The organism is Allokutzneria sp. A3M-2-11 16, assembly GCF_024213555.1.
Classification (GTDB): Bacteria; Actinomycetota; Actinomycetes; order Mycobacteriales; family Pseudonocardiaceae; genus Allokutzneria.
Map to the genome: position 1 here is coordinate 170,076 of NZ_JANAVO010000006.1, position 57,671 is coordinate 227,746.

The 57,671-nt window shown below is 71.5% G+C and carries 13 protein-coding genes (2 of these 13 cut by a window edge); 10 read left to right on the plus strand and 3 right to left on the minus strand.

Features of this window, described 5'->3' with window-relative positions; translation table 11 throughout:
- Together NLX83_RS28580 and NLX83_RS28585 are read right to left on the minus strand one after the other, a co-directional pair.
- Positions 1 to 2,069: the 5' portion of an AAA family ATPase gene (locus NLX83_RS28580; RefSeq protein WP_254238302.1), read on the minus strand. Its footprint begins 700 nt before the window's first position; only the first 2,069 of its 2,769 coding nucleotides appear in the window; it begins with the start codon at positions 2,067 to 2,069; its stop codon lies off the left edge, out of view.
- Between the two features lie 353 nt (positions 2,070 to 2,422).
- Positions 2,423 to 3,958 (minus strand): FAD-dependent monooxygenase, encoded by a 1,536-nt coding sequence (locus NLX83_RS28585; protein WP_254238303.1) that lies wholly within the window; start codon positions 3,956 to 3,958, stop codon positions 2,423 to 2,425.
- A gap of 216 nt (positions 3,959 to 4,174) precedes the next feature.
- Here NLX83_RS28585 and NLX83_RS28590 point away from each other — a divergent pair, with 216 nt between their 5' ends.
- The 6 genes from NLX83_RS28590 (at position 4,175) to NLX83_RS28615 (ending at position 12,317) form a co-directional block, all read left to right on the plus strand.
- A complete protein-coding gene (locus tag NLX83_RS28590) occupies positions 4,175 to 5,725 on the plus strand; it encodes an FAD-dependent monooxygenase (protein ID WP_254238304.1) in 1,551 nt (516 codons plus the stop codon).
- 47 nt (positions 5,726 to 5,772) lie between these two features.
- Complete coding sequence (locus tag NLX83_RS28595; RefSeq protein WP_254238305.1) at positions 5,773 to 6,372, plus strand: hypothetical protein; 600 nt, start codon at positions 5,773 to 5,775, stop codon at positions 6,370 to 6,372.
- Between the two features lie 76 nt (positions 6,373 to 6,448).
- The gene (locus NLX83_RS28600; protein WP_254238306.1) at positions 6,449 to 7,255 is read left to right on the plus strand and encodes a hypothetical protein; all 807 of its coding nucleotides are present in this window, start codon (positions 6,449 to 6,451) and stop codon (positions 7,253 to 7,255) included.
- 13 nt (positions 7,256 to 7,268) lie between these two features.
- Positions 7,269 to 10,304, plus strand: coding sequence for a non-ribosomal peptide synthetase (locus tag NLX83_RS28605; RefSeq protein WP_254238307.1), 3,036 nt, complete (start codon positions 7,269 to 7,271; stop codon positions 10,302 to 10,304).
- A gap of 19 nt (positions 10,305 to 10,323) precedes the next feature.
- Positions 10,324 to 11,130 (plus strand): FG-GAP repeat domain-containing protein, encoded by an 807-nt coding sequence (locus tag NLX83_RS28610; RefSeq protein ID WP_254238308.1) that lies wholly within the window; start codon positions 10,324 to 10,326, stop codon positions 11,128 to 11,130.
- Positions 11,131 to 11,141: 11 nt separating this feature from the next.
- Positions 11,142 to 12,317: a cytochrome P450 gene (locus NLX83_RS28615; RefSeq protein ID WP_254238309.1), complete on the plus strand. Its 1,176-nt coding sequence runs from the start codon at positions 11,142 to 11,144 to the stop codon at positions 12,315 to 12,317.
- 49 nt (positions 12,318 to 12,366) lie between these two features.
- Here NLX83_RS28615 and NLX83_RS28620 read toward each other — a convergent pair whose 3' ends face one another.
- Positions 12,367 to 13,242, minus strand: coding sequence for a TIGR03621 family F420-dependent LLM class oxidoreductase (locus NLX83_RS28620; protein ID WP_254238310.1), 876 nt, complete (start codon positions 13,240 to 13,242; stop codon positions 12,367 to 12,369).
- A gap of 213 nt (positions 13,243 to 13,455) precedes the next feature.
- Here NLX83_RS28620 and NLX83_RS28625 point away from each other — a divergent pair, with 213 nt between their 5' ends.
- The 4 genes from NLX83_RS28625 to NLX83_RS28645 form a co-directional block, all read left to right on the plus strand.
- Entirely contained in the window at positions 13,456 to 21,042 is a 7,587-nt protein-coding gene (locus NLX83_RS28625; protein WP_254238311.1) for a type I polyketide synthase, read from the plus strand.
- The gene (locus NLX83_RS28630; RefSeq protein WP_441296818.1) at positions 21,039 to 28,154 is read left to right on the plus strand and encodes a type I polyketide synthase; all 7,116 of its coding nucleotides are present in this window, start codon (positions 21,039 to 21,041) and stop codon (positions 28,152 to 28,154) included. The genes NLX83_RS28625 and NLX83_RS28630 overlap by 4 nt, the downstream gene beginning before the upstream one ends.
- 22 nt (positions 28,155 to 28,176) lie before the next feature.
- Complete coding sequence (locus NLX83_RS28640; RefSeq protein ID WP_305884207.1) at positions 28,177 to 38,370, plus strand: SDR family NAD(P)-dependent oxidoreductase; 10,194 nt, start codon at positions 28,177 to 28,179, stop codon at positions 38,368 to 38,370.
- Positions 38,371 to 38,603: 233 nt separating this feature from the next.
- Positions 38,604 to 57,671, plus strand: partial view of a type I polyketide synthase gene (locus NLX83_RS28645; protein ID WP_254238313.1) — the 5' portion only. The gene runs 1,014 nt beyond the window's last position; 19,068 of the gene's 20,082 nt are visible here — the first part of the coding sequence; it begins with the start codon at positions 38,604 to 38,606; its stop codon lies off the right edge, out of view.

The following is a 57,671-nucleotide window of genomic DNA, read 5'->3' on the forward strand; positions in this document are numbered from 1 at the left end:
AGGTAGTACAGCCCGCGGGCGTGCCGGTAGGACAGGCCCCATCGGGTGCGGAACAACTGCTCGGGCACGGGGATCGCGAGCACCCGCTCCGCCTCGGCGTAGTCGCCCATGGCGGTGGTCGCCTGCAGCAGCACCGCCAGCGGCATGCCGATCGCCACGCCCCAGCTGTGCTCGGTCATCAGCGCCAGCGCCGAGCGCGCGTAGGACCGCGCGTCGGGCAGGTTGCCCTGCCGCAGCGCGATGTCGGCCCTGATCGCCGCCAGCATCGCCTGCCAGGTCGGTGCCCGGCGCAGCTCGGCCTCCGCCAGCAGCGCCTCGCACCACGGCAGCGCCTTGTCCGGACGGTCCGCGTATACCAACGATTGCAGCGCCGTGCGCACAGCCTCCAGGGTGCTGTGCCCGAGCCGGCAGCTCTGCAGCACGTGCTCGGCGTCGGTGACCGCGGCCGGGCTGCCGCCCTCGCGCAGCACTCCGATCATGGTGGCCGTCGCCCGCAGCCGCGGGTCGATCGTGGCCGGGTCGCCCGCGTGCTCGACGGGGCCGCAGGGCGGTATGGGCAGGGCGCTCAGCAGTGGCGGGTAGCTGGCGGCCACCCACAGGCCGAAGGCCTGCATGGCCTGGTCGGGGGCGGTCTCGCCGATCTGCCTGAGCGCGTCGGCCGCCTGGTCCAGGTGCCCGTGCCAGAGCAGGTAGCTCAGCGGCGCGATCACGTCCTGGTCGGGCAGGTGCCCGCCGCGGACGGCGGCGACCAGCTGCGGCAGCTGGCGGATCACCGCCGCCGGGTTCCTGCGCCACTCCACGTGGGCGAGCTTGGTGACGATCGCGGCGCTGGTCTGCTCGTCGCTGGGGGAGCGCTGGGCCAGCCGGAGGTAGTCGACGGCCAGCTCCGGGCGGTCATCGGCGATGGCCTGGTCGGCCGCCTCCTGGAGGAGGGCGACGCCCCAGGGCTGGCAGCTCTCACCGACGGCGAGGAGGTGCCCGGCCACGGCGGTGGACGGGGCACCCTCGTCCAGCAGCAGCCGGGCCGCGGTGCGGTGCAGCGCCGCCCGCTCCTCGCCGGAGAGCGTGTCCAGCACCGCCGTGCGCACCTCGGGGCGGCGGAAGCGGGTCCCGTCGAGCAGGCCGCCCGCCTCCAGCACGTCGACGATCTTGCGCGCGACGGTGGCGTCCAAGCCGGTCAGCGCGCTCAGCGAGGACTCCCCGCCCGCGCCGTCGAGCACCGCGAGCCCGGCGGCACCGCGCAGTACCGCGGGCCCGCAGCGGTGCACGCAGCCCAGGACGGCCTCGCGGAAGGCGTCGCCGAAGACCGACCCGGTGAGGTGCACGGCGGGGCCGCGGCCCGCGGCCCGGTGGTCCTCGGCGAGTGCGAGCACGACCGAGGGGTTGCCACCGCTGGCGGCGTAGTAGGCCGCCGCGATGGGCGCGGGCACCGGGGAGCCCAGCCGTGAGGTGAGCAGTTCGGTGACACCGTCCTGGGACAGCGGCCCGAGGCGAAGCCGGTGGCAGTGGGGCTGGCCGAGCAGCTCCGCCTTGAACGACGGCAGCGTGAGGTCCGGGCCCGCCCACTCGGTGAGCACCACCAGCACCGCGGCCGTGCGCAGCCGCCGGACCAGGAACAGCAGCCACTGCAAGGACAACTCGTCGGAGTGGTGCACGTCGTCGACGAGCACCACGACCGGGGTCTCCTGCGCCGCCCTGAGCACGAGCGAGCACAGGGACTGGAGGATCCGCGCGTGCTGACCGGAGATCGCGGCCGAGCACGCGAGCTCGGCCGCGCAGCCCGCCTCCAGCAGTCGGGCCACCTCCTGGGTCCGCTCGGTGCCGAGCCCGGGATGGTGCAGCAGCTGCCCGACCACGCCCAGCGGCAGGTTGCGCTCCGCGGCCGAACCGGCGGCCTTGAGGACCAGCGCGCCGGAGTCCGCGGCGACTCCGGCGAAGCAGCTCAGCAGCTCGGTCTTCCCGCACGCCACGGCACCGGTGGCGAGGGCTACGGCGCCTTCCCCGCGAAGGCAGTCGTCGAGCAGGCCCGTCAACCGGGCCAGCTCGTCACGACGTTCGACCAGTGGCATCAACATCCCCCAGGACGTGGCTGATCGATACAGGCGTGGATACGGCGGTATCACGCTGTGATCACGAATTCGTTGTCAGTCGAATGATGTACCCCCTTCCTGGGGCTCGGTCAAGCTCAATCACCGCCTTCTGAAATCCTTCCGCTTTGTCCGCTTAACACCCTGTGGCGGGGGGTGAAGTGCCTGGTAGGTACGACTTTCGACCCACTCGGCCCCACCTCGGCTACGTGAAGGATTTCATCGTTCCGGGTGTCCGGGTCGATTAGGGGTTGACCGTGAGCTGGCGGACGTGATGCGTCGCGCCATTTACCCGGAACGTGGCCGAATAGCCTTTCGGGTGCATAACGGGACAATTACGGCCGACCGAACCACGTCCCCAGCGCGTCGGTGAGCGGGACGTCGTCCCCGGCGTCGGTCCAGCACACGTAGCCGTCCGGGCGGACCAGCGCGGCGTCCACCGGGCAGTCCGGCAGCTCCCGCGCGGCGACCACGTCCACGCGGTCCTTCCACGGCAGCGCCTGCTCGGCGAGGCGCGCACCGCCCGTGCCGAGCAGCAGCAGGCCCCGCCCCGCGCGCAGCAGGTCGCCGACCCGGCCCGGCCCCTCGGGCAGTTCCAGGTCCAGGTCCGGCATCCGGGCGCCCAGCAGCGGGCAGGCCGAGCCGGAGCCGAGGGGGTAGCGGATGTCCAGCCCGGACACCATGCCCGCGAGGAACCGGTTCACCTCCGGCATCCCCAGCAGCTGCACGAAGATCGACCGGAGCCCGTCGTACTCCTCGGCGGGGTTGGTCAGCACGGCCTGCGCCCTGGTGTTCTCCACGACCCGCTCGCCGACCGGGTGCCGCTCGGCGTGGTAGCTGTCCAGCAGTCCCTCCGGCGCCCAGCCGTTGACCTCGGCGGCCAGTTTCCAGCCCAGGTTCACCGCGTCCTGCACCCCGAGGTTGAGCCCCTGGCCCGCCGCGGGCAGGTGCACGTGCGCGGCGTCGCCCGCCAGCAGCACCCTGCCGACCCGGTAGCGCTCGGCCTGGTAGGCGGAGTCGGTGAACCGGGACAGCCAGCGCACCTCGTCGATCTCCACGGTGTCGCCGTAGCGCATCCGCACCGAGGCGCGCACCTCCTCCTCGGTGACCGCGGCACCCTCCTCGGACTGGTCGCCGTCCGGCTGGCCGTAGATGCCCCACACCACGCGGAAGAGCCCGTTCTGCAACGGCACCAGGGGCCAGGTCATCCCGTTCTGCTGCGCGGTGTCGGAGCCGAGCAGATCGCGGATCGAGCGCGGCCGCGCGGTGACGGCCTCCGGGGAGCGCAGCAGGGTCACGTCGGCGACCACGCCCGCGAAGTTGGTCCGCGTGCCGGGGAAGGCGACACCCAGGCGCTTGCGCACGGCGCTGCGGCCACCGTCGCAACCCACCAGGTAGCGGGCCCGCATCCGCCGCTGACCGTCCGGAGTGGACACGACCGCGGTGACGCCCTCGTCGTCCTGCTCCAGGTCGACCAGCTCGTGGGAGCGCCGCACCGCGATGCCGTGGTCCTCCAGCAGCGCCCGTTCCATGATCCCCTCGACCCGGTCCTGCGGGATGATCACGCCGTAGGGGTGGCGACTGCCCCAGCCCTGGTAGGTCATCACCGCGGGCAGGCCGGCGAAGTGCGCGTCCGGCACCTGGGTGAGCGAGCGCTCCAGCACGCGGTCCAGCAGGCCCCGCATCGCCAGCACCTCCACCGTGCGCGGTTGCAGGCCCAGCGCCTTGGAGTGCTCGTTCGGCGTGTCCAGCCGGTCCAGCACGGCCACCCGCACCCCGGCCAGCGCCAGCTCGCCCGCCAGCGTCAGGCCGGTCGGCCCGCTGCCGACCACCAGCACGTCCAGCACGTCGGCCGCATCTGCTCCACTCATCTCTTCGCTCCCGCTTTTCCTTGCGCCAATGCTTATTCGTCAGAAAATGTAGGACACTGCCCGGCGGAACTATATTTGCCCGGCTGGGGTGGTGGTGAGGAAATATTTCCGATCTCCGGAGAATAGGGGCAGTAAGGGGACGCTAGGGGTTGGCGTCCGGGTGTTCCGGCGGAAGTGTTGGGCCCCGTTGAAGGTGCCGGGCAGAAAAGGAAAAGCATGGACCCGGAAGTGACGGCGGAAGCGGGCGTGCTCGTGGTGGGCGCCGGGCCGACCGGCCTCGCGCTGGCGGGTGAGCTGGCACTGGCCGGGGTGCGGCCGACCGTGCTGGAGTCGCGGACCGCCCCGGCCACCGAGTCACGGGCGCTGAACCTGCACCCGAGGACGGCGGAGTTGCTGGACTCGCGCGGCCTGCTCGAACCCCTGCTGGAACACGAGATCGTGCTGGGCAGCCCGGCGCACAGCTTCTTCGGCGCGCTGCCGGTGCCCCTGGACTGCGCGCCCTGGCGCACCCGGTACCCGCACCAGATCGGCGTCGTGCAGTCCCGGGTCGAACAGCGGCTGCGACTGCGGCTGGCCGAGCTGGGTGGTTCCGTGCTGAGCGGCCACCAGCTGACCGGTCTGGAACAGGACGACGACGCGGTCACCGCGATCGTGTCCACTCCGGACGGTCAGCGGCGGATCCGGGCCCGCTACCTGGTGGGTTGCGACGGTGGCCGCAGCACCGTGCGCAAGGCCCTCGACCTGCCCTTTCCCGGGAGCGACGGCACCGAACTGTTCGTCGCCGCGGATGTGGTGCTGCGCCGACCACCACAGGAGTGGTTCGACGAGCTCGACCCGCAGCGGCGCCGCTTCCTGCGCCTGCTGCCGGGCAACACCCTCGCCGGTGTGATGCCCACCGAGGACGGCCGACGGCTGATGTTCTCGCTGCGCGGCCTTGAGGAGGGCGTGCACCGCCTGAGCTTCTCGGGCGCGGGACTGGACGTCGCCGACCGGGACACCCCGGTCGCCGAGGAGGAGATCCTCGGCGCGATCCGCACCGCCTGCGGCGCCGATCCCGGGCTGAAGGAGGTCCGCTGGGCCTCGCGCTTCTCCAACGCCTGCCGCCAGGTCCCGGAGTACCGCACCGGGCGGGTGCTGCTGGCCGGCGACGCCGCGCACATCGTCGTCCCGCTCGGTGGTCAGGGGCTCAACCTGGGAATCCAGGACGCGTTCAACCTGGGCTGGAAGCTCGCCGCGGTGGTGCGCGGACACGCCCCGGACGCACTGCTGGAGACCTACCACGCCGAACGGCACCCGGTCGCCGCCGCGCTGCTGCGGGAGGCGCGGGCCCAGTTCGCGCTGCTCGACAGCGGGCGCGGGGACGCGGACGAGCTGGCGCCGTTGCGGGAGATCCTGACCGAGCTGCTGCGGCTGCCCGACACCAACCGCCACCTGGCGGGCGTGGTCTCCGGGCTCGGCGTGCGCTACGACCTGCCCGGATCCGGGCACGAGCTGCTCGGCGCGCGGATGCCCGACGTCGACGTGGACGGCACGCGCCTGTTCGAGCTGCTGCGGGCGGGCCGGGGGGTGCTGCTGGACTTCGGCGGCCTGTCCGTGGACGTCTCCGCCTGGGCGGGCCGCGTCGACCTGCGGCGCTGTGCTCCGCCAGACGGGTTCGGCGACCTCGGGGCGGTGCTGGTCCGGCCGGACGGCCACGTCTGCTGGGTCGGCGGTGCCGACGGGCCCGAAAAAAGCCTTCACCACTGGTTCGGCCCTTCCGCGCGGTAGAGCGAAGCGGCTGGGAAATGTATTCGTCAATTCACGAGGAGAAGTGCATGTCCGCTCCGACCACGACCGAGTCCGAGTCGCCGGTATACCGCGTATACAAGGGTTTCAAGGTCAACGACGACGTTTACGCTGACTTCATCGGTGTGCCTCCGGTGATCACGCCGGGCGAGACGGTCGAGTTCACCGTCTTCTACACCAACCGGGGTGGCTTCACCTTCGAGGACACCGCGCTGAACCTGGTGGTGTGGTTCTCCGACCGCACCGACGTGACCCGGGATGACTTCCGGCTCTCCTACAAGGTCAGCCGCGCGGGCTGGCAGGACCACGACCCGGCCAACACGTGGGAGCCGCAGTTCCCGGTCGAGGGCGGCGTGCACATCGCCTCCAGCCTGCCCGGCGACGACGGCGGCATCCTCAGCCGCCCTGACGGCACGGTCCCGCTGCCCAGGGCGGAGTCGGTCACCGCGCACGTGCGGCTGGCCTTCCGCGAAGGGCTGACCTCCGAGCACGCCGGTCTGTTCGCGCTGCCGGGCCTGAAGGAGCGGCCGGGCAACGGGTCGGCGATCCCCGGCCTGTTCGGCGAGGCGTTCGGCCGCCTGCAGCAGGCGAGCTTCCGGCTCGGCGGCCCCACCCCGAGCCTGTACTGACCGTTCCGGCCGCCGCGGTGGCCCCGGCGCGCCCGGGGCACCGCGCGGCCCTCGTCCCCGTCCGGAGGGAGACTTCGTGGGACCCCAGTCGTGGAGACCGCTCTGCGAGGGTGAGCGGGACGGCGTCGTCCTCGCCGTGGACTACCCGTTCACTGGGCGGCCGGAGGCGGGCTTCACCGAGCTCGTCGGCCGCCTCGCCCCCGACCGCGCGGTGTGGGAGTGCGTCCCGCCGCAGGAGACCGGGCTGACCGCCGAGGACTACCTGGACCGCTGGCTCGCCGACGTCCGCGCGAGCGGCCGCCCGGTGCACGCGGTGCTCGGCTTCTGCGCGGGCAGCGTCTACGCGACCGCGCTGGCCGAGCGGATCGCCGCCGAACAGGGCGGCGACGGCCCGCGCCTGGTGCTGTTCGACCCGGAGGCGCCGAACGCGATCACCGTGTACTGGCAGTTCCACAAGGTGATCGACGGGCTCGGGGTGGTGCTGACACCGGAGGAGGTCGGCCAGGCGCAGGCCGAGGGCCAGCGGATCAGCCAGGAGACCGAGGACCTCGGGCTGCTCGGCGAGCGGCTGCTGAAGATCTTCCGGCACGCCGCGGACGTGGCCTTCGACCGCGCCGGGCTGGACGCCGTGCGCCGGGAGGACTTCTCCGTCACCGTCACCGCGTTCATGGCCTACCTGATCGCGGCCGCGGGCATCGACGCGACGGCGGGCTGGCGGCGGGCGACCGCGATCAGCTCGCGCACCGCGACCAACGGGCTCAACCTCGTTCCGGAGCACCAGCGCCCGGGGATGGTCGCCCGCGAGGTCCGCTTCGACATCGAGCACGCCGACCTGCTGCGCGACGACGCCGTCGTGCGGGTGGTCGCCGAGTTGCTCGGCTAGCGGAGGACTCGTCATGCTGCTCGATTCGGCCACCCGCAAAGAAGAAGCCCTGTGGCTGCTGGAGAAGCTCATTCCCGGCACGGGCGTGAACAACCTGTCCTTCACCTTCGAGGTGGACGGGGCGCTGGACCCGGCGGTGCTGCGGCAGGCCGTCGACCGGGTGCTGCGCGGGCACCAGGTGCTGCGGACGGTCTTCCGCGCCGGGGTCACCGGGCTGCGCCGGGAGGTGCTCGCGCCGGAGGACCTCGAGGTCGGGGTGGCCTCCCTCCCCGTGTCCACTGTGGACGAAACGCTGCTGCGCACCGAGCTGGCGATGTTCGTCGCGCGGCCGTTCACCTTCAACGGCGCCCCGCTGCTGCGGGTCGGCCACGTCGCCGGTGAGGGGCGCGACCTCTGCTGCCTCACCGTGCACCACCTCGTCGCCGACACGATCTCCGGGGCGAGGCTGATCGCGGACCTGGTCTCCGCCTACGACGACGCCCTCGCCGGGCGCGCCCCGCAAGGGGAGGAGGTCCCGGCGCTCGCCGAGCCGGAACCGCGGCCGGAGAGCGCGCGGTACTGGCGGGAACAGCTGCGCGGATTCGACCCCGGCGGCCTGGACCTGTGGTGCGGGCGGCAGGAGTCCTCCGGCGCCACCCTCGCCGGTGACCAGGTCACGGTGGAGCTCGGCGCGCCGGCCCTGGAAGCCGTGCACCGGCTGCGGACCGAGCTGAACACCTCCGAGGCGGTCGTGCTGCTGGCCGCGTACTCGCGGCTGCTCGCCGCGCACGGGGCAGGTCCGGACCTGGCGCTCGGCACGATGGTCAACGTCCGGGGGCAGCACCGGCAGGACGCGGTCGGCTACCACGTCAACGTGCTGCCGTTGCGGATGACGGTTGATCCCGCTGAGCCGTTCACGCGGTTCGCCGACCGCGTGGCCACGGTGTTCTTCGACGCGATCGCGCACGCGGACATGCCGGTGGACAGCCTCTACTCGGAGGTCGCCCGCACCGGCGGATCGTGGCGGAACACCTTGTTCCGCCACGTGTTCAACTACGTTCCCGGCCTGGAGCTCGGTGAGTTCGCCATCGGCGGGGCCACCGCGCGCCCGGTCGTCGTGGAGATCCCCTACAGCAAGTTCGACCTCGAGTTCTTCGTCATGGCCTCGGCCAACGGGATTCGGCTGCGCGCGGTCTACAGCACGGACGTGTTCACGGAGGCGGAGGTCCGGGACCTCGTCGCGCGCTACGAAGCCCTGCTCGTCGGGCTCGGCGAGGAACACCGGCCCCGTGCGGCGTGGAACGCCGACGACCACGCGGTGATCGACGCGGCGAACGAGACCGCGGGCGCCGAACCCGACACCGTGCTGGCGGCCTTCCACCACCGGGTGTGCCGGACACCGGACGAGATCGCCGTCGAGTGCGGAGATGAATCTCTGACCTACCAAGGGCTGTGGGCCGCGGCGGGCGGTGTGCGCGCCGTGCTCGCGGAGGCCGGGGTCGGTGCGGGCGACGTCGTGGCCCTGGTGGCGCCGCGGAGCATCGAGCTGGCCGCGGCCGTGCTCGGGACCTGGCTCGCCGGAGCCGTCTACCTGCCGCTGGACCCGGACCACCCGGCGCACCGGATCGCCTACCAGCTGGCCGACTCCGGGGCGAAGGCGGCGCTCGTGCCACCGGGCGCGAAGATCGCTGCCCGGCCCGGGGTCACCGTGCTCCCCATTGCGTCCACTGTGGACAGCTCGGTGGAGCCGCCGGTGATCGACCGGACCGCGCCCGCCTACCTGATCTACACCTCCGGCTCGACGGGACGGCCGAAGGGAACCCTGGTCTCGCACCACAGCCTCGCGAACCTGGTCGAGCACTTCGCGGGCGAACTCGCCGCGCGGCCGGGCGAGGCGACGCTGTGGATGACCACGTTCAGCTTCGACATCTCCGCACTGGAGCTGTTCCTGCCGCTGGTCACCGGGGGCCGGGTGGTGGTGGCGCCGGACAGCGCGCGCACCGACGGCCGCGAGCTGACCGAACTGCTGGAGCTGCACCGCGTCGCGATCGTGCAGGCGACTCCGACCACCTGGCGGCTGGTGCTGCCGGAGTGCGAACGAGCCCTTGCCGGGTTGCGGGTGCTCAGCGGCGGGGAAGCGCTGCCGCCGCAGCTGGCCCACCGGCTCGCGCTGACCGGCTGCGAGCTGCGCAACGTCTACGGCCCCACGGAGACCACGATCTGGTCCACCTCCGGCGTGATCGAGCGCGGCAGCGGAACCGACATCGGGGTCGGCGGGCCGATTCGCGGCACCCAGGTCTTCGTTGCGGCACCGGACGGCACCGAACTCCCGGTCGGCGTGCGCGGCGAGCTGTGCATCGCGGGCGAGGGCGTCGCGATCGGTTACCACAACCGCGCGGAGCTGACCGTCGAGCGGTTCCGCGACCACTCCCGCTACGGCCGCCACTACCGCACCGGGGATCTGGCGCGGTGGCGCCGGGACGGCACGCTGGAGGTGCTGGGCCGGGTGGACCGTCAGGTCAAGCTGCGCGGCAACCGCGTCGAACTCGGCGAGGTGGAGAGCGTGCTGCTCGACCACCCGTGGGTCGAGGCGGCGGCCGTGGTGGTCACGGGTACCGACAGCACCGACGCCGCGCTGATCGCGTTCGTGGTCGCCGAGGACAAGCCCGACCTGGTGACCCGGCTGTGGGAGCACGCGCGGGCCGGGCTGCCCCCCGCCGCGGTGCCCAGCGAGTTCCTGGTGCTGGAGTCGTTGCCCACCACCGGGAACCAGAAGGTGGACCACCTCGCGCTGGCCCGGCTGGTCGAGGACCGCGCGCCCGCCGCCGCGGCCGCCGAACTCGGCGGGGACGACCTGGTGGCCGCGCTCGTCGGGCTGTGGCGCGAGGTCCTCGGCCGCGACGACCTCACCGCCGAGTCGAACTTCTTCACCAGTGGCGGGCACTCGCTGCTCGCCGCGCAGCTCGCCCAGCGCGTCGAGGAACGCATCGGCCCCCGCGTCGACCTCGCCGAACTGTTCACCCGGCCCACGCCCGCGCAGCTGGCCGAGTTCCTCCGACCCGCCAACTGACACCTTCCTGGAGAGGCAGATGCTCACCTACACCGGTCATTCGGGGTCCTTCCGCGGCAACGGCGTCCAGGACCTGCTCACCCGCAACTACAAGACCGGGGAGCTGTTCGTGCACCCGGGGACCGGCAGGCTCGACGGGCTGCGGACCTACGGCGAGCCCGTGCTGGTCGGTACCGGGTTCGCCGCCGACCACCACGTGTGGGTCGGCGCGGGCGACTTCACCGGCGACGGCACCGCGGACGTGTTCGCGCTGACCATCGAGAAGCAGGCCTACATCTACCTGAACACCGGTGGGCTCAACGGCACCGGGACCCTGGCCGAGCCGATCCACGTCGGCGGCAAGCTGCCCGACATCACCTACGACACGATCGCGCTCGCCGACCTCGACGGTGACGGCAAGACCGACATCATCGGCCGCCAGGAGGGGACCAGCCTGGTCGACACGATCCCGTTCACCGGGACCGTGAACGGCACCAACAGCTTCGGCGACCCGTTCCGGCTCGCCGAGATCGGCGAGCACGACATCCCGCTCGGCGCCGCCGACATCACCGGTGACGGCGAGGTCGACCTGCTCGTGCTGCACCCGGACGGCGGCCTGTCCGCGCTGGAGACGGCCACCGGCACCTGGCACCGGATCTCCGAGGGCTGGGGCGAGGCGCTGATCATCGACGTCACCGACGTCACCGGCGACGGCCGCCCGGACCTGCTGGCGCTCGGCCCGGACGGATCGCTGCTGGCCCACGTCAACACCGGGAACCCCGACCAGGTCTTCGCCCCGCCCGTGGTGGTGGCCAAGGGCTGGACCGACTTCAACGCGATCAGTTAGGGCACGCGATCATGACGACCTTCGCCTTCCCGGAAGCGCGCACCTGCCCCTACCAGCCGCCCGAGGGCTACAAGGCGCTGAGCGAGGGCCCGCCGCTGGTCCGCGCCGAGCTCTACGACGGGGCGACCGCGTGGCTGGTGACCCGCAACGCCGACGCCCGCCGCCTGCTGACGGACCCGCGGATGTCCTCCGAACGCAGCGCGGACGGTTTCCCGATCGTCACGCCGCGGCTGCTGGAGGCGCGCGGGTTCCGCACGCTGGTGACCATGGACGGCGCCGAGCACCAGATGTACCGGCGGATGCTGATCCCCGACTTCACGATGAAGCGCACCAGGGCCATGCGCCCCGATGTGGAGCGCATCGTCGACGAGTGCGTGGACCGGTTGCTGGAGAAGGAGAAGCCGGTCGACCTGGTGCAGGACTTCGCGGCCGAGCTGTCCGGCATGGTGATCTTCCACCTGCTCGGCGTGCCCTTGGAGGACCAGGAGCTGTTCACCCGGCGCAGCGCGGCGCTGCTGCGGGCGGTGACCCAGGAGGACTCCGAGCGTGCGCTCGGTGAGCTGGTGAGCTACCTCGACGACCTGGTCGCCTCGCGCGAGGACGACGAGGGGACCTGGCTGCTCGACCGCCTCGCCGCGGACGAGGGCACGCTCAGCCGCGGCGACCTGGTCCGCATGGCGGTGCAGCTGCTGGTGACCGGGCAGGGGACCACGGCGCAGATGATCGCGCTCGGCGCGGCGACGCTGCTGGAGCACCCCGACCAGCTGGAGGCGATGCGCGCGGACCCGTCGCTGGTGCCCGGCGCGGTCGAGGAGTTGTTGCGGTACCTGACCATCGCCGATATGGCGGGCCTGCGCGTGGCGACCGAGGACATCGAGCTGCACGGCGAGACGATCAAGGCGGGCGACGGCGTGATCATGCCGTACGCGCTGCTGGCCCGGGACCCTTCCGTGTACCCCGATCCGGACCGCTTCGACATCCGGCGGACGGGCGGGCAGCACTTCGCGTTCGGCATGGGACCGCACAACTGCCTGGCGCAGGGCTTGGCCCGGCTGGAGCTGGAGGTGACCCTGCGGGTGTTGTTCTCGCGGGTGCCCACGTTGCGGCTGGCCGTTGCGCTGGAGGAGTTGGCGGTTCGGGAGGCCGCGGACATGCAGGGTGTCTATTCCCTGCCCGTGACCTGGTGATGTTCGAGGGCCGGCACCCGTGTGGGGTGCCGGCCCTCTTCGTGTCCGCCTACTCGCCCGCGAGGGCGGCGATGATCGGTGCGAAGGTGGCCATCCACGGTTCGTGCACCGCGAAGTAGGAGAAGCCGAACCGCTTGCGCCACTGCCGGGCCTGTTCGGCGATCTCGTCGACGGTGCCGACCAGGACGGCGGGGGCGGCCAGGAAGCCGTCGGCGTCCAGGTACGGGGCCTGTTCCAGCCAGCGGCCCACGGCGGCGTCGCGGTCGTCGGTGATGATCACGTCGCGGACGAGGATGTTCAGCTCCAGCGCGGAGAAGCGGTCACCCGCGGCGGAGCGCAGGTACGCCACGCGCCCGTCCATGCTCTCCGCGTCGATGATGCGGAAGCCCTGCGGTGTGGATGCCTTGGCGAGCGCGGAGAACCCGACGATGTCGGCGTGCTCCGCCGCCAGCTTCAGCACGCGGTCGCTGTTGCCGCCCAGCAGCAGCGGCGGGCCGGAGGGGCGGACGGGCTCCGGCTTGCCCTCCGCGAAGAGGCGGGACAGCTCGCCGAGGGTGTGCTCCAGGAACTCGATGCGCTCGGCGAGGGGGCGCCACGGGACCCCGGTCGCCTCGAACTCGTCCTTGCGGTGCCCCGCGCCCAGGCCGAGCTCCAGCCTGCCGCCGGTGAGCTGGTCGGTGGTCGCCGCCTCGCGGGCCAGCAGCGTGGGGTTCCAGAACGAGGTGTTGAGCACGAACGAGCCCACCGCGGGGCGCTCGGTCGCCTGCGCGGCCGCGGTCATCGCCGAGAACGGCGCCGGGAAGCCCAGGTGGTCCGGCACCAGGATCACGTCGTACCCCAGGCGCTCCGCCTCGCGGCATTTCTCCGCCCATTCCGCCCGTCCGCCGACGGCGTGCATCACGACGCCGAACCGGAAATCACCCATGCCTACCTACCTCCAGTGCCAGTGAGAATTCCAGACTGCCGCACGGAAACGCGACAAGGAACCGCGCGCGCGGTGACTAGGGGCGGCTAAGGGTGCGCTAGGGGTTGGCCGCGTAGATCACGGTGCCTAACTTTCGCATGGTCGACGAAAACCGGCGGCGGCCATTCGACGGCTCCCAGCACCCGCCGGGTCCCCGGCGGAAAGGCGTCGAGCGTGCCGCAGCACACCCAGTCCAGCAACGAGGGCATCGCGATCGTCGGCATGGCCTGCCGCCTGCCGGGAGCTGCGGGAACGGCCGAGTTCGCGCGCATGCTCGCGGACGGGCGGCACGCGGTCGGCGAGGTACCGCGGCGGCGGTGGGACATCCGCCCCGACGGGCCCGCGCGATTCGGCGCTTTTCTCGACGACGTCGAACTCTTCGATGCCGCGTTCTTTCGGATCGCGCCCCGGGAAGCCGCGGAGATGGATCCGCAGCAGCGGCTCGTGCTGGAGTTGTCCTGGGAATCCCTGGAAGACGCCGGAATTGCCGCCGAAAAGCTCGGTGGCGCGCGCGCCGGTGTGCACCTCGGGCTCAGCTCGGACGATTACGCGAAACTGCGGCGCATTCCGGCGGAACACACGCTGACCGGATCGAGCCGCGCCGTGGTGGCCAACCGCGTCTCCCACGTGCTCGGCCTCACCGGCCCGAGCGTGGTGGTGGACACGGGGCAGTCCTCGTCGCTGGCGGCCGTGCACCTCGCCTGCGAGAGCCTGCGCCGCGGTGAGTCGGAGATCGCGATCGCGGGCGGTGTCAACCTGAACCTGGTCCCCGAGAGCGCGATCGCCGCGGAGCGCTTCGGAGCGCTGTCCCCAGACGGGCGCTGCTACACCTTCGACGAACGCGCGAACGGCTACGTGCGCGGCGAAGGCGGCGGGATCGTGGTGCTCAAGCCGTTGGGGCGCGCCCTGGCGGACGGCGACCGCGTGCACTCCGTGATCCGCGGCAGCGCGTTGGGCGCGGGTACCGGTGCCACGCTGACGGTGCCCGACGCGGCCGCGCAGGCGCGGGTGTTGCGGGCCGCCTACGCCGCGGCCGGCGTGGACCCGGGTGCGGTCCAGTACGTGGAGCTGCACGGAACCGGGACCCGGGTCGGTGATCCCGTCGAAGCCGCCGCGCTCGGCGCCGTCGTCGGCAGTGCCGCGCGGCGACCGGTGCTCGTGGGATCGGCCAAGACCAACGTGGGTCACCTGGAGGGTGGAGCCGGGATCGTCGGGCTGATCAAGGCGGCGCTGGCGGTGTCCGGCCGGGAGATCCCGCCGAGCCTGAACTTCCGCGCCGCCAACCCCGGCATCGCGCTGGACGAGCTGAACCTGCGGGTCGCCGTCGAGCGCCTGCCGTGGCCGGAGCCGGACCGTCCCCTGATCGCCGGGGTCTCCTCGTTCGGCATGGGCGGGGCGAGCTGCCACGTCGTGCTCGCCGAAGCTCCGCGCACCCCCGAGCGGCCCGCCGCGACGGTTCCCGTCGTGCCCTGGGTGCTGTCGGCGCGAAGCCGTGAAGCGCTGCGAGACCAGGCGGCTCGACTGTCCACAGTGGATGCCGAGCCGGGGGACATCGGGTACTCCCTGACGCTGCGGTCGTCACTGGAGCAGCGAGCGGTCGTCCTGGGCGCGGACGGCCTCAGTGCACTCGCGCAGGAGCGACCGAGCCCCTCGCTCGTGACGGGCAGTCCGGTTGACGGTGGGCTGGCGTTCTTGTTCTCCGGCCAAGGTTCGCAGCGCGTGGGGATGGGGCGCGCGCTGTACCAGACCTTCCCGGCCTTCGCCGAGGCGTTCGACGCGGTGTGCGACGGCTTCACGCTTCCCGTGCGCGAGGCCATCCAGGACGAGGACCGCCTGCACCGGACGGAGTTCACCCAGGCCGCGTTGTTCGCAATCGAGGTCGCGCTGTTCCGCCTCCTGGAGAGTTGGGGTGTGCGCCCGGACCACCTGCTCGGGCATTCGATCGGCGAGCTGGCCGCAGCGCACGTGGCCGGGGTGTTCTCCTTGGCGGACGCGTGCCGCCTGGTGGAGGCGCGTGGTCGGTTGATGCAGGCGCTGCCCGAGGGCGGCGCGATGGTCGCCGTCGAAGCGTCCGAAGTGGACGTTCGCCAGCACCTCGGCACCGCGAGCATCGCAGCGGTCAACGGTCCGCTGTCGACGGTGATCTCCGGCGACGAGGCCGAGGTCCTGGAGATCGCGAAGCGGTGGAAGCACAAGCGACTGCGGGTCAGCCACGCGTTCCACTCCGCGCACATGGACCCGATGCTGGCGGATTTCCGCTCAGTGGCAAGGGAAATCCGCTACCTCAAGCCCTCCATCCCGATCATCACCGAGGGAGACCCTGCCACACCCGAACACTGGGTGCGGCACGTGCGCGACGCGGTGCGCTTCCACGACGGCGTCACCGAACTGATCCGGCGCGGGGCGGCCACTTTCCTGGAGATCGGACCCGGCGGGCTCTCGTCCCTCGTCGGCCGCGCGGCGGTACCGCTGCTGCGGCGGGACCGGGACGAGGTCGAATCCGTGCTGCTCGCCCTCGGCACCGCGTACGTGCGTGGGGTTGCCGTGGACTGGGCCGGAGTTCTCGGCGGTGGCAGGCGGGTCGACCTGCCGACCTACCCGTTCCAACGGCGCCGCCACTGGCTCGGCGAGTCCACCGCGCCGGAAATCCCACCGCAGGTGAACAGCCGAGACACGCTGAACCTCGTCCGCGCCCACGTCGCGGCCGTGCTCGGGTACGAGGGACCGGAGGCCGTCGACGCGGACACCAATTTCTCCGACCTCGGTTTCGACTCGCTCACCGCGGTGGAGCTGCGGGACGCGCTCGCCGCCGCGACGGGGCGCGCACTGCCCAGCAGCCTGCTCTTCGACCACCCGACCCCGGTCCGGCTCGCCCGGTACCTCCTCGACGACAGCGCCGCTGAGGAGATCGTCGCGGCCGCCCACCACGACGAGCCGATCGCCGTGGTCGGCATGGCGTGCCGGTTCCCCGGCGGTGTCACTTCGCCGGAGCAGCTGTGGCGACTGGTGGCCGACGAGCGGGACGCGATCACGTCGTTTCCGACCGACCGGGGGTGGACGGTCGAGGACGTTCCCGTCAAGGCGGGCGGATTCCTCGACACCGCAACGGAGTTCGACGCCGAGTTCTTCGGGATCTCGCCGCGCGAAGCCCTGGCCATGGACCCCCAGCAGCGTGCGCTGCTGGAGACTTCGTGGGAGGCGTTCGAGCGCGCGGGGATCGACCCGCACGCGCTCCGCGGCAGCCGCGCCGGGGTGTTCGTCGGGGTGACCGCCCAGGACTACGGACCCCGGCTGCACGAACCGGGACAGGAGTCCGGCGGATACCTGTTGACCGGCACCACGCCGAGCGTCGCGTCCGGGCGGCTCGCCTACACCTACGGCTTCGAGGGCCCTGCGCTCACCGTCGACACCGCGTGCTCGTCCTCGCTGGTGGCGGTGCACTCCGCGAGCCAGGCACTGCGCGCGGGGGAGTGCTCACTGGCGCTCGCCGGTGGCGCGGCCGTGCTGGCGACACCGGGGATGTTCGTCGAGTTCGCCCGTCAGGGCGGGCTGTCGCCGGACGGCCGGTGCAAGGCGTTCTCCGCGAGCGCGGACGGGACCGGGTGGGCGGAGGGCGTCGGCCTGGTGCTGCTCGAACGGCTCTCCGACGCGCGGCGCAACGGCCACGAGGTCCTTGCGGTGATCCGGGGCTCGGCGATCAACTCCGACGGCGCGTCGAACGGCTTGACCGCGCCGAACGGCACGTCACAGCAACGCGTGATCCGCCAGGCACTGGCCAATGCCGGTCTCCGTCCGTCCGATGTGGACGTTGTGGAGGCGCACGGCACCGGGACCCGGCTCGGCGATCCGATCGAGGCGAACGCGTTGATCGCGGCTTACGGCCAGGATCGTGACCGGCCGTTGTGGCTGGGCTCGTTGAAGTCGAACATCGGTCATTCTCAGGCCGCCGCCGGTGTGGGTGGCGTGATCAAGATGATTGAGGCGATGCGGCACGGCGTGCTCCCGAAGACTTTGCACGTCGACGAGCCGTCGCCGCACGTGGACTGGACGACGGGCGAGGTCCGCCTGCTCGCCGAACCCGTGCCGTGGACCACGGACGTGCGCCGAGCCGCCGTCTCGTCGTTCGGTATCAGTGGGACCAACGCGCACGTGATCCTTGAGCAGGCGCCGGAGGCGCCCGGCAGGACGCCGACACCGGGACCGACGCCGTGGGTGGTCACCGCGAGGTCCGAGGTCGCGCTGCGCGAGGTGGCCGCACGACTGGAAACCGTGACGGCGAAGCCCGAAGACGTGGCTTTCACGCTGGCCGCGCGGTCGCCGCTACCGCGCCGAGCGGTGATCGTCGGTGACCACCTGGCCGGGCTGGCGGCCCTCGCGCGCGGAGAGAGCGCCGCGAACGTCGTGACTGGCACCGCCTCGGGCGGGCGGGTCGTTTTCGTGTTCCCCGGCCAGGGCTCGCAGTGGACCGGGATGGCTCAGGGCCTTCTGGAGCACGAGGTCTTCGCGGCGTCGATGGCGGACTGCGCGGCTGCCCTGGCGCCGCACGTGGAGTGGGATCTCTTCGCGGAGCTGAACGGGCCGCTCGATCGCGTCGATGTCGTCCAGCCGGTCTTGTGGGCGGTCATGGTGTCCCTGGCGGCGCTGTGGCGGTCGTACGGGGTCGAGCCGGAGGCGGTCATCGGGCATTCGCAGGGCGAGATCGCCGCCGCGGCCGTTTCGGGTGCGCTGTCGTTGGCCGACGCGGCGAGGGTCGTCGCCCTGCGCAGCCGTGAGCTGCTGGCGTTGTCCGGCCGGGGTGGCATGGTGTCCGTGGCGACCGCCGATGTCGACGACCTGCTGACCGAGGGCATCGGTGTCGCGGCGGTGAACGGGCCCGGCTCGGTGGTGGTCTCCGGGGACGCGGACGGCTTGGACCGGCTGATGGACACGTGCGCGGCGCGGGAGATCCGGGCCCGGCGGATTCCGGTGGACTACGCATCGCACTCCCACCACGTCGAGGACATCGAGGAGCGGCTTCGTGACGTCCTCGCACCGATCGAGCCGAGGCAGCCGGAGATCCCCTTCTTCTCCACGGTGACGGGGGAGTGGCTCGACGAACCCGTCGATTCCGGGTACTGGTACCGCAACCTCCGCCAGACTGTGCGCTTCGCCGATGCCGTCGAGCGGCTGCGGGCCGACGGCGTCGATGTCTTCGTCGAGGTCAGCCCGCATCCCGTGCTGCTCATGGGCATGCAGGAGGCCGACGCGGTCGCGATCGGCTCGCTGCGCCGGGATGACGGCGGCCTCCAGCGGTTCCTGCTGTCGGTGGGCGAGGCCCACGCACACGGTGTGAGCGTCGACTGGGCTCCTGCGGTCGGGGGTGGGCGCCTCGTCGACCTGCCCACCTATCCGTTCCAGCGGCAGCGGTACTGGCTCACCGCCGCTGTCGGTGGAAGCTCCGGGCATCCGTTGCTGGAGTCGGAGACGGCGCTCGCCGGAGGCGGAATAGTCCTCAGTGGACGCATCAGCGTCGAGCGCCACCCCTGGCTCGGTGATCACCGCGTGTTCGGCGCAGTCCTGTTGCCCGGGACGGCGTTCCTGGAGCTGACCGCCTACGCCGGTGCGCAGATCGGCTGCGGCTCGGTCGAAGAGCTGGTCCTGGAAGCACCGCTCGTGCTCGACGGTGAGGTGGAGCTCCAGCTCGTCGTGGACGCCGAGCACCGCGTGACTGTCCACTCGCGACAGAGCGGCCGGGAGTGGACGTGCCACGCACGCGGAGTGCTCGCCGAAGCAGGGGAGCCCGCCGAGGCGCTGGCGTGGCCACCGACGAACGCCGAGGTGATCGACCCGGCGGAGCTGTACGACCGGCTGGCCGGGATCGGGCACCACTACGGGCCCGCGTTCCAGGGCGTGCGGGCGGCCTGGCGCAGTGGCGAGGACGTCTACGCGGAGATCGAGATCGCGGGTGAGGCCGGGTTCGCGGCGCGGCTCGACGCGGCGCTGCACCCCGGCCTGCTGACGGCTGACGAAGCGCGGCTGCCCTTCTCGTGGACCGGCTGCACGGTGCGGTCCACCAGCGCGCAGCGCCTGCGGGCGAGGCTTTCGGCCGGCGGGATGCTGGTGACCGACGACCGGGGAGAACCCGTGGTCACCGTGCGGTCGCTGTCAATGCGCCCGATGACGCCGACCGGGCGCGGTTCGCTCAGCGTCATCGCGTGGGAGCCACTGGAACTGCCGGAGGCGACGGCCGACCCGGAGATCCCGCTCATGGTCACCGCGGGTGGCGTCAGTGAGCGCCTGCACAGCGTGCTTTCCCTGCTGCACGAGGGAACCGACGCAGTGATCATGACGAGCCGGGCGGTCGGTGAGGGCGCCACCGATCTGGCGGGCGCCGCTGTGTGGGGGCTCGTCCGGTCCGCGCAGTCGGAGCGGCACGGGCGGGTGATCCTGGTGGACAGCGACGACACGGATGCTTCGCTGGCCGCGCTCCCGCGCGTGATCGCCTCCGCGGCACCGCAGGTCGCGCTCCGTGAAGGGCGGGCACTCGTCCCTCGCCTGACCGCCTTGCCGCAGCGGGAAAGCACACCGGTCCGGCTGACGGGGACCGCGCTGATCACCGGCGGCACCGGAGCGCTCGGCAGCCTCTTCGCCCGCCACCTCGTGCGGGAACACGATGTCGAACGCGTCGTGCTGACCAGCCGCCGCGGCATGGACGCCCCCGGCGCGCGAGAGCTGCGCGCCGAGCTCGGGTCCACTGTGGACATCATCGCGTGCGACACCGCCGACCGAGCCGCCGTCGCCGAGCTGCTGGCGGGCTTGCCGGAGCTGGACGTGGTGATCCACGCGGCCGGGGTGCTCGACGACGGGCTGATCAGCGAGATGACCCCGGAGCGGATCGATGCGGTCCTGCGCCCCAAAGTCGACGCCGCGTGGAACCTGCACGAGCTGACCAAGGACCGCGAACTGGCCGCGTTCGTGATGTTCTCCTCCGTGATCGGCGTGCTGGGTGGGGCGGGACAGGGCAACTACGCGGCGGCGAACGCCTACCTCGACGCGCTCGCCCAGCACCGTCACGAGGCCGGTCTGCCCGCGCTGTCCCTGGCGTGGGGGTTGTGGGACCGGCCAAGCGGGATGACCGGGCACCTCGCCGACGCGGACCTGCGGCGGCTCGCGCGGACCGGGGTGTTCCCGTTGAGCGAGCGGGACGGGCTGCGCTTGTTCGACCTCGCCCTCGCGTCGGGGCTGCCCGTCGTGGTTCCCGCCAACCTCGACCTGGCGAAGCGGGTCGCGCCAACCGCGCCACGGCGGGTGGAACCGTTGGGGCAGCGGCTGACCGGGATGTCGGAGAGGGAACGGGAGAAGGCCGTGCTGGAGCTGGTGCGGGCGCAGACCGCGGCCGTGCTCGGCCACGCCGACCCCGCCGTGGTCGACCCGGACCGGGCGTTCAAGGAGCTGGGCTTCGACTCGCTGACGGCGCTGGACCTGCGGAACCGGCTGGCCGCCGCGGTGGGGGCCCGGTTGACCGCCACGCTGGTCTTCGACCACCCCACGCCCGCGCGGCTGGCCCGGCACGTGCTCACCGCGCTCGGCCCGGTGCGCTCCGCCGCCGAGATCGCGCTCGCGGAGCTGGAGGTGCCGTCCGGGGACGAGCGGGAGCGAGCGGGGATCGCGGCGCGGCTGCGGGCGCTCGCGCGGCTCTGGGACGTCGAGGACGCCGACGAGCTGGACACGGCCACCGATGAGGAGATGTTCGCGTTGATCGAGAACGAGCTGGGTGTGTGATGAACACCGAAGAGAAGCTGCGCGAATATCTCAAGCGGGTCACCGCCGACTTGAAGAAGGCCAACCGTCGCCTGCGCGGGACGCGTGAGCCGATCGCGATCATCGGCGTCGGCTGCCGGTACCCCGGCGGTGCGTCCTCGCCGGAGCGGCTGTGGGAGCTGGTGGCGGGCGAGGTCGACGCGGTGTCGGAGTTCCCGGCCGACCGGGGCTGGGACCTGGACGCCCTCTACGACGCCGACCCGGACCGTCCGGGCACGTGCTACGTCCGCGAGGGCGGGTTCCTGCACGACGCCGCGGACTTCGACGCGGGGCTGTTCGGGATCAGCCCCCGGGAGGCGCTGGCGATCGACCCGCAGCAGCGGCTGTTGCTGGAGATCTCCTGGGAGGCGTTCGAGCGCGCCGGGATTCCGGCGGAGTCGTTGCGCGGCAGCAGGACCGGCGTGTTCGCGGGTGTGATGTACAACGACTACGCGACGCGGCTGCGGGAGATCCCCGAGGGTTTCGAGGGGTATCTCGGCAACGGCAGCGCGGGCAGCGTGGCCTCCGGCCGGATCGCCTACACCTTCGGTCTGGAGGGGCCCGCCGTCACGGTCGACACCGCGTGCTCGTCGTCGCTGGTCGCGCTGCACCTGGCCTGCCAGTCGCTGCGGCGCGGGGAGAGTTCGCTCGCGTTGGCCGGGGGTGTGGCGGTGATGGCGACGCCCACCAACTTCGTGGAGTTCAGCCGCCAGCGCGCGTTGTCCCCGGACGGTCGTTGCCGGGCTTTCGCGGCTGGCGCGGACGGGACCGGCTGGGCCGAAGGCGCGGGAATGGTGTTGCTGGAGCGGCTTTCCGACGCGCAGCGCAACGGTCGCCGAATCCTCGGCGTGGTGCGCGGGACGGCGGTGAACTCAGACGGCGCCTCGAACGGCCTCACCGCACCGAACGGGCCTGCTCAGCAGCGGGTCGTCATGGCCGCGCTCGCCGACGCCGAACTGCGACCGTCCGATGTGGACGTTGTGGAGGCGCACGGCACCGGGACGACACTCGGCGATCCGATCGAGGCGCATGCGTTGATCGCGGCTTACGGCCAGGATCGTGATCGGCCGTTGTGGCTGGGCTCGTTGAAGTCGAACATCGGTCACGCCCAGGCGGCTGCGGGCGTGGGTGGTGTGATCAAGATGATCGAGGCGATGCGGCACGGCGTGCTCCCGAAGACCTTGCACGTCGACGAGCCCTCGCCGCACGTGGACTGGTCAGCTGGTGAGGTCCGGCTGCTGACCGAGGCGGTGCCCTGGGATCGTGAGGTGCGCCGGGCCGCCGTGTCGTCGTTCGGCATCAGTGGGACCAACGCGCACGTGATCATTGAGGAGGCTCCCGCTGCTGAGCCGGTCGCGGAGACCACCGACATCGCGATCGTTCCCTGGGTGCTCTCCGCGAAGACCCCGGAGGCGTTGCGCGCGCAAGCTTCCGCGTTGTCCGAAGTGGACGGTGATCCGGCGGGGATCGGGTATTCGCTCACCCGTCGCTCCGGTCTGGAGCACCGCGCGGTGATCGTCGGCGACCACGCCGAAGGACTCGCCGCGCTCGCCGCCGGGCTGCCCGCGCCGCACGTGGTCGAAGGGTCCGTAGTACCCGGCGAGCTGGCATTTCTCTTCGCCGGTCAGGGTTCTCAGCGGGTCGGCATGGGTCGCTCGTTGTACGACACGTATCCGGTGTTCGCCGAAGCGTTCGACGCGGTGTGCGCCAAGTTCGAGTTGCCGGTGCGCGAGGTCGTGTTCGGCGATGAGCGCTTGAACCAGACCGAGTTCACGCAGACCGGGTTGTTCGCGTTCGAGGTCGCCCTGTTCCGCCTTGTCGAGAGCTGGGGTGTGCGGCCGGACCACCTCCTCGGCCACTCCATCGGCCAGCTGGCCGCCGCGCACGTGGCGGGCGTGTTCTCCCTCGACGACGCGTGCCGCCTGGTCGAGGCGCGTGGCCGGTTGATGCAGGCGTTGCCGACCGGCGGCGTGATGGTGGCGGTCGAAGCGTCCGAAGAGGAGGTCCGGGAACACCTCGGCGGCTTCGACATCGCGGCGGTGAACGGTCCGCGGTCGACGGTGGTCTCCGGTGACGAGGCCGGGGTCCTGGAGATCGCGAAGCGGTGGAAGCACAAGCGGTTGCGGACCAGTCACGCGTTCCACTCGGCGCACATGGATCCGATGCTGGACGACTTTCACGCTGTGGCACGGACGATCGACTACCGGGAACCGCACATCCCGGTGATCGCGGACGGGGACGTGACGACACCGGAGTACTGGGTGCGGCACGTCCGGGACGCCGTGCGGTTCCACGACGGCATGCGGCGGTTGGCCGAGGAAGGCGTGCGCACCTACCTCGAAGTCGGCCCCGGCGCCACTTTGTCCACTGTGGACGAGGTGGTCATTCCGTTGCTGCGCAAGGACCGGCCCGAGGTGGTGGCGGTGACGACCGCGCTCGCCCACCTGCACGTCCGTGGTGTGGCGATCGACTGGGACGCGTTCTTCACCACGGCCCGCCTCGTCGACCTGCCGACCTACGCGTTCCAGCGGCAGCGGTACTGGCTCGACGCGGAGGTCGGCCTGGTCCGCAGCGTCGAGGTCGCCGAGCCCACCGAGCCCACCGCGAACGCGGGAACCGAACGGGACGCTCTGGAACTGGTGCGGGCGCACGCCGCCGCCGTGCTGGGCCACACCTCGTCAGCGAGCGTGGGCGCGGAGCAGTCGTTCAAGGACCTCGGGTTCGACTCGATGACGGCCGTGGAGCTGCGGAACCGGATCGCCGCCGCCACCTCGCTGCGGCTGCCCGCCACGATCGTCTTCGACTACCCGACCCCGGCCGCCCTCGCCCGTCACCTCGGCGGCTCCGCCCCCGGGGAGTGGGCAGGGCCCGGGGGCGCCACCGACGAACCCCTGGCGATCATCGGCATGGCGTGCCGGTTCCCCGGCGGGATCGAGTCGCCGGAGGACCTGTGGCGCGTGGTCGCCGAAGGCCGCGACGTGATCTCTCCTTTCCCGGCCGACCGCGGCTGGGACCTCGAACGGCTCTACGACCCCGACCCCGAGCGCGTGGGCACGACCTATGTGCGTGAAGGCGGGTTCCTTCGCGGCGCCACCGACTTCGACGCGGGCTTCTTCGGGATCAGCCCCCGGGAAGCGCTCGCCATGGACCCGCAGCAGCGGCTGCTGCTCGAAGTCGCGTGGGAGGCGTTCGAGCGCGCCGGGATCACCCCGGCCCGTGCCCGCGGCGGTCGCATCGGAGTCTTCGCCGGGACCGCCGGGCAGGACTACACCTCGGTACTGGGGGCGGCGACGGGGGAGCTCGAAGGGCACCTGCTCACCGGCAACGCGGCCAGTGTCCTCGCGGGCCGCGTCGCCTACGCCTTCGGCTTGGAGGGGCCCGCCGTCACGGTCGACACCGCGTGCTCGTCGTCGTTGGTCGCGCTGCACCTGGCCGGTCAGTCGCTGCGGCAGGGCGAGTGCTCGATGGCGCTGGTCGGCGGTGTCACGGTGATGTCGACACCGGGCGGTTTCGTCGAGTTCAGCCGTCAGCGGGGCCTGTCGGCGGGCGCGCGCTGCCGGTCCTTCGCCGCGTCGGCAGACGGCACGGTGTGGGCAGAGGGCATCGGAGTGCTGCTGGTCGAACGGTTGTCCGAGGCGCGGCGCAACGGGCACCGCGTCCTGGCGGTCGTGCGCGGGTCGGCGATCAACTCCGACGGCGCCTCCAACGGCTTGACCGCCCCCAACGGTCCGTCCCAGCAGCGGGTCATTCGCGCGGCAATCCGCAACGCCGGACTCGGTCCGTCCGATGTGGACGCCGTCGAGGCGCACGGTACCGGGACGGAGCTGGGCGATCCGCTGGAGGCGCAGGCGATCCTCGCGACCTACGGCCAGGACCGCGAACAGCCACTGCTGCTCGGGTCGTTCAAGTCCAACATCGGGCACGCCCAGGCCGCCGCGGGCATCGGTGGCGTGATCAAGATGGTGGAGGCGATGCGGCACGGCGTCCTGCCGCGCAGCCTCCACCTCGACGAGCCGACACCGCACGTGGACTGGTCGGCCGGGTCGGTCGCGCTGCTCACGGAGGAGACCCCCTGGCCGGAGAGCGGCCGTCCGCGCCGGGCGGCGGTGTCGTCCTTCGGGATGAGCGGGACCAACGCCCACGTCGTCATCGAGCAGGCTCCCGAAGGCGAAGTCAGCACGCGCGAAGCGAGTGCGAACCGGCCGTTGCCCTGGGTGCTGAGTGCCAAGTCGGACAAGGCATTGCGGGCACAGGCACGACGGTTGCGCGAGTTCGTGGACGCGGCACCGGCCGACGTCGGGTTGTCCCTGGCCACCACCCGCGAACAGTTCGATCACCGTGCGGCGGTCGTCGCGACGACCCGGGCGGAATATCTGTCCACTTTGGATTCTCTGGCCGATGGCAGTCCCTCGCCGAACGTGGTGACGGGTTCCCCGGACGCGGGGCGGATCGCGTTCCTGTTCTCCGGGCAGGGGGCGCAGCGGGTGGGAATGGGGCGGACGCTGCACGCGGAGTACCCGGTGTTCGCCGAGGCGTTCGATGAGGTGTGCGCCCGGTTCGAGCTGCCGGTTCGCGATGTCGTCTTCGATGACGCGGAGCGGCTGGACCAGACCGCTTTCACGCAGACCGCGCTGTTCGCGTTCGAGGTCGCGTTGTACCGGTTGCTGGAGAGCTGGGGTGTGCGGCCGGACTTCCTCCTGGGACATTCGATCGGTGAGCTGGCGGCGGCGCACGTGGCCGGGGTGTTCTCGTTGGATGACGCGTGTCGCCTGGTGGAGGCGCGTGGCCGGATGATGCAGCAGCTCCCGGCTGTGGGCGTGATGGTCGCGGTCCATGCCTCCGAGGAGGAGGTTCGCGAGCACCTGGGCGGTGCGAGCATCGCGGCGGTGAACGGTCCACTGTCGACGGTGATCTCCGGTGACGCCGACGAGGTGTTGGAGATCGCCAAGCGGTGGAAGCACAAGCGGTTGCGGACGAGCCACGCATTCCACTCCGCGCACATGGACCCGGTGCTGGAAGGGCTTCTGGTCGTGGCGAAGGAGGTCGAGTACCGGAGCCCGGCGATTCCGATCATCACGGACGGGGATGTCACGACGCCGGAGTACTGGGCGCGGCACGCGCGGGAAGCCGTGCGGTTCCACGACGGGATGCTGGAGCTGGACGAGCTCGGCGTCACCACGTGCGTGGAGGTCGGACCCGACGCGGTGCTGTCCACCCTCGCGCAGGACTGCGTGCCGACGGCCACGGTGATCCCGGCCATCCGCCGGGGGCGCGAGGAGGCCGAGTCGGTCGCCGTCGCGGTGGCTCACGCCCATGTTCGTGGTGTCGCGGTGGACTGGGCGGCGGTGTTCGGCGATGCCGTCACGGTCGACCTCCCGACCTATGCGTTCCAGCGCAGTCGGTTCTGGCCGTCAGTGTCCACTGTGGATGATCTGTTCTACCGCGTCGCCTGGCATCCCGTTGCCGAGACCGGCGCGCGGCTCACCGGCTCCTGGCTGGTCCTGGGTGAGGGCACGGAGGAGGTGCGGAGCGCACTGCGCCTGCGAGGCGCGGAGGTGGTCGACCACGAGCCCGCCGACCACGTGCTCTCGCTGCTGCCGGTGGAGGAGACCCTTGCGCTGATCAAGCGGCGTCCCGAACTCCCGTTGTGGTGCGCCACTCCCGGCGACGCACAGGTGCGGGGACTCGGACGGGTGCTGGCCCTGGAGCATCCCCGCACGTGGGGTGGTGTCATCGACTTCGCGGGGGAGCCGGGACAGCTCTGCGCGGCGCTGGCCAGCGGGGAGAGCGAACTCGCGGTGCGCTCAGGAGAGGTGCTTGCCCGGCGGCTCGAACGCGCACCGGTGGGCGCCGCGAACCCGTGGTCGGCGCGCGGAACCGTGCTGATCACCGGCGGCACCGGCTCGCTCGGCCGGGCGGTGGCGAAGATGTTCGCCGAACACGGTGCCGAGCACCTCGTCCTGCTCAGCCGGAGCGGACCGGATGCCCCCGGAGCCGAGGAACTGGCGGACGAGCTGACCGTGCCGGTCACCTTCGTCGCGTGTGACGTCACCGACCGGGACGCGCTCGAAGCAGTGGTCAACGGGCTCGACTCCCCGGTCACGGCCGTCGTGCACGCGGCGGGTGCTCCGCAGGCTTTGGCCGCACAGACGGATTTCAGCGACTACGACGAGGTGCTGCGCGCGAAGGTCACCGGGGCACGGCACTTGGACGAGCTGTTCGGTGAGCTGGACGCGTTCGTGCTGTTCTCGTCGATCGCGGCGACGTGGGGCAGCGCCGGACAAGGCGCCTACGCGGCGGCGAACGCCGTGCTTGACGACCTGGCCGAGCGGAGGCGGGCACGCGGCCTGCGGGCCACGTCGATCGCGTGGGGCCCGTGGGCCGGCGGAGGCATGGCAGACGGAGAGACCGGCGCGGAACTGCGCCGCCGTGGACTTCGCCCACTCGCGCCGGAGCGGGCGACGGCCGCACTGCGCCGCGTGCTGAGCCTGGACGAGACCGCCGTGGTCGTCGCCGACGTGGACTGGGCACGGTTCGCCCCGGGGTTCACCGCTGCCCGTCCGAGCACGTTCTTCGACGCGCTGCCGGAGGCCCGTGACGCGCTGCGGCAGCCCGAGGCGCACGGCCAGGACCTCGCGACGCGGCTGGCCGGAGCGCCCCCCGCGGAGCGCGAGCGGATCGTGGTGGAGCTGGTCCGTGAGAGCGCCGCCGCGGCGCTCGGGCACGACTCCGTCGCCGCGATCGAACCCGGCAAACCCTTCCGGGAACTGGGCTTCGACTCGCTCACCGCCGTCGAGCTGCGCAACCGGGTCACCGCGGCGACCGGGCTGGCACTGCCCACCACGCTCGCGTTCGACCACCCGACGCCCGCCGCGCTCGCCGAGCACCTCCGCGGCCTCGCCGGGGCGGACCGCGATCCGGTGCTCACCGCGGTCGGGGAGCTGGAGTCCGCGTGGGCCGGGACCGGCGTGGCGACGCGCGCGGAGGTCTCCCGGCGACTGCGGGCCCTGCTCGACGGCGGTGACGACGACCTGGCCGACGCCAGCGCGGACGACCTCTTCCGGCTCATCCACACCGAGTTCGGCAAGTCCTGATCTGAGGAGAAGCGACCCACCGATGGCGAACGACGACAAGCTCCTCGACCACCTCAAGTGGATGACAGCGGAACTGCGCCGCACCAAGAACCGGTTGCAGGAGGTGGAGTCCGCCCCGATCGCGATCGTCGCGACGGCCTGCCGTTACCCGGGTGGGGTGTTCTCGCCGGAACAGCTGTGGCGGCTGGTCGCCGACGAAGTGGACGCGATCTCGCCGACCCCACCGGGCCGAGGGTGGGACCTGGCCGCGCTGCACGACCCCGACCCGGACCGGCCGGGCGGCTGCACCACCCGCGAGGCCGGTTTCCTCACCGCGCCGGGCGACTTCGACGCGGAGTTCTTCGGGATCTCCCCGCGCGAGGCGACCGCGATGGACCCGCAGCAGCGGCTGCTGCTGGAGATCTCGTGGGAGGCGTTCGAGCGCGCCGGGCTGGACCCGACCGCGTTGGGTGGGCGCGCGATCGGCGTGTTCACCGGCACGAACGGCCAGGACTACAGCCCGAGGGCGGAGCGCGCGCCGAAGGAGCTCGAAGGGCACCTGCTGACCGGGACCGCGGCGAGCGTCGCCTCCGGCCGGGTGGCTTACACGTTCGGTCTGGAGGGCCCGGCGATCACCGTGGACACCGCGTGCTCGTCGTCCCTGGTTGCCCTGCACCTGGCCGCCCAGTCGATCCGGCGCGGGGAGTGCGAGCTCGCCCTGGCCGGGGGTGCGACCGTGCTCGCGGGCCCTGGGCCGTTCGTGGAGTTCAGCCGTCAGCGCGGGCTCGCCCCGGACGGTCGCTGCAAGTCCTTCTCCGCCACCGCGGACGGGACGGCGTGGGGTGAGGGCGCCGGAGTGGTGCTGCTCGCCCGGCTCGCCGACGCGCGACGGCTCGGCCTGCCCGTGCTCGCCGTCCTGCGGGGCAGCGCGGTCAACTCCGATGGCGCCTCCAACGGGCTGACCGCCCCCAACGGCCCGGCCCAGGAACGGGTCATCCGCGCCGCGTTGGCCGACGCCGGGCTGACACCGTCCGATGTGGACGTCGTGGAGGCGCACGGCACCGGTACCGCGCTCGGTGATCCGATCGAGGCCCACGCGCTGCTGGCGACCTATGGCAAGGACCGCGCGAGCCCGCTGTGGCTCGGTTCGGTCAAGTCCAACATCGGCCACACCGCCGCCGCGGCCGGGGTCGCCGGTGTGATCAAGATGGTCGAGGCGATGCGGCACGGCGTGCTCCCGCGCACGCTGCACGTGGACTCGCCGACCCCGCACGTGGACTGGTCGGCGGGCGAGGTCCGTCTGCTCACCGAATCCGTGCCGTGGACCGGGGAGACCCGCCGCGCCGGTGTGTCCGCGTTCGGGATGAGCGGCACCAACGCTCATGTGATCATCGAGGAGGCTTCGCCCGTCGAGGAAGAGCCCCGCACCGCGTCGGGTCCGTACGTGCCCTGGGTGCTGTCGGCGCGGTCGGAGACCGCGTTGCGGGCCCAGGCGGAGAGCCTGCTCGGTATTGCCGAGAACTCCGCCGATGTCGGGTATTCCTTGACACTGAAGGCGAATCTGCCGCACCGCGCGGTGATCGTCGGTGACCATCACGCCGCATTGACCGCGCTCGCCCGGTCGGCGCCGCATCCCGCGGTGGTCACCGGATCCGGTTCGGGGCGCACGGTGTTCGTGTTCCCCGGGCAGGGCTCGCAGTGGACCGGCATGGCCGTCGATCTCCTCGGGAACGAGGTCTTCGCGGAGTCGATGTCCGCCTGTGCCAAGGCTTTGGCGCCGCACGTCTCCTGGGATCTGTTCGAGGAGTTGAACGGCCCGCTTGAGCGCGTCGATGTGGTGCAGCCCGTGCTGTGGGCCGTGATGGTGTCTCTTGCGGCGTTGTGGCGGTCCTACGGGGTTGAGCCCGCTGCGGTGGTTGGTCATTCGCAGGGGGAGATCGCGGCTGCCTGTGTCGCGGGTGCGCTTTCGCTGGAGGATGCGGCGAAGGTGGTGGCGCTGCGGAGTCGTGAGCTGCTGGCGTTGTCGGGCCTTGGTGGCATGGTGTCGGTGGCGACCGGTGATGTCAGCGATCTGCTCACCGAGGGCATCGGTGTCGCCGCTGTGAACGGGCCGGGCTCGGTGGTGATCTCGGGCGACGCGGATGCGCTGGACACCCTCGTCGCGACGTGCGAAGCGCGGGGCATCAGGGCGCGGCGCGTCCCCGTGGATTACGCGTCGCATTCGCATCACGTCGAGCGGATTCGGGGCCGCTTGGCGGAGGTGTTGGCGGGGATTGAGCCGAGGCGGCCGGAGATCCCGTTCTTCTCGACGGTAACGGGCACGTGGCTTGATGAGCCTGTTGATTCCGGTTACTGGTACCGCAATCTGCGTGAGACGGTCCTTTTTGGACAGGCGACGCGGGAGCTTCTTCGGGATCATGGGGTTTTCGTTGAGGTGAGCCCGCATCCGGTGCTCGCGGTCGGGGTGCAGGAGAGCATCGAAGCCGCGCAGGCCGACGCCGCCACCGTGGGGTCGCTGCGGCGCGGTGCGGGCGGCGTGGAGCAGTTCATGGCGTCCTTGGCGGAGGCGCACGTGCACGGCGCACCTGTCGACTGGACGTCCTTCTTCCCCGGTGCGCGGCGTGTCGACCTCCCGACTTACCCGTTCCAACGGCAGCGCTACTGGCTCGAAGCCGAGCAGGCCACCGGTTCCGACCCCACGGAGGCGTGGTTCTGGGCTGCGGTGGACCGCTCCGACGCCGCGGAGCTGGCCGCGACGATCAAAGCCGACCCCGCCGCGGTCGAAGAGCTGCTGCCGTCGCTCGCCGACTGGCGCAGGCGCGGCAAGCAACACTCCACTGTGGACTCGTGGCGCTATCGGATCTCCTGGCGCCGCGTGCCGGAGCCTGTGGGCGTTCTCGGCGGAACGTGGCGCGTGGTCGGGGACGACGGCCTCGTGGCCGCTCTGGAACGGGCCGGTGCACGGATCACCGACGACGCGGACAACCTCCTGGTCGTGGCGCCATCGGATGTCGCGGACACGGTCTCCCTGCTGCGCGAGCAGGGCGGCGCGCGGTTGTGGCTGGTGACGCGCGGCGCGGTCGCGGTCGGCGCGGCGGACCCGCCGGGCGATCCCGAGCAGGCGGCGGTCTGGGGGCTCGGGCGGGTCGCCGGACTGGAGAGCCCGCAGTCCTGGGGCGGCCTGGTGGACCTGCCGCGCGATGCCGATGAACGGGTGCTCGACCGGTTGTGCGCGGTGCTCGCCGCCCCCGGCGACGAGGACCAGATCGCGGTGCGCGGCGACGGGGTGTTCGTGCGGCGGCTCGTCCCCGCCCCGGCCGGTGGTGGCGGGACCTGGCGGCCAAGGGGAACGGTGCTGATCACCGGGGGCACGGGCGCGTTGGCCACGCACGTGGCGCGGTGGGTAGCCGCGAACGGTGCCGATCACATCGTGCTCGCCAGCCGCAGCGGTCCTTCGGCGCCTGGTGCGCGGGAACTGTGGGAGGAGCTGGCCGGGACGCGGGTGACCGTCGCCGCGTGTGATGTGACCGATCGCGCGGCCCTCGCCGCGTTGGTGGCCGAGCACCCGCCGAACTCGGTGTTCCACACCGCCGGGGTCGGCCAGCTGACCCGGATCGGCGAGACCACCGACGCCGAGGTCGCCGCGGTGCTGAACGCGAAGGTCCTCGGCGCACGGCACCTGGACGAGCTGCTGGGCGAGCTGGACGCTTTCGTGCTGTTCTCCTCCAACGCCGGGGTGTGGGGCAGCGGTGGACAGGGCGTCTACGCCGCTGCGAACGCCCATCTCGACGCGCTGGCCGAGCAGCGACGGGCACGCGGGCTGACCGCGACCTCGGTGGCGTGGGGTGCTTGGGGTGGAACGGGAATCGCCGCCGAGGACGCCGCGGCCGACCACCTCGCCAAGCACGGCCTTCGCCCCATGGACCCGGAACTGGCCATCAGCGCGCTCAGCCGGGCACTGGAGCTCGACGAGACCTTCGTCGCGGTGGCCGACGTGGACTGGGAACGGTTCCTCCCGATCTTCACCTCCGCGCGCCGCCGCCCGCTGCTGGACGAGCTGCCGCAGGCCAGGAAGCTGCGCGCGGCCGCGCCGGCGGGGGAGAGCGAGCTGCGCGAGCGCCTGGCCGGGTTGCCGGAGCGGGATCAGCACGCCGCGCTCGTCACCCTCGTCCGCGAGCAGGCGGCGGCGGTGCTCGGTCACCAGGGGACGGAGGCGATCGTCGCCGACCGCGCGTTCCGCGACCTGGGCTTCGACTCGCTGACCTCGGTGCGTCTGCGCAACGGCCTCGGCGCCGCGACCGGGCTCCGGCTGCCGACGACGCTGGTGTTCGACCACCCCAACCCGGACGCGCTCGCCGGCTACCTGCGCGTGGAGCTGCTGGGTGGCGCGGAACCGGTCGCCGCCGACGCACGGTCCACTGTGGACGAGCCGATCGCGATCGTCGCGATGAGCTGCCGCTACCCGGGCGGGGCGGAGTCGCCGGAGCAGCTGTGGCGGTTGCTCGCCGACGGCGTCGACACCGTGGGACCCGCCCCGGCTGACCGGGGCTGGAACATCGAGGACGTCTTCCACCCGGACCCGGACCACCCCGGTACCACCTACGTTCGCGAAGGCGCGTTCGTCGAGGACATCGGCCGTTTCGACGCCGCCCTGTTCGGCATCGCCCCACGGGAGGCGATCGCGATGGACCCCCAGCAGCGGTTGTTGCTGGAGGCGTCGTGGGAGGTGTTCGAGCGGGCCGGGATCGACCCCACCGGCCTCCGTGGCGCGCAGGCGGGGGTGTTCGTCGGCGCGATGGCGCAGGGATACGGCGCCGGTACCCGTCAGGCCGCCGAAGGAGCCGAGGGCTACTTCCTGACCGGTGGCGCGACCTCGGTCATCTCCGGTCGGGTGGCGTACACCTTCGGGCTGGAAGGCCCCGCGGTCACGGTGGACACGGCGTGCTCGTCGTCCTTGGTGGCGCTGCACCTGGCGTGCCAGGCGTTGCGGCAGGGCGAATGCACGGTGGCGCTCGCCGGTGGTGTGACGGTCGTGGTCACGCCGACCGCGTTCGTGGAGTTCAGCCGCCAGCGCGGTCTGGCCCCGGACGGCCGGTGCAAGCCCTTCGCGGCCGCGGCGGACGGGACCGCGTGGGGTGAAGGCGTCGGGGTGCTGCTGCTGGAGCGGTTGTCCGACGCGGAGCGCAACGGTCACCCGGTCCTGGCCGTCGTGCGAGGCTCGGCGGTCAACTCGGACGGGGCTTCGAACGGGCTCAGCGCGCCGAACGGGCTTTCCCAGCAACGAGTCATCCGCGCGGCACTGGCCAACGCGGGTCTTGGACCGTCCGATGTGGACGTTGTGGAGGCGCACGGTACCGGCACCGCGCTCGGGGACCCGATCGAGGCGCAGGCGGTGATCGCCACCTACGGCCAGGACCGCGAACGCCCGCTGTGGCTGGGCTCGGTCAAGTCCAACATCGGTCACACCGCCGCGGCGTCGGGTGTCGCGGGCGTGATCAAGATGGTCGAGTCGATGCGCACGGGTGTGCTGCCGAAGACCTTGCACGTGGACGAGCCCACCCCGCACGTGGACTGGTCCGCAGGCGACGTCGCGTTGCTGACGGAGAACGTCGAGTGGTCTGGTGATCGGCGTCGTGCGGGTGTTTCGTCCTTCGGGGTGTCGGGCACCAACGCACACGTCATCCTCGAACAACCGCCGACACGGCCGTCCATGCCGGTGCGGCCGGACAACGACTCCACCGCGTGGGTTCTGTCCGCGGAGGGCGACCTCGGAGCGCAGGCGCTCAAGCTGCACGAGTTCGCGTCTCGGAGGGCGGATCTGCGGGCACTCGACATCGGGTACTCGTTGGCGGTCTCGCGCGCCTATCTCCGCAAGCGCGCTGTCGTGCTGGGAAACAGGGATGACCTCCTCACCGGGCTCCAAGCCCTGGCGGAGGGCCGCGCGGCATCGAACGTGATCGAGGCGGAGACGGCTGAGGGCAAGCTGGCGTTCCTGTTCTCCGGTCAGGGTTCGCAGCGGGCGGGCATGGGGCGTTCGCTGTACGAGGCGTATCCCGTGTTCGCCGATGCGTTCGACGCGGTGTGCGCCGAGTTTGACTTGCCAGTGCGCCAAGCCGTGTTCGACGGGGACGGGCTGGACCAGACCCAGTTCACACAGACCGGGTTGTTCGCTCTCGAGGTCGCGCTGTTCTGGTTGCTGCACAGCTGGGGTTTGCGGCCCGACCACCTCCTGGGGCACTCGGTCGGGGAGCTGGCCGCGGCCCACGTGTCCGGCGTGCTGTCGTTGAGCGACGCGTGCCGCTTGGTGGAGGCGCGAGGCCGCTTGATGCAGGCCCTGCCGACCGGCGGCGCGATGGTGTCCGTCGAGGCGTCAGTAGACGAGGTTCGGGAACACCTGGGCGGTGCGAGCATCGCGGCGGTGAACGGTCCACTGTCGACGGTGATCTCCGGTGACGCCGATGAGGTGTTGGAGATCGCGAAGCGGTGGAAGCACAAGCGGTTGCGGACCAGTCACGCGTTCCACTCGGCCCACATGGACGGCATGCTGGACGACTTCCGGGCCGTGGCGCAGGACTGCACCTTCAACGCGCCGCGAATTCCGATCGTGCAGAACACACTCGGCGACATCACCACGGCCGAGTACTGGGTTCGGCACGTCCGCGACGCGGTGCTCTTCCACGACGGCATGACCCGCCTGTACGACAACGGGGTCCGCGCCTGCGTGGAGATCGGGCCGGACGGTGTGCTCAGCGCACTCGGACAGACGTGTGTCGAGGACATGGTGTTCATTCCCGTGCTGCGCAAGGACCGCGATGAGGCCGAGTCGCTGACTCGCGCCGTCGCGCACACGCACGCGCTGGGATTCGATGTCGACCTGGCGCCGCTCTTCCCTGGCGCGCATCGGGTCGATCTGCCGACCTACGCCTTCCAGCGGCGGCACTACTGGCTTGAGTCCGAGTCCCGCACCCAAGGGTTGCTGGGCGCCGCTTTGCCGCTGGCCGAGCAGGACGCTCTGGTCTTCAGCACGACGTTGTCACTCGGCACGCACCCGTGGCTCGGCGATCACGTCGTGCTCGGCGAGGTGCTGGTGCCGGGGACCGCGTTCGTCGAGTTCGCGCTGCGGGCCGGGGACGAGGTCGGGTGCGGTCTCGTCGACGAGCTGGTCCTGAACGCCCCGCTCGCCCTGCCTCCTCGCGGAGAGGTCGGAGTCCAGGTGTCGGTCGGAGCACTGGACGAGTCCGGTTCGCGGTCGTTCAGCGTGCATTCCCGTGTCGGTGAGGGGGAGTGGACCCGCCACGCGAGCGGTGTTCTGCGTGAAGGCGCACCGTCCGGCACCGAGCTGCGGCCGTGGCCACCGGTCGATGCGTCCTCTGTGGACGTTTCACGGCTGTACGACCAGCTGGCCGGGCAGGGATACGGCTACGGCCCGGTGTTCCAGGGCCTGACTGCCGCGTGGCGCCGAGGGGATGAGGTCTTCGCGGAGGTCGCGCTGCCGGAAGGCGCCGACGCGTCGGGCTTCGCTCTGCACCCGGCTTTGCTGGACTCAGCGCTGCACGTGCTCGGCTTCTCCGCCCTCGCCGAGGACCAGCGCACGCGACTGCCCTTCTCGTGGCGAGGTATCGCGTTGTTCGCGGAGGGCGCGTCGGCGCTGCGAGTGCGCGTCGCGGTCGTGGGACCGGACGAGGTCTCGGTCACCGTCGCGGACACCACTGGGGCTCCGGTCGCGGTGATCGAGTCCTTGGTTCTGCGCGCGGTGTCCCAGGTCGCCACGCGGCTCCCCGAGGAACTGCTGACCGTCGACCTCGTGCCGCTGCCCGAGGGGGATCAGTCCACAGTGGACTTCGAGGTCGTCGAGTGCGACGACCCGGCCTCCGCGCTGGCGGCGATCCGGTCCTGGGACGCCGACAAGCTCCTGGTGCTCGCCACATCCGGTTCGGGCCTGCCCGCCGCCGGTGTGCGCGGGCTGGTCGCATCGGCGCAGTCGGAGCAACCCGATCGCTTCGTCCTGCTGGAAGGTCCCGGCAGCGCGGCCGCCGCGGCCGTGGCTTCGGGGGAGCCGCACGTCGTCGTGCGCGACGGTTCGTTGTTCGCACCTCGGCTGACCCGGCCGGACGCCGGGCTGACGGTGCCCGGCCCGGAATGGCGCCTTGCCGTGGCGGAGCCGGGTACCGTCGACGGGCTCGCGCTCGTCACCGCACCACGGGAACCCCTCGGAGACGGCCAGGTTCGGATCGGAGTGCGCGCCGCCGGGGTGAACTTCCGCGACGTCCTGATCACGCTCGGCATGTACCCCGGTGACGGTGTGCTCGGTTCCGAGGTCGCGGGCGTGGTGCTCGAAGCGGCGCAGGGAACCGGTTTCGCCCCTGGTGACCGTGTGTTCGGCTTGGTACCGGCGGGGATCGGCCCGGTCGCGGTCGCCGACGCCCGGATGATCGCGACCATCCCTGAGGACTGGTCCTTCGCCCGCGCCGCCTCGGTGCCGGTGGTGTTCCTGACGGCCTACCACGCTCTTGTGGGGCTCGGCGGGCTGAAGCGCGGCCAGTCCGTGCTGGTGCACTCCGCCGCGGGCGGGGTCGGGATGGCGGCGGTGCAGATCGCGCGCCATATCGGCGCGGAGGTCTTCGGCACGGCGAGCCCGGCGAAGTGGGATGCCACGGGTCTCGACGCGGATCATGTCGCCAGTTCGCGTGCTCTTGGCTTCGCGACGCGGTTCCCTCAGGTCGACGTGGTGCTCAACGCGTTGACCGGGGAGTTCACCGACGCCTCCCTGGGGCTGCTCAAGCCGGGCGGGCGGTTCGTCGAGATGGGCAAGGCCGACGTCCGCGAGGGGACCCTGGCATTCGACCTGGTGGACCTCGATCCCACCCGGATCGGCGAGATGCTCGCCGAGATCCTGGCGCTGTTCGCCTCGGGGGCGCTGACCCCGCTCCCGACGCGCGCGTGGGACGTGCGCCAGGCGAAGGACGCGTTCCGCTTCCTCAGCCAGGCCAAGCACGTCGGCAAACTCGTGCTCACCGTGCCCGCACCGCTGGACCCCGAAGGAACGGTCGTGGTGACGGGCGGCACCGGCGCGCTCGGGTTGCTCGCCGCCCGCCACCTCGCGCGGGAGCACGGGGTGCGGAACCTGTTGCTGCTCAGCCGCACCGGCGGAGCCGTCCCGGACGCCGAGGTCGTCGCCTGCGACGTCGCCGACCGCGACGCCCTCGCCGCTGTCCTCAGTGGACGGAAGGTCACCGCGGTGGTCCACGCGGCAGGGGTGGTCGACGACGGACTGGTCGAGGACATGACGCCGGAGCGGCTGGACGCGGTGTGGCGGCCGAAGGTGCAGGCAGCGGTGAACCTGCACGAGCTCGTCGGTGACGTGAGCGCCTTCGTGCTGTTCTCGTCGGCTTCCGGCATCCTCGGCGGTCCCGGCCAGTCGAACTACGCGGCGGCGAACGCGGCACTCGACGAACTGGCCCGGCTGCGCAGAGCGGAGGGCCTCGCCGCCACGTCGATGGCGTGGGGTCCCTGGTCGGTGGGCATGGCGGCCGGACTCGCCGACGCCGACCGCGAGCGGATGCGCGGGCTGGGCATGCTCCCGTTCGAGCCTTCGGACATCGCTCTGCTCGACGCCGCGTTCACCACCGCCGAGCCGGTCCTGCTCCCGATCCGCCTCGACCGGACCCGCATCGGCACCTCGGCTCCGCCGCTGCTGCGCGGCCTGACCAGGGCTCCGCGCCGCCGCGCCGCCACGACCGCGGTCCCACTGCGCCAACGGATCGCGGACCTCCCCGGCGCTGAGCGGGACGCGGCACTGCTCGACTTCGTCCGCACCGAGGTCGCCGCTGTGCTCGGCCTGGCCGCACCGGAGGAGATCGGTGCTCGCCGGGCGTTCTCCGACCTCGGCTTCGATTCGCTGACCGCCGTGGAACTGCGCAACCGCGTCAACGCCGCCACCGGTCTGCGGATGCCCGCGACCCTGGTCTACGACCATCCCACCGCTGAGGCACTGGTCCGCCACCTCCGCGCCGAACTGGTCGGCCACGACGGCCCCGACGTCCTGTCCGCACTGGACGCCTTGGCCGCGCGCCTGGCCGCCGAGGACGCGGACGGCGTGACGCACGCGCAGGTCGCGATGCGGCTCCAGTCGATCCTGTCGAAGTGGAACTCGCGCAGCGCGGACACCGGTGACCTGGCGGGTGCGAGCGACGACGAGCTATTCGACCTGATCCACCAGGAGATGGGCCGGCGGTAGCCGATCGTGGCTCTCGGAATGGAAATTCCATTCAGGGAAAAAAGCATCGGGAAAGCGGAGGCTTTACCTGGGGGGTGCGTGAGACCCCCAGGTAAAGCCTGCTCAGTGCTGATGTGGGCAATCCGAGGGTGCGCGAATAGCGGGCGCTAGGGGACGGCTAGGGGTTGTCCGTCGGCGTGCCGCGCCAATAATTTTCCACAGACACAATTGTGCCGGAAATGGGTGGCGTTCGCATGGCCAACGAAGAGACGCTTCGCGACTACCTCAAGTGGGTGACGACCGACCTGCGTCAAGCCCGTCAACGCCTGCGGGAGCTGGAAGAGGAGCCGATCGCGGTCGTCGCGATGAGCTGCCGCCTGCCGGGTGGGGTCGTTTCCCCGGAGGACCTGTGGCGGCTCGTCGCGGAGGGCCGGGACGGTATCGGGCCGTTCCCGGTCGACCGCGGGTGGAACCTGGACGAGCTCTACCACCCCGATCCCGCGCATTCCGGGACCTGCTACACGCGCGATGGCGGGTTCCTCGACGACATCGCCGGGTTCGACCCCGGGTTCTTCGGGATCTCGCCCCGCGAGGCGCTGGCGATGGACCCGCAGCAGCGGCTCGTCCTCGAACTGGCGTGGGAGGCCGTCGAACGCGGCGGGATCGACCCGGAGTCGTTGCGCGGCAGCCGGACCGGTGTTTTCGTCGGTATGACCGGTCAGGACTACGGGCCTTCACCGGAGGACGCCTCGCCCGGCCTCGAGGGCTACCTGATGACCGGCACCACCGCGAGCGTCGCCTCGGGGCGGGTGGCGTACGCGCTCGGTCTGGAGGGGCCCGCGGTCACCGTTGACACCGCGTGTTCCTCGTCCATGGTCGCGTTGCACCTCGCCGCCCGCGCGCTCCGCCAGGGCGAGTGCACGATGGCGCTCGCCGGTGGTGTCACCGTGATGTGCACGCCGGGCGCGTTCATCGAGTTCAGCCGGCAGCGCGGCCTGTCGCCGGACGGCCGGTGCAAGTCGTTCTCCGTGGACGCGGACGGGACCGGCTGGGCGGAGGGCGCCGGGCTGCTGCTGCTGGAACGGCTCTCCGACGCGCAGCGGCACGGTCACCGGGTGCTCGGCGTCATTCGCGGCAGCGCGGTCAACTCCGACGGCGCCTCCAACGGGCTGACCGCCCCGAACGGCCCGTCCCAGCAGCGCGTCATCCTGCAGGCGCTCGCCGACGCGCGCCTCGAACCGTCCGATGTGGACGCGGTGGAGGCGCACGGCACCGGGACCGTGCTCGGCGACCCGATCGAAGCGCAGGCGCTGGTCGCCACCTACGGCAAGGACCGGGCGCGGCCGCTGTGGCTGGGCTCCCTGAAGTCCAACCTCGGGCACACGCAGGGCGCTGCCGGGGTCGCGGGCGTGATCAAGATGATCATGGCGATGCGGCACGGGGTGCTGCCGAAGACGCTGCACGTCGCCGAGCCCACGCCGCGGGTCGACTGGTCGGCGGGCACGGTCTCGGTGCTCACCGAGGCCCGGCCGTGGGAGGCCGAGGGGCCGCGCCGCGCCGCTGTCTCCTCCTTCGGTATCAGCGGCACCAATGCCCACGTGATCCTGGAGGAGGCCCCGGGGGGCGAGCCGGTGGAGCGGGGTGAGCTGAAATTTCCGGCGCCGTGGTTGTTCTCCGCCCGTACCCCCGAAGCCCTCGACGCGAGCATCGCCCAGCTTGAGTCCTTTGTGGACGACCATGAGTCCGCGGACGTCGGGTTGTCCCTCGCGACCGGCCGAGCGGCGATGGAACACCGCGCCGCCAGGGTCGACGGTGACCTCATCCGTGGCATGGCGGTCGAGGGCAAGCTGGCGTTCCTGTTCTCCGGCCAGGGATCACAGCGCGTCGGCATGGGACGCGAGCTCTACGAGGCGTCGCCGGTGTTCGCCGCCGCGTTCGACGAGGTGTGCGCCGAGTTCGGACTGCCAGTGCGCGAGGCGATCCAGGACGAGGATCGCCTGCACCAGACGGAGTTCACCCAGCCCGCACTCTTCGCGGTCGAGGTGGCGCTGTTCCGGCTGCTCGAACACTGGGGGCTGCGGCCGGACTACCTGCTCGGCCACTCGGTCGGCGAGCTGGCAGCTGCGCACGTGTCCGGAGTGCTCTCGCTGGGCGACGCCTGCCGTCTGGTGCAAGCCCGCGCGAAGCTCATGCAGGCCATGCCGACCGGCGGCGCGATGGTCTCCGTGCGGGCCGACGAGGCCGAGGTCCGGGAGCACCTGGGCAACGCCAGCATCGCGGCGGTGAACGGTCCACAGTCGACGGTGATCTCCGGTGATGAGGACGAGGTCCTGGAGATCGCGAAGCGCTGGAAGCACAAGCGCCTGCGGACCAGCCACGCGTTCCACTCCGCGCACATGGACGGCATGCTCGACGAGTTCCGCCGCGTCGCGGAGGGGATCAGTTTCAACCAGCCGACCATCCCGATCGCGCAGAACACCGAAGGTGACCTCACCACCCCCGAGTACTGGGTGCGGCACGTCCGCGAGGCCGTCCGTTTCCACGACGGGATGCGTTGGCTCGCGGAGCGCGGCGTCGCCACCTATCTGGAACTCGGCCCCGGCGGTGTGCTCTGCGCGATGGGCCAGGACTGCGCGCCGGACGCGACGCTGATCCCGGCTCTGCGCAAGGACAAGGACGAGGCGACCGCCCTCGTCACCGCGCTCTCCCACGCGTTCGTGCGCGGTGTGCGGGTCGACTGGGCGACGTTCTTCGACGGTGCTCAGCGTGTCGACCTGCCCACCTACCCGTTCCAGCGGCAGCGCCTCTGGCTCGACGCGACGCGGTCCAGGAAGGACGTCGCGGGGCTCGGGCTGCACTCGGCCGAACACCCGCTGTTCGGCGCGGCCATCGCGATCGCCGACAGCACCGGGCTGGTGTTCACCGGCAGCTTGTCCACGCACACCCACCCGTGGCTCGCGGACCACCGGGTGCTCGGCCGCGTCATCGTGCCCGGCACCGCATTCGTCGAGCTCGCGGTGCGCGCCGGCGACCACGTCGGGTGCGGCCGGATCGACGAGCTGACCCTGGAGTCGCCGCTGATCCTTACCGGTGCGGTGCGCGTCCAGGTCGTGGTGGGTGAGGAGGACGAGTCCGGCAGGCGATCGGTCACCGTCCACTCCGAACACGCCGAGGGCTGGACGCGTCACGCCACCGGAGTCCTGGCGCCGGGCGAAGAACGACCGGACTTCGACCTCGGCGCGTGGCCTCCCTCCGGCGCGGTTCCCGTCGACGGGATCTACGACCGACTGGCCGAACTGGGCATCGATTACGGCGCGACGTTCCAGGGGCTGACCGCCGCGTGGCGCGACGGCACCGACATTCTGGCCGAGGTCCGTCTCCCACAGGACACGGACGTCACCGGTTTCGGCCTGCACCCCGCGCTGCTCGACGCGGCGTTGCACGCACTGGCGATCGATGACCACGACGGTGTGCGGCTTCCGTTCGCCTGGAACGACATCAGCCTCTTCGCTTCGGGCGCGACCGCGTTGCGGGTCCGACTGTCCCCGGACGGTGACTCCGTCGCGGTGCGCGTCGCGGACGAGCAGGGGCGGGCGGTGGCCTCGATCGGCTCGCTGCTGCTCCGGCCGGTCACCGCGGACCAGCTGACTCCGGACCGGCAGGACTCCTTGCACGTCGTGGAGTGGAGCGCGGTGCCGACCCCGGCCGGGGAGCACGAGGCGCCGCAGGAGGTCGTGTGGTGTTCCGGCGACGTGCACATGGCACTGGAGCGCGTCCAGCACTCCGAACGCGTCGTTTTCGCCTCGTACGAGGATGATCTCGCCGCTTCCGTGGTGACCGGGCTCGTGCGCTCGGCGCAGTCCGAGCAGCCCGATCGGTTCGTCCTGGTCACGGTGGACCGCCGCCCCGAGTCGGTGGCCGCGATCGGTGCGGCGGTCGCCTGTGGTGAGCCCGAAGTGGCGATCCGTGCGGGCGAGCTGTTCGCACCGCGGCTCGTGCGCGCCCCCGAAACGCTCGTCGCACCCGCCACGCGGGACTGGCGGCTCGACGTGACCAGCAAGGGCACCCTCGACAACCTCGCGCTGATCCCAGGGGAGCGCCCTGACCTGCTGCCCGGCGAGGTCCGGATCGCGGTCCGCGCCGCGGGGATCAACTTCCGCGACGTCCTCAACGCGCTCGGCATGTACCCCGGCGACGTCGTGATGGGCATCGAGGGCGCCGGTGTGATCACCGAGGTCGGCCCCGACGTCACCGGACTCCAGCCGGGGGACCGCGTGTTCGGCCTGTTCACCGGGGCGTTCGGGCCTTCTGCCGTTGCTGATCACCGCATGCTGGCGCCGATCCCGGAGGGCTGGTCGTTCGCCCGGGCCGCGTCGGTGCCCGTGGTGTTCCTGACCGCCTACTACGGACTGGTCGACCTGGGCGGGCTTCAGCGGGGGCAGTCCGTGCTCGTCCACGCCGCGGCCGGTGGCGTGGGCATGGCGGCTGTGCAGATCGCCAAGCACCTGGGTGCCGAGGTCTTCGGCACCGCGAGCCCGGCGAAGTGGGACGCGACGGGGCTGGAGCAGGTGGCCAGCTCGCGTGATCTTGGCTTCGCTGAGCGGTTCCCGAAGGTCGACGTGGTGTTGAACTCCCTGGCGGGGGAGTTCGTGGACGCGTCGCTGGGGCCGCTCAAGCCGGGTGGCCGGTTCTTGGAGATGGGCAAGACCGACCTGCGTGAAGGGATTCCCGGCTACCAGGCGTTCGACCTCATCGAGGCCGGGCCGGAGCGCATCGGCCAGATGCTGCGCGACCTCGTCGGCCTCTTCGCCGAAGGGGCGCTGGCGCCCCTGCCGCGCACGGCCTTCGACGTCCGGCAGGCCAAGGACGCGTTCCGCTTCCTGAGCCAGGCCAAGCACATCGGCAAGGTCGTCCTCACCGTGCCCGCGCCGCTCGACCCCGAGGGCACCGTGGTCATCACGGGCGGTACCGGGCAGCTGGGGCGGCTCATCGCCGAGCACCTGGCCAACGAGCACGGGATGCGCAACCTGCTGTTGCTCAGCCGCAGCGGCGGCGAAGTGCCTGGCGCCGAGGTCGTCGCGTGCGACGCGGCCGACCGCGGAGCGCTTGAGACCGTCCTGAGTGGACGGAACATCACGGCGGTGATCCACGCGGCCGGAGTGCTCGACGACGGGCTCGTCGCCGACATGACTCCCGAGCGACTGGACGCCGTGCTGCGGGCGAAGCGCGACGCGGCGGTCAACCTCCACGAGCTCGTCGGCGAGGTCAGCGCTTTCGTGCTGTTCTCCTCCGCCGCCGCGACCCTCGGCAGCCCCGGGCAGTCGGCCTATGCGGCCGGGAACGCGTTCCTCGACGCCCTCGCACGGCACCGGAGGGAACGGGGCCTTCCCGCGCAGTCGCTGGCATGGGGCCCGTGGTCGATCGGCATGGCCGGTGACCTCGGTGAGCCGGAGCGGGCGAGGATGCGTGCCGCCGGGGTCACCCCACTGTCCATTGAGGACGGTCTAGCGCTGTTCGACGCGGCGTTGGCCCGGCCGGACGCGGTGCTGTTGCCGATGCGGCTGGCGTCCACGGCACGCGTGCGGCGGCGGACGGTGGAGCGGGCGACCGCGTTGTCCGCGGTGTCCACCGCCGTCTCCCGGGTCGCCGGGCTCCCGGAGGACGAGCGGCTCCGGCTGATGGTGGACCTCGTCACGGCCAACGTTGCTGCCGTGCTCGGCCACGGCTCCGCCGGGTCGATCGAGGCGGACCGCGCGTTCAAGGAACTGGGCTTCGACTCGCTGACGTCGGTGGAGCTGCGCAACCGGCTGGCCGCCGCCACCGAGTTGCGGCTGCCGACCACGGTGATCTTCGACCACCCGACCCCGGCGGCGCTCGCCCGGCACCTGCTGGCCGAGCTGCTGGGCTCCACGAGCACCGCCGTCGCCCACGCCGCGACGGTAATCGCCGACGAGCCGATCGCGATCGTCGGGATCGGATGCCGTTTCCCGGGTGGAGTGCGTTCGCCCGAGCAGCTGTGGCGGCTGGTCGTCGAGGGGCGCGACGCGATCACCGGGTTCCCCGCCGACCGGGGCTGGGACCTCGACCGGCTCTTCGACGACGACCCCGAGCGCCCGGGAACCTCCTACGTGCGCGCGGGCGGATTCCTCGAAGGCGCGGGAGAGTTCGACGCGGAGTTCTTCGGGATCTCCCCGCGCGAGGCCACCGCGATGGACCCGCAGCAGCGGCTGTTGCTGGAGACCACGTGGGAGGCACTGGAACGCGCGGGGATCAAGCCGGAGTCGTTGCGCGGCAGCCGCACGGGCGTGTTCACCGGCACGGACAGCAACGACTACTCGATCCTGGTCCACCAGGCCGCCGACAGTGCCGAGGGCTATCTGGTCACCGCGACGGCGGGCAGTGTCCTATCAGGACGCGTCGCCTACACGTTCGGCCTCGAAGGCCCGGCGATGACCGTCGACACCGCCTGTTCGTCGTCCCTGGTGGCCCTGCACCTCGCCGCACAGGCTCTGCGCAACGGGGAGTGCGAGCTGGCCCTGGCGGGTGGTGTCGCGGTGATGGCGACGCCCTCCGGTTTCGTCGAGTTCAGCCGTCAGCGCGGTCTTGCCCCGGACGGCCGGTGCAAGCCCTTCGCCGCCGCGGCTGACGGCACGGCGTGGGGCGAGGGCGTCGGAGTCCTTGTGGTGGAACGGCTTTCCGATGCCCAGCGCAACGGGCACCAGGTGCTGGCCGTGCTCAGGGGAAGCGCGGTGAACTCCGACGGCGCTTCGAACGGGTTGACCGCGCCCAATGGTCCTTCGCAGCAGCGGGTCATTCGCGCGGCACTGGAGAACGCCGGTCTTCGACCGTCCGAAGTGGACGTCGTCGAAGCGCATGGCACGGGCACGACCCTCGGGGACCCGATCGAGGCTCAGGCGGTGATCGCCGCCTACGGGCAGGAGCGCGAACGCCCGTTGTGGCTCGGCTCCGTCAAGTCCAACATCGGCCACACCACCGGCGCCGCGGGCATGGCCGGTGTGATCAAGATGGTCGAGGCCATGCGGCACGGCGTGCTGCCGCGCACGCTGAACCTCGACGCCCCGACCCCGCACGTGGACTGGTCGGGCGGCTCGGTCGCACTGCTGTCGGAGAACGTGGACTGGCCGGGGGACCGGGTTCGTCGCGCGGGCGTTTCCGCCTTCGGGGTTTCCGGTACCAACGCGCACGTCGTCCTTGAGGAGGCTCCTGAGGTCCCGCAGACCGCGGTGCCCACTGAGGAGAGGATCGTGCCGTGGCTGCTCAGCGCGAAGTCCGACGCGGCGCTGCGCGAACTCGCGGGCAGTCTCGCCGAGGTCGAGGCTGAGCCCGTCGACGTCGGCTATTCGCTGACGCTGAAGGCTGATCTGCCGCACCGTGCCGTGGTGGTCGGTGACTACCGGGCCGCTCTGACCGCATTGGCGGCCGGTGAGCCCGCGCCCACCGCCGTGGAGGGCGTCGCCAACGGCGGCAAGGTCGTCTTCGTCTTCCCGGGCCAGGGCTCCCAGTGGACTGGCATGGCCGTGGATCTCCTGGAGAACGAGGTCTTCGCGGAGTCGATGTCCGCCTGTGCCAAGGCTTTGGCGCCGCACGTCTCCTGGGGTCTGTTCGAGGAGTTGAACGGCCCGCTTGAGCGCGTCGACATCGTTCAACCGGTGTTGTGGGCGGTCATGGTCTCGCTCGCGGCGTTGTGGCGGTCCTACGGGGTTGAGCCCGCTGCGGTGATCGGTCATTCGCAGGGGGAGATCGCCGCGGCTGCGGTGTCAGGTGCGTTGTCGTTGGCGGACGCGGCGAAGGTCGTTGCGTTGCGGAGCCGTGAGTTGCTGGCGTTGTCGGGCCTTGGTGGCATGGTGTCGGTGGCGGCTGGCGATGTCAGCGACTTGCTGACTGAGGGCATTGGTGTCGCCGCGGTCAACGGTCCGAATTCCGTGGTGGTCTCCGGGGACGCGGCTGCTCTGGACGTGTTGATGGCGACCTGTGAGGAACAGGGAGTGCGGGCGCGTCGCATTCCTGTGGACTACGCCTCGCATTCGCACCACGTTGAGCGGATTCAGGATCGGCTGGCGGAGGTGTTGGCGGGGATCGAGCCGAGGCAGCCGGAGATCCCGTTCTTCTCGACGGTGACGGGCACGTGGCTTGATGAGCCTGTTGATTCCGGTTACTGGTACCGCAATCTGCGCGAGACGGTCCTTTTTGGACAGTCGACGCGGGAGCTTCTTCGGGATCATGGGGTTTTCGTCGAGGTGAGTCCGCATCCGGTGCTCGCGGTCGGGGTGCAGGAGAGCATCGACGCCGCGCAGAACGACGCCGTCAGCATCGGGACCCTCCGCCGCGGCGAGGACGGGACCGCGCGATTCCTGCTGTCCCTGGGCGAGGCGTACACGCGCGGGGTTCGCGTCGACTGGACACCGCTGTTCGCGGGGGCGCGACGCGTCGACCTGCCGACCTACCCGTTCCAGCACCGGCGCTACTGGATCGACCAGGCGTCCGGGCACCCGCTGCTGACGTCGTCGGTCTCTCTCGCGGAGGCCGGTGAGGTGGTGTTCACCGGTCGGCTCTCCGCCCGGTCGCAGTCGTGGCTCGGTGATCACCGGGTGCGCGGTGCCGTGGTGCTGCCCGGCAGCGCGTTCGTCGAACTGGCACTCCGGGCGGGTGAGGAGGTCGGCTGCCATCGGATCGACGACCTGACCCTCGAAGCCCCGTTGGTGCTGCCAGAAGACGGCGCGACGGAGATCCAGCTCCGAGTGGACGCGGACCACACCTTCACCGTGCACGCACGCCAGGGCGGCGGACCGTGGACGGTGCACGCCACCGGCCACCTCGGCGAGACCGCGACCGAGGCTGAATCGCTCGTGGAGTGGCCGCCTGCCGGTGCGACCGCCGTCGACCTCGCCGGGTGGTACGACGGGCTTGCCGACGCGGGACTGGAGTACGGGCCGATCTTCCGCGGCATGACCGCCGCGTGGACGCTCGGCGAGGACGTCTACGCGGAGATCGCGGTCGACGAGCCCGGTGGCTTCGGGCTCCACCCGGCGTTGCTCGACGCGAGCCTGCACGCCGCTGGATTGACCCGCGACGCACGTGGGCTCCCATTCGCTTGGACGGGAATCGAACTGCATGCGGTCGGCGCGTCCGTGCTCCGCGTTCGCGTGTCACCCGCAGGCGTGGGCGCGCTGTCGGTGCTGCTGGCGGACGAGACCGGCGATCCTGTTGCGTCGGTTGAGTCGGTGTTGATGCGGCCGGTCCCGACAGGGGCGCTCACCGCGACCGACGCGCTCTACGACATCGAGTGGACCGAGGTCGCGGGCGAGGACGTGCCCGACGACGTGGAGATCTGGCACGTCACCGAAGATGACGTGCACACCGCGACGCACCGCGCCCTCGACGCGATCCAGAACTGCCTGTCAGACGAAGCGTCGCGGCTGCTCGTGCACACGCTGCCCGATGATGTCGCCGGAGCAGCGGTCCAGGGGCTGGTGCGATCGGCGCAGTCCGAGCATCCCGGTCGGTTCCTGCTCGTCGAGTCCGCCGATGCGCTCATGATCGCGCGGGACGAGCCGTGGATCGCCGTGCGCGACGGGAAGGTCTGGGCGCCCCGGATGCGTCGCGCGGTCCTGCCCGAGACGTCCCATGCGCTGGACGATGACGGCACCGTGGTGATCACCGGCGGGACCGGGACGCTCGGGCGGCTCATCGCCGAACACCTCGCGGACCGGAATCTGCTCCTGCTCAGCCGCAGTGGCGGCGAGGTGCCCGGCGCCGAGGTCGTCGCCTGTGACGCGGCCGACCGGGAAGCGCTGAAGACCGTCCTAAGTGGACGGAAGATCGCGGCCGTGATCCACGCCGCCGGGGTGCTCGACGACGGCCTCGTGACCGACCTGACCCCGCAACGACTGGACGCCGTGCTGCGGCCGAAGATCGACGCGGCGATCAACCTGCGCGAACTCGCCGGCGCCGCGGCGTTCATCATGTTCTCCTCGGCCGCCGGTGTCCTCGGCAGCCCAGGTCAGGCGAACTACGCCGCCGCCAACGCCGCCCTCGACGCCTTGGCGCGCAAGGTGAACGCGACCTCGCTGGCCTGGGGTCTCTGGGAGCCGACGAGCGGGATGAGCGCGAAGGCCGACCACAGGCGTCTCGGTGTGGCACCGCTGTCGGCGGAGCAGGGGTTGGCGCTGTTCGACCTCGCGCTGCGCATGCGCCCGGCGTTCCTGATGCCCGTCCGCCTGGACACCACTCCCCGGGAGACGGTTCCGGCTCTGCTGCGCGGTCTTGTGCCGGTGCGTGCACAGCGGCGGGTCGCGGGCTCGTCCGCTCCGGCCGGGTTCGGCGAGCGCCTGGCGCGGATGACCGAGCCGGAGCGGGACCGCGCGATCCTGGAGCTGATCAGGGCCCAGGTCACCGGTGTGCTCGGCCACGCCTCCGTCTCCGCGACGAAGGCGTTCAAGGACTTGGGTTTCGACTCGCTGACCGCGGTGCAGCTGCGGAACCGGATCGCGGCGGCGACGGGACTGAGCCTGCCCGCGACGCTGGTCTTCGACCACCCGACCCCGGCGGCGCTGGCGGCCCACCTGCGCTCAGAACTCGTCGGTTCGGCCGCGACCGGGACCACCCGGCGCCGCGCGGCCACGGACGAACCCCTGGCGATCGTGGGCATGGCGTGCCGCTTCCCCGGCGGAGCCGACACCCCGGAACGGCTGTGGCGCCTGGTCGCCGAGGGCGGCGACGCGATCGGTGACCTGCCCGCCGACCGCGGCTGGGACCTGGACCGGCTCTTCGACCCCGACCCGGAGCGGCAGGGCACCTTCTACGCGCGCGGTGGCGGGTTCCTCGCCACGGCGGCCGAGTTCGACGCCGAGTTCTTCGGGATCTCACCCCGGGAAGCCCTGGCCATGGACCCGCAGCAGCGGCTGTTGCTGGAGACCTCGTGGGAGGCGTTCGAGGACGCCGGGATCGACCCGGATTCGGTGCGGGGCAGCCAGACCGGCGTGTTCGTCGGCGCGATGGCGCAGGACTACGGGCCCGCGCTGCACGAGGCCCCGGCCGAGGTGGAGGGCTACCAGCTCACCGGCATCGCGGCCAGTGTCGCCTCCGGGCGCCTCGCTTACACGTTCGGGCTCGAAGGTCCCGCCGTCACCGTGGACACGGCGTGCTCGTCGTCCCTGGTGGCGCTCCACCTGGCGGCCCGGGCGCTGCGGCAGGGCGAGTGCACCGCGGCTCTCGTCGCCGGTGTCACCGTCATGTCGAACCCCGGGGCGCTCATCGAGTTCAGCCGTCAGCGTGGTCTCTCGCCGGACGGGCGGTGCCGCGCGTTCTCCGAGGACGCGGACGGAACCGGCTGGGCGGAGGGCGTCGGAGTCCTTGTGGTGCAACGGCTTTCCGAAGCCCATCGCAACGGGCACCGCGTGCTCGCGGTGGTGCGCGGCTCGGCCGTCAACTCCGACGGCGCCTCGAACGGGCTCAGCGCGCCGAACGGTCCGTCGCAGCAACGGGTGATCCGGTCGGCACTGGAGGACGCCGGGCTTCGACCGTCCGAAGTGGACGTTGTGGAGGCGCACGGCACCGGGACCGTGCTCGGTGATCCGATCGAGGCGCAGGCGATCCTGGCGACCTACGGGCAGGATCGATCACGTCCGTTGTTCTTGGGCACCGTGAAGTCGAACATCGGCCACACCCAGGCTGCGGCCGGTGTGGCGGGCGTGATCAAGACCGTGCAGGCGCTGCGCGCCGGGATCGTTCCTCGGACGTTGCACGTCACCGAGCCGTCCGGGCGGATCGACTGGTCGGCCGGCGCGGTCGTGCTCGCCACCGAGGCCCAGGACTGGCCGGAGTCCGGGCGTCCGCGTCGCGCGGGTGTGTCGTCCTTCGGCATCAGCGGCACCAACGCGCATGTGATCCTCGAACAGGCTCCTGCGGTCCAAGGGACGGCCCGGACAGGCGATGGGCCCGCACCGTGGGTGCTCTCCGCGCGTTCGAAGGACGCGTTGCGCGCGCAGGCTTCGCGGTTGCACGGTGTCGCGGGCGATCGAGTCGACATCGCGTACTCGTTGACGTTGCGGTCGGCCCTGGAGCACCGGGCAGTGGTCACCGATGTGGACGGGCTCGTGGCCTTGGCGGAGGGCCGGACTGCCCTGAGCCTCGTCGAGGGCGCGGTGGCTGATGGTGGCCTGGCATTCCTGTTCTCCGGTCAGGGTTCGCAGCGAGTAGGCATGGGCCGGTCGCTGTACGACGCGCATCCGGTCTTCGCCGAAGCGTTCGATGCGGTGTGTGCCGGGTTCGAGCTGCCAGTGCGGGAAGTCGTCTTCAGCGGGGACGGACTGGAGCAGACCCAGTTCACGCAGACCGGGTTGTTCGCGTTCGAGGTGGCGTTGTTCCGGCTCTTCGAGAGTTGGGGTGTGCGGCCTGACTATCTGCTCGGGCATTCGATCGGTGAGTTGGCGGCGGCGCATGTGGCCGGGGTGTTCTCGCTGGAGAACGCCTGCCGCCTCGTTGAGGCACGTGGTCGGTTGATGCAGGCGCTGCCCAGCGGCGGTGTGATGGTCGCTGTTGAGGCGTCCGAGGCAGAGGTGCGCGAACACCTCGGCAGCGCGGACATCGCCGCCGTCAACGGTCCACAGTCGACAGTGATCTCCGGCGATGAGGCCGAGGTCCTGGAGATCGCGAAGCGGTGGAAGCACAAGCGGTTGCGGACGAGCCATGCCTTCCACTCGGCGCACATGGACGCCATGCTGGACGAGTTCCGGGCGGTGGCCGAAGAGATCGAGTACTCCGAGCCGACGATCCCGGTGATCTCCCAAGGCGATGTCACGACGGCGGAGCACTGGGTGCGGCATGTCCGTGGCACGGTGCGCTTCCACGACGGAATGCAACGCCTGCGCGAGCACGGTGTCACGACGATGCTGGAGATCGGGCCGGACGGCGTCCTCTCCGCGATGGTCGAGAACTGCGTTCCCTCGCTGCGCAAGGACCGCGCGGAGACCGATGCCGCCATCACCGCACTCGCTCGCATCTGGGTGCGCGGGGCGGCCGTGGACTGGGCGAAGGTGGTACCTGGCGGGGAAAGGATCGACCTGCCGACCTACGCGTTCCAGCGGCAGCGGTTCTGGCTGCGCTCCACCGGCGCCCGGAGCCAGGACGGCATCGCCCATCCGCTGCTGGGGTCCGCGCTGCGCCTGGCCGACGGGGAAGGCGTTGTGCTCAGCGGCGAACTGTCCGCCGCGACCGAGCCGTGGCTGGGTGAGCACACTGTCTCCGGGACCGCGCTCGTGCCCGCGACGGCGTTCCTGGAGCTGGCCCTGCGTGCCGCCGACGAGGTCGGCTGCGACGGCGTCCGGGAACTGACCGTCGAGACCCCGCTGGTGCTGCGGGAACGGGCCGCGCTGCAACTCGTCGTGGACGGCCGGAACCGATTCACCGTGTACGCGCGGTCAGGCACCGACGCGTGGACCCGCCACGCCTCCGGAGAGCTGGGGGCGGTGCCTGAGCCCGCGCCCATGCCGTGGGAGCCCGGCGAAGAACTTGATGTGGACGGGCTCTACGAACGGCTCTCCGGGAACGGCCTCGACTACGGGCCCACCTTCCAGGGGCTGCGGGCGGTGTGGCGGCGCGGCGAGGAGATCTTCGCCGAGGCCGAGCTGCCCGAGCGCGACGACCGGTTCGGGCTTCATCCGGCGCTGCTGGACTCCGTGCTGCACGCGACGGGACTGGAGGCGACCGACGTCCGGCTACCGTTCTCGTGGGAGGACGTCCGGCTCACCACCACGGGAGCGACCGCCGTTCGCGCGCGCATCACTCCGCGCGGCGAGGGCAAGGTCTCGGTCGAGCTGGCCGACGCCACAGGTCACCCCGTCGCCGCGGTCGGAGCGCTGACGCTGCGTCCGCTGCCCGGGCGACTTACCCGGCCGGACGCACTGTTCCGAGTCGACTGGCAACAGATTCCTGTTGCCGCACAAGACGAATCACCCTTCACTGTGCACGAGGTGGGCGAGGGAGAGGTACGGGCGGTCACGGCCGAGGTTCTGGCGGCCATGCAAGAGTGGCTGGCGGCTGATGAGCACGGGCGCCTGGTCTTCCGCACGCGGACGAACGAGAACCTGGCGCACGCCGCCGTGTGGGGACTCGTGCGGTCGGCCCAGTCTGAGCACCCTGGCCGCTTCGTGCTGGCGGACGGCGATGTTCAGGCCGGGATCGCCAGTGGGGAGCCGCAGTTCTCCGTGCGCGATGGTCAGGTCTTCGCACCCAGGCTCGTCCGTGACACCACGGACAGCGAGTTCACGTGGGACCCCGAAGGCACTGTGCTGATCACCGGTGGGACGGGAGCCCTCGGCACCGCGATCGCCCGGCACCTGGCCGACAAGCACGGTGTGCGAAACCTGTTGCTGCTCAGCCGCAGCGGCGGTGAGGTTCCCGGTGCCGAGGTCGTGGCGTGCGACGCGGCTGACCGGGATGCTCTCAAGCGTGTCCTAAGTGGACGGAAGATCTCCGCAGTGATCCACGCCGCCGGAGTGCTTGACGACGGTCTTGTTGGCGACATGACGCCGGAGCGCCTGGACACGGTGCTGCGGCCGAAGGTGGACGCCGCGCTGAACCTGCACGAGCTGACCGGTGACCTGGACGCGTTCGTGCTGTTCTCCTCCGCGGCAGCGACGTTCGGCAGCGCGGGGCAGGCGAACTACGCTGCGGCCAACGCGTTCCTGGACGCGCTCGCGCGTCACCGCCGGGAACAGGGGCTGCCCGCGGTCTCCCTCGCGTGGGGCCCGTGGGCGGAAACCGGCATGGCCGACGAGCTCAGCGAAGGGGACCGGGCGCGGCTGCGCCGGTCCGGCACCATCGGACTGTCTACAAAGGACGCTCTGGCGCTGTTCGACGCGGCAGTGGGTGCGGCGGAACCCGTGCTCGTGCCCGCACGGTTGGACCTCAAGGCCGTGAACGGGCCTCTGTTCAGCGCGCTGGTGCGCCCCCAAGCTCGGCGGCGATCGGCGAGCCGGGCTCAGACGCGGTCGGCCGCCGAACTCCTCGACCTGGTGCGCGAGCAGGTGTCGACCGTCCTCGGGCACGCCACCGCCGCCGGGATCGGGCCGGACCGCGCGTTCCGGGAGCTGGGCTTCGACTCGCTCACGGCGATCGAGCTGCGCAACCGGCTCGGCGCGGAGACCGGGCTCGCACTGCCCGCGACCCTGGTCTTCGACCACCCGAACCCCGCCGCGCTGGCCGCGCACCTGCACGCCGAGCTGGCCGGGACGGGCGCCGTGACCGAGAGCACGACGACGGTCGCCACGGACGAGCCGATCGCGATCGTCGCGATGAGCTGCCGCTACCCGGGCGGTGTGCGGTCGCCAGGGGAGCTGTGGCGGCTGGTCGCCGAGGGCGCCGACGTGATCGACGAGTTCCCGGCCGACCGCGGGTGGGACCGGGATGTGCTGTACCACCCCGATCCGGCCAACCCGGGCACCACCACGGTGTGGCGGGGCGGGTTCCTCTACGACGCGGCCGAGTTCGATCCGCAGCTGTTCGGGATCTCCCCGCGTGAGGCGCTGGCCATCGACCCCCAGCAACGGCTGTTGCTGGAGACCTCGTGGGAGGTCTTCGAGCGCGCCGGGATCGCGCCGGACTCCGTGCGCGGCAGCCGCACCGGCGTGTTCGCGGGCGTGATGTACAACGACTACGCCACCAGGCTGCGGTCGGTGCCGGAGGAGTTCGAGGGCTACCTCGGCAGCGGCAGTGCGGGCAGCGTGGCCTCCGGCCGGATCGCCTACACCTTCGGCCTGGAAGGACCCGCGGTCACGGTGGACACGGCGTGCTCGTCGTCGTTGGTGGCGCTGCACCTCGCGGCGCAGGCCCTGCGCCAGGGCGAGTGTTCGCTCGCGCTCGTCGGTGGTGTCACGGTGATGTCCAGCCCGAGCGCGTTCGTCGAGTTCAGCCGCCAGCGCGGGCTGTCGGCGGATGGCCGCTGCAAGTCCTTCGGGGCGGACGCGGACGGCACGGGGTGGTCCGAGGGAGTCGGTGTGCTGCTGGTGGAGCGGCTCTCCGATGCCCGTCGCAACGGCCACCCCGTGCTGGCGGTCGTCCGAGGTTCGGCGGTGAACTCCGACGGCGCGTCGAACGGCCTGACCGCGCCCAACGGTCCCGCCCAGCAGCGGGTGATCCGGCAGGCCCTCGCGGCGTCCGGGTTGCGTCCGTCCGAAGTGGACGCCGTCGAGGCGCACGGCACCGGGACCGTGCTGGGAGATCCGATCGAGGCGCAGGCGCTGATCGCGACCTACGGCCAGGACCGGGACCGGCCGCTCTGGCTCGGATCGGTGAAGTCCAACATCGGCCACACCCAGGCCGCGGCGGGCGTCGCCGGGGTGATCAAGATGGTGGAGGCGATGCGCCACGGCGTGCTGCCGAGGACCCTGCACGCCGACGAGCCCTCATCGCAGGTGGACTGGTCGGCGGGTGCCGTGGCGCTGCTGACGGAGAGCGTCGACTGGGAGGTGGACCGTCCGCGCCGCGCGGCCGTGTCGTCCTTCGGGGTGAGCGGTACCAACGCACACGTGATCCTGGAAGGGGTCCCCGCCGAGGAAGCCATGGGCGGCGCTGATGTCGTGGTGGCGCCATGGGTGCTCTCCGGTGGAACCGCCGCTGCACTGCGAGCACAGGCCCAGCGGCTGAAGTCCTTTGTGGACGGACACAGCGCGGCGGACATCGGCTTCTCGCTGGCGACCACGCGGGCGAAGTTGGAGCACCGCGCGGTGGTTCTCGCCGGTGACGCGCTCGATGCGCTCGTGCACGACACGGAGTCGCGGGATGTCGTGCGTGGCACGGTGGAGCATGGCAAGCTCGCGTTCCTGTTCTCCGGTCAAGGTTCGCAGCGCGTCGGCATGGGGCGCGAACTCTACGAGACTTATCCGGTGTTCGCGGCGGCCTTCGATGCGGTCTGTGACGGGTTCACGCTGCCGGTGCGCGAGGCCGTCCAGGATGAGGACCGCCTGCACGAGACCGCGTTCACGCAGACCGGGTTGTTCGCGTTCGAGGTGGCGTTGTTCCGGCTCTTCGAGAGTTGGGGTGTGCGGCCTGACTATCTGCTCGGGCATTCGATCGGTGAGCTGGCGGCGGCGCACGTTGCCGGGGTGTTCTCGTTGGCGGACGCGTGCCGCTTGGTTGAGGCACGGGGCCGGTTGATGCAGGCCCTGCCGACCGGTGGCGCGATGGTTTCCGTTCTGGCAACCGAGGACGAGGTTCGCGAGCACCTGGGCAACGCCAGCGTCGCGGCGGTGAACGGTGCACAGTCGACGGTGATCTCCGGTGACGCCGATGAGGTGTTGGAGATCGCGAAGCGGTGGAAGCACAAGCGGTTGCGGACCAGTCATGCGTTCCACTCGGCGCACATGGACCCGATGCTCGATGAATTCGCATTGGTGGCCAAGGAGATTGCTTACTCCGAGCCGACGATCCCGGTGATTTCCGAGGGTGATGTCACGACGGCGGAGCACTGGGTGCGGCATGTCCGCGACACGGTGCGGTTCCACGACGGTGTGGTCCGCCTGCGCGAGCACGGCGTGACGACGATGGTGGAGATCGGTCCGGATGCCGTGCTGTCCGCGATGGCCGACGGCTGTGTTCCCGCGCTGCGCAAGGAACGCCCGGAACCGATCACGGCGGTGACCGCGTTGGCCCACGCCTACGTGCGCGGCGCCGATGTGGATTGGACCGCGTTGTTCCCAGGGGCGCGGCGCGTGGACCTGCCGACCTATGCCTTCCAGCGACGGCGCTTCTGGCTTTCCGAGTCCGTGGTCACCACCGCCGGGCATCCGCTGGCGGGCGCGGCGGTGCAGATCGCCGGTGCGGAGAGTCTGCTGTTCACCACGCGGTTGTCGGTCGCGAGCCATCCATGGTTGGCCGACCACGTCGTGGCCGGGGCGGTCCTGGTGCCGGGCACCGCACTGCTCGAACTCGCGCTGCACGCGGCCGCCGAGGCCGGAGCCGGTCAGGTCGCCGACCTCGTGCTGGAAGCGCCCCTGGTGCTGCCCGACAACGGCGGGGTCCACGTCCAGGTGGTGGTGGACGGCGAGGCGCTGCGGATCCACTCCCGGCGCGGGGAGGACGAACCGTGGACTCGCAACGCGAGCGGTGTGCTCGCGGCCACGAAGAGCACTGCGGCCTTCGAGATGCCCGCTGACGCGGTGCGGATCGAGATCGCCGAGTTGTACGGGCGGTTGGCTGACGCCGGGCTCGCTTATGGGACGGCGTTCCAAGGGCTGCGGTCGGCCTGGCGGCACGGGGAGGACCTCTTCGCCGAGGTCGCCCTGCCGGAGGAGGTGCGCACCACCGGCTACGGCATGCATCCGGCCCTGCTCGACGCGGCGTTGCACGTGCTCGGTGCCGAGCCTGGCGACGACGTGGTGCGGTTGCCGTTCCAGTGGAGTGGCGTCAGCCTGCACCGCCCGGGAAGCGCCGAGCTGATCGTGAAGCTGACGCCGGTCGGCGACAACGCGCTCTCGGTGACCGCCTCGACGAAGTCCGGGGAACCCGTGCTCGCAGTGGAATCGTTGCTGCTGCGGCCGTTCACCGGTGCTCCGGCCACGATTCCCCGGGACTCGCTGTTCGAAGTGGAGTGGGTGGAGCACGCGGGCCGCGGGGAGGCGCCCGGGTATTGCGCGGTGATCAATGACGACCTGGGGCTTGTCGATGCATTGACGGAGAGCGGGATCGCGGCGGAGCGCTTCGACGACCTCGACAGCGTCGGCGCGGCGGACGTGGTGCTCGTCCACATCGACGGCTCCGTGCGCGAGAGCGCGAACGCGGCGCTCGGCCTGGTGCGGTCCTGGCTCGCCGATGAGCGCTTCGCCACGGCGAAACTCGTTGTGGTGACGCGGGACTACGTGGAGGACGATCTCGCGGCGGCCGCGGTGTGGGGCCTGGTCAGATCGGCCCAATCCGAGCACCCCGATCGATTCGCGCTGCTCGACGTCGCCGGTCCGGTGTCCGCGGTGGCGGCCGCACTCGCCGCTGGAGAGCCGCAGATCGCGGTCCGCGGCCCCGCTCTGGTGGTCCCGCGGCTTGTCCGCGCTCCCCTCGGTGAGGGCCACGTCTGGGACCCGGACGGCACGGTGCTGATCACCGGTGCCACCGGGAGCCTCGGGCGAGCCGTCGCGCGGCACCTCGTCACCGAGCACGGCGTGCGGAAGCTGGTGCTGCTCAGCCGGAGTGGCGGCGCGGCGCCGGAACTGGACGCCGAGGTCACGGTGGTCGCCTGTGACGCGGCCGACCGCGACGCGCTTGCGGCGGTCTTCCGCGACCACGACATCCGGGCGGTCGTGCACTCCGCA

Coding starts and splice junctions, on each gene's coding strand:
- NLX83_RS28610 (WP_254238308.1), top strand. CDS start 10,324: ATGCTCACCTACACCGGTCATTCGGGGTCCTTCCGCGGCAACGGCGTC.
- NLX83_RS28620 (WP_254238310.1), bottom strand. CDS start 13,242: ATGGGTGATTTCCGGTTCGGCGTCGTGATGCACGCCGTCGGCGGACGG.
- NLX83_RS28595 (WP_254238305.1), top strand. CDS start 5,773: ATGTCCGCTCCGACCACGACCGAGTCCGAGTCGCCGGTATACCGCGTA.
- NLX83_RS28590 (WP_254238304.1), top strand. CDS start 4,175: ATGGACCCGGAAGTGACGGCGGAAGCGGGCGTGCTCGTGGTGGGCGCC.
- NLX83_RS28615 (WP_254238309.1), top strand. CDS start 11,142: ATGACGACCTTCGCCTTCCCGGAAGCGCGCACCTGCCCCTACCAGCCG.
- NLX83_RS28640 (WP_305884207.1), top strand. CDS start 28,177: ATGGCGAACGACGACAAGCTCCTCGACCACCTCAAGTGGATGACAGCG.
- NLX83_RS28585 (WP_254238303.1), bottom strand. CDS start 3,958: ATGAGTGGAGCAGATGCGGCCGACGTGCTGGACGTGCTGGTGGTCGGC.
- NLX83_RS28605 (WP_254238307.1), top strand. CDS start 7,269: ATGCTGCTCGATTCGGCCACCCGCAAAGAAGAAGCCCTGTGGCTGCTG.